Annotated in this window: 51 protein-coding genes and 4 tRNA genes (1 of these 55 only partly in view); 27 read left to right on the top strand and 28 right to left on the bottom strand. The window is 71.6% G+C overall.

Annotated features, from left to right (window positions below):
* Nucleotides 1–2: 2 nt before the first annotated feature.
* The 3 genes from tuf to BO39_RS14020 form a co-directional block, all read right to left on the bottom strand.
* Nucleotides 3–1,190 (bottom strand): elongation factor Tu, encoded by a 1,188-nt coding sequence (gene tuf / locus BO39_RS14010; RefSeq protein ID WP_043834338.1) that lies wholly within the window; start codon nt 1,188–1,190, stop codon nt 3–5.
* 138 nt (nt 1,191–1,328) lie between these two features.
* A tRNA-Gly gene (locus BO39_RS14015) sits at nt 1,329–1,402 on the bottom strand.
* 71 nt (nt 1,403–1,473) lie between these two features.
* A tRNA-Tyr gene (locus BO39_RS14020) sits at nt 1,474–1,556 on the bottom strand.
* Between the two features lie 195 nt (nt 1,557–1,751).
* On the opposite strand from BO39_RS14020, the gene BO39_RS35135 reads away from it, so the two are divergent.
* From BO39_RS35135 to BO39_RS14035, 3 genes are all read left to right on the top strand, one after another.
* Nucleotides 1,752–2,885 (top strand): TrmH family RNA methyltransferase, encoded by a 1,134-nt coding sequence (locus BO39_RS35135; protein ID WP_084698107.1) that lies wholly within the window; start codon nt 1,752–1,754, stop codon nt 2,883–2,885.
* Nucleotides 2,882–3,646 (top strand): 2-keto-4-pentenoate hydratase, encoded by a 765-nt coding sequence (locus tag BO39_RS14030; RefSeq protein ID WP_043834340.1) that lies wholly within the window; start codon nt 2,882–2,884, stop codon nt 3,644–3,646. The genes BO39_RS35135 and BO39_RS14030 overlap by 4 nt, the downstream gene beginning before the upstream one ends.
* A 145-nt stretch (nt 3,647–3,791) precedes the next feature.
* Nucleotides 3,792–4,058: a hypothetical protein gene (locus BO39_RS14035; RefSeq protein WP_052402078.1), complete on the top strand. Its 267-nt coding sequence runs from the start codon at nt 3,792–3,794 to the stop codon at nt 4,056–4,058.
* A gap of 396 nt (nt 4,059–4,454) precedes the next feature.
* Here BO39_RS14035 and BO39_RS14040 read toward each other — a convergent pair.
* Nucleotides 4,455–4,529: transfer RNA gene (locus BO39_RS14040), tRNA-Thr, on the bottom strand.
* Nucleotides 4,530–4,658: 129 nt separating this feature from the next.
* On the opposite strand from BO39_RS14040, the gene uvrB reads away from it, so the two are divergent.
* The 5 genes from uvrB (at nt 4,659) to BO39_RS14065 (ending at nt 11,508) form a co-directional block, all read left to right on the top strand.
* Nucleotides 4,659–6,902, top strand: coding sequence for an excinuclease ABC subunit UvrB (gene uvrB, locus BO39_RS14045; protein WP_043834342.1), 2,244 nt, complete (start codon nt 4,659–4,661; stop codon nt 6,900–6,902).
* 114 nt (nt 6,903–7,016) lie between these two features.
* Nucleotides 7,017–7,811 carry an IclR family transcriptional regulator gene (locus BO39_RS14050; protein WP_043834344.1) on the top strand — a complete coding sequence of 265 codons (795 nt, stop codon included), beginning with the start codon at nt 7,017–7,019 and terminating at the stop codon, nt 7,809–7,811.
* 67 nt (nt 7,812–7,878) lie between these two features.
* Entirely contained in the window at nt 7,879–8,709 is an 831-nt protein-coding gene (locus BO39_RS14055; RefSeq protein WP_043834347.1) for a VOC family protein, read from the top strand.
* Nucleotides 8,710–8,732: 23 nt separating this feature from the next.
* The gene (locus tag BO39_RS14060) at nt 8,733–10,361 is read left to right on the top strand and encodes a bifunctional 3-(3-hydroxy-phenyl)propionate/3-hydroxycinnamic acid hydroxylase (protein ID WP_043834349.1); all 1,629 of its coding nucleotides are present in this window, start codon (nt 8,733–8,735) and stop codon (nt 10,359–10,361) included.
* A gap of 208 nt (nt 10,362–10,569) precedes the next feature.
* A complete protein-coding gene (locus BO39_RS14065) occupies nt 10,570–11,508 on the top strand; it encodes an SGNH/GDSL hydrolase family protein (protein ID WP_169742762.1) in 939 nt (312 codons plus the stop codon).
* Nucleotides 11,509–11,556: 48 nt separating this feature from the next.
* Here BO39_RS14065 and BO39_RS14070 read toward each other — a convergent pair whose 3' ends face one another.
* Nucleotides 11,557–12,072 (bottom strand): hypothetical protein, encoded by a 516-nt coding sequence (locus BO39_RS14070; RefSeq protein WP_043834351.1) that lies wholly within the window; start codon nt 12,070–12,072, stop codon nt 11,557–11,559.
* A gap of 202 nt (nt 12,073–12,274) precedes the next feature.
* On the opposite strand from BO39_RS14070, the gene BO39_RS14075 reads away from it, so the two are divergent.
* Entirely contained in the window at nt 12,275–13,168 is an 894-nt protein-coding gene (locus BO39_RS14075; protein WP_084698109.1) for a YihY/virulence factor BrkB family protein, read from the top strand.
* 18 nt (nt 13,169–13,186) lie between these two features.
* Here the strand turns inward: BO39_RS14075 and BO39_RS14080 are convergent, their stop codons facing one another.
* The 4 genes from BO39_RS14080 to BO39_RS14095 all read right to left on the bottom strand — a co-directional run bounded on the left by BO39_RS14080 (nt 13,187) and on the right by BO39_RS14095 (nt 16,129).
* On the bottom strand, nt 13,187–14,101 hold the full coding sequence (locus tag BO39_RS14080) for an NAD(P)-dependent oxidoreductase (RefSeq protein ID WP_043834628.1): 915 nt from the start codon (nt 14,099–14,101) through the stop codon (nt 13,187–13,189).
* 90 nt (nt 14,102–14,191) lie between these two features.
* Nucleotides 14,192–14,683 carry an EF-hand domain-containing protein gene (locus BO39_RS14085; RefSeq protein WP_043834354.1) on the bottom strand — a complete coding sequence of 164 codons (492 nt, stop codon included), beginning with the start codon at nt 14,681–14,683 and terminating at the stop codon, nt 14,192–14,194.
* A 98-nt stretch (nt 14,684–14,781) separates the two neighbouring features.
* Nucleotides 14,782–15,759: an SAM-dependent methyltransferase gene (locus BO39_RS14090; protein ID WP_052402080.1), complete on the bottom strand. Its 978-nt coding sequence runs from the start codon at nt 15,757–15,759 to the stop codon at nt 14,782–14,784.
* A 4-nt stretch (nt 15,760–15,763) separates the two neighbouring features.
* Entirely contained in the window at nt 15,764–16,129 is a 366-nt protein-coding gene (locus tag BO39_RS14095) for a DUF423 domain-containing protein (RefSeq protein WP_043834356.1), read from the bottom strand.
* Nucleotides 16,130–16,231: 102 nt separating this feature from the next.
* Here BO39_RS14095 and BO39_RS14100 point away from each other — a divergent pair, with 102 nt between their 5' ends.
* Nucleotides 16,232–17,437 (top strand): pyridoxal phosphate-dependent aminotransferase, encoded by a 1,206-nt coding sequence (locus BO39_RS14100; RefSeq protein ID WP_043834359.1) that lies wholly within the window; start codon nt 16,232–16,234, stop codon nt 17,435–17,437.
* A gap of 52 nt (nt 17,438–17,489) precedes the next feature.
* Here BO39_RS14100 and BO39_RS14105 read toward each other — a convergent pair whose 3' ends face one another.
* Nucleotides 17,490–18,068 (bottom strand): hypothetical protein, encoded by a 579-nt coding sequence (locus BO39_RS14105; protein ID WP_043834361.1) that lies wholly within the window; start codon nt 18,066–18,068, stop codon nt 17,490–17,492.
* Between the two features lie 156 nt (nt 18,069–18,224).
* Between BO39_RS14105 and BO39_RS14110 the strand changes: the two genes are divergently transcribed.
* Entirely contained in the window at nt 18,225–18,908 is a 684-nt protein-coding gene (locus BO39_RS14110) for an SH3 domain-containing protein (RefSeq protein ID WP_043834363.1), read from the top strand.
* Nucleotides 18,909–19,016: 108 nt separating this feature from the next.
* The gene (locus BO39_RS14115; protein ID WP_245615162.1) at nt 19,017–20,063 is read left to right on the top strand and encodes an amino acid ABC transporter substrate-binding protein; all 1,047 of its coding nucleotides are present in this window, start codon (nt 19,017–19,019) and stop codon (nt 20,061–20,063) included.
* A 9-nt stretch (nt 20,064–20,072) separates the two neighbouring features.
* Here the strand turns inward: BO39_RS14115 and BO39_RS32610 are convergent, their stop codons facing one another.
* The 3 genes from BO39_RS32610 to BO39_RS14125 form a co-directional block, all read right to left on the bottom strand.
* The gene (locus BO39_RS32610) at nt 20,073–20,240 is read right to left on the bottom strand and encodes a hypothetical protein (protein ID WP_156963687.1); all 168 of its coding nucleotides are present in this window, start codon (nt 20,238–20,240) and stop codon (nt 20,073–20,075) included.
* Nucleotides 20,241–20,449: 209 nt separating this feature from the next.
* A complete protein-coding gene (locus tag BO39_RS14120) occupies nt 20,450–21,370 on the bottom strand; it encodes a metal ABC transporter solute-binding protein, Zn/Mn family (protein ID WP_084698110.1) in 921 nt (306 codons plus the stop codon).
* Nucleotides 21,371–21,441: 71 nt separating this feature from the next.
* Nucleotides 21,442–22,248: a hypothetical protein gene (locus tag BO39_RS14125; RefSeq protein WP_245615164.1), complete on the bottom strand. Its 807-nt coding sequence runs from the start codon at nt 22,246–22,248 to the stop codon at nt 21,442–21,444.
* A 119-nt stretch (nt 22,249–22,367) separates the two neighbouring features.
* Between BO39_RS14125 and pip the strand changes: the two genes are divergently transcribed.
* The gene (gene pip / locus BO39_RS14130) at nt 22,368–23,342 is read left to right on the top strand and encodes a prolyl aminopeptidase (RefSeq protein WP_043834368.1); all 975 of its coding nucleotides are present in this window, start codon (nt 22,368–22,370) and stop codon (nt 23,340–23,342) included.
* A gap of 10 nt (nt 23,343–23,352) precedes the next feature.
* Here the strand turns inward: pip and BO39_RS14135 are convergent, their stop codons facing one another.
* The gene (locus tag BO39_RS14135) at nt 23,353–24,300 is read right to left on the bottom strand and encodes an alpha/beta hydrolase (RefSeq protein ID WP_043834370.1); all 948 of its coding nucleotides are present in this window, start codon (nt 24,298–24,300) and stop codon (nt 23,353–23,355) included.
* A gap of 86 nt (nt 24,301–24,386) precedes the next feature.
* On the opposite strand from BO39_RS14135, the gene BO39_RS14140 reads away from it, so the two are divergent.
* Nucleotides 24,387–24,463: transfer RNA gene (locus tag BO39_RS14140), tRNA-Arg, on the top strand.
* A 13-nt stretch (nt 24,464–24,476) separates the two neighbouring features.
* Here the strand turns inward: BO39_RS14140 and BO39_RS14145 are convergent.
* The 9 genes from BO39_RS14145 to BO39_RS14185 form a co-directional block, all read right to left on the bottom strand.
* Entirely contained in the window at nt 24,477–25,511 is a 1,035-nt protein-coding gene (locus tag BO39_RS14145; RefSeq protein ID WP_043834373.1) for an adenosine deaminase, read from the bottom strand.
* Nucleotides 25,511–26,548, bottom strand: coding sequence for a LacI family DNA-binding transcriptional regulator (locus BO39_RS14150; protein ID WP_043834375.1), 1,038 nt, complete (start codon nt 26,546–26,548; stop codon nt 25,511–25,513). Before BO39_RS14150 ends, BO39_RS14145 begins: the two co-directional genes overlap by 1 nt.
* Before the next feature lies 1 nt (nt 26,549).
* Nucleotides 26,550–27,527 (bottom strand): isopenicillin N synthase family dioxygenase, encoded by a 978-nt coding sequence (locus BO39_RS14155; protein WP_043834379.1) that lies wholly within the window; start codon nt 27,525–27,527, stop codon nt 26,550–26,552.
* A 26-nt stretch (nt 27,528–27,553) separates the two neighbouring features.
* Nucleotides 27,554–28,345, bottom strand: a complete 792-nt coding sequence (locus BO39_RS14160) for an ABC transporter permease (protein WP_043834382.1) — start codon at nt 28,343–28,345, stop codon at nt 27,554–27,556.
* Nucleotides 28,342–29,136 carry an ABC transporter ATP-binding protein gene (locus BO39_RS14165; protein WP_245615166.1) on the bottom strand — a complete coding sequence of 265 codons (795 nt, stop codon included), beginning with the start codon at nt 29,134–29,136 and terminating at the stop codon, nt 28,342–28,344. The genes BO39_RS14160 and BO39_RS14165 overlap by 4 nt, the downstream gene beginning before the upstream one ends.
* Entirely contained in the window at nt 29,124–30,218 is a 1,095-nt protein-coding gene (locus BO39_RS14170) for an ABC transporter substrate-binding protein (protein ID WP_211257454.1), read from the bottom strand. The genes BO39_RS14165 and BO39_RS14170 overlap by 13 nt, the downstream gene beginning before the upstream one ends.
* Before the next feature lie 232 nt (nt 30,219–30,450).
* Nucleotides 30,451–33,498: a hypothetical protein gene (locus BO39_RS14175; protein ID WP_043834386.1), complete on the bottom strand. Its 3,048-nt coding sequence runs from the start codon at nt 33,496–33,498 to the stop codon at nt 30,451–30,453.
* Between the two features lie 516 nt (nt 33,499–34,014).
* A complete protein-coding gene (locus BO39_RS14180; protein ID WP_084698111.1) occupies nt 34,015–34,857 on the bottom strand; it encodes a TetR/AcrR family transcriptional regulator in 843 nt (280 codons plus the stop codon).
* A 258-nt stretch (nt 34,858–35,115) separates the two neighbouring features.
* Nucleotides 35,116–35,898 carry a DUF3750 domain-containing protein gene (locus tag BO39_RS14185; protein WP_211257455.1) on the bottom strand — a complete coding sequence of 261 codons (783 nt, stop codon included), beginning with the start codon at nt 35,896–35,898 and terminating at the stop codon, nt 35,116–35,118.
* Between the two features lie 512 nt (nt 35,899–36,410).
* Here BO39_RS14185 and BO39_RS14190 point away from each other — a divergent pair.
* From BO39_RS14190 to BO39_RS14210, 5 genes are all read left to right on the top strand, one after another.
* Nucleotides 36,411–36,644: a hypothetical protein gene (locus BO39_RS14190; RefSeq protein WP_043834388.1), complete on the top strand. Its 234-nt coding sequence runs from the start codon at nt 36,411–36,413 to the stop codon at nt 36,642–36,644.
* Nucleotides 36,645–36,767: 123 nt separating this feature from the next.
* Complete coding sequence (locus tag BO39_RS14195) at nt 36,768–36,956, top strand: hypothetical protein (protein WP_043834390.1); 189 nt, start codon at nt 36,768–36,770, stop codon at nt 36,954–36,956.
* A gap of 92 nt (nt 36,957–37,048) precedes the next feature.
* Nucleotides 37,049–37,690, top strand: a complete 642-nt coding sequence (gene trhA / locus BO39_RS14200) for a PAQR family membrane homeostasis protein TrhA (RefSeq protein WP_043834392.1) — start codon at nt 37,049–37,051, stop codon at nt 37,688–37,690.
* A gap of 129 nt (nt 37,691–37,819) precedes the next feature.
* On the top strand, nt 37,820–39,088 hold the full coding sequence (locus tag BO39_RS14205) for an extracellular catalytic domain type 1 short-chain-length polyhydroxyalkanoate depolymerase (protein WP_052402082.1): 1,269 nt from the start codon (nt 37,820–37,822) through the stop codon (nt 39,086–39,088).
* A gap of 63 nt (nt 39,089–39,151) precedes the next feature.
* On the top strand, nt 39,152–41,146 hold the full coding sequence (locus BO39_RS14210; RefSeq protein ID WP_052402083.1) for a PAS domain S-box protein: 1,995 nt from the start codon (nt 39,152–39,154) through the stop codon (nt 41,144–41,146).
* Between the two features lie 246 nt (nt 41,147–41,392).
* Here BO39_RS14210 and BO39_RS14215 read toward each other — a convergent pair whose 3' ends face one another.
* Both BO39_RS14215 and BO39_RS14220 read right to left on the bottom strand, forming a co-directional pair.
* Nucleotides 41,393–42,025, bottom strand: a complete 633-nt coding sequence (locus tag BO39_RS14215; RefSeq protein ID WP_052402084.1) for a CoA pyrophosphatase — start codon at nt 42,023–42,025, stop codon at nt 41,393–41,395.
* A complete protein-coding gene (locus tag BO39_RS14220; protein WP_245615174.1) occupies nt 42,022–42,606 on the bottom strand; it encodes a DUF1285 domain-containing protein in 585 nt (194 codons plus the stop codon). Before BO39_RS14220 ends, BO39_RS14215 begins: the two co-directional genes overlap by 4 nt.
* Nucleotides 42,607–42,813: 207 nt before the next feature.
* Between BO39_RS14220 and BO39_RS14225 the strand changes: the two genes are divergently transcribed.
* From BO39_RS14225 to BO39_RS14245, 5 genes are all read left to right on the top strand, one after another.
* Entirely contained in the window at nt 42,814–43,830 is a 1,017-nt protein-coding gene (locus tag BO39_RS14225) for an AAA family ATPase (protein WP_043834395.1), read from the top strand.
* On the top strand, nt 43,823–44,695 hold the full coding sequence (locus BO39_RS14230) for a DUF58 domain-containing protein (RefSeq protein ID WP_043834397.1): 873 nt from the start codon (nt 43,823–43,825) through the stop codon (nt 44,693–44,695). The genes BO39_RS14225 and BO39_RS14230 overlap by 8 nt, the downstream gene beginning before the upstream one ends.
* Nucleotides 44,696–44,723: 28 nt before the next feature.
* Entirely contained in the window at nt 44,724–47,426 is a 2,703-nt protein-coding gene (locus tag BO39_RS14235; RefSeq protein WP_043834400.1) for a DUF4159 domain-containing protein, read from the top strand.
* On the top strand, nt 47,426–49,510 hold the full coding sequence (locus BO39_RS14240) for a membrane protein (protein WP_043834402.1): 2,085 nt from the start codon (nt 47,426–47,428) through the stop codon (nt 49,508–49,510). The genes BO39_RS14235 and BO39_RS14240 overlap by 1 nt, the downstream gene beginning before the upstream one ends.
* Before the next feature lie 311 nt (nt 49,511–49,821).
* Nucleotides 49,822–50,511 (top strand): PEP-CTERM sorting domain-containing protein, encoded by a 690-nt coding sequence (locus BO39_RS14245; RefSeq protein WP_156963688.1) that lies wholly within the window; start codon nt 49,822–49,824, stop codon nt 50,509–50,511.
* Nucleotides 50,512–50,571: 60 nt separating this feature from the next.
* Here BO39_RS14245 and BO39_RS14250 read toward each other — a convergent pair whose 3' ends face one another.
* The 3 genes from BO39_RS14250 to BO39_RS14260 form a co-directional block, all read right to left on the bottom strand.
* Nucleotides 50,572–51,855: an ArgE/DapE family deacylase gene (locus tag BO39_RS14250; protein WP_043834406.1), complete on the bottom strand. Its 1,284-nt coding sequence runs from the start codon at nt 51,853–51,855 to the stop codon at nt 50,572–50,574.
* Nucleotides 51,856–52,083: 228 nt separating this feature from the next.
* Nucleotides 52,084–53,454, bottom strand: coding sequence for a cytochrome c peroxidase (locus BO39_RS14255; RefSeq protein ID WP_052402086.1), 1,371 nt, complete (start codon nt 53,452–53,454; stop codon nt 52,084–52,086).
* Entirely contained in the window at nt 53,451–54,668 is a 1,218-nt protein-coding gene (locus BO39_RS14260) for a hypothetical protein (RefSeq protein ID WP_043834409.1), read from the bottom strand. Before BO39_RS14260 ends, BO39_RS14255 begins: the two co-directional genes overlap by 4 nt.
* A gap of 29 nt (nt 54,669–54,697) precedes the next feature.
* Between BO39_RS14260 and BO39_RS14265 the strand changes: the two genes are divergently transcribed.
* The 3 genes in view from BO39_RS14265 to BO39_RS29955 are tightly spaced (at most 55 nt apart) and all read left to right on the top strand, a layout consistent with a single transcriptional unit that may run on beyond the window.
* Nucleotides 54,698–55,393, top strand: a complete 696-nt coding sequence (locus BO39_RS14265; RefSeq protein ID WP_043834412.1) for a Fe2+-dependent dioxygenase — start codon at nt 54,698–54,700, stop codon at nt 55,391–55,393.
* Between the two features lie 44 nt (nt 55,394–55,437).
* A complete protein-coding gene (locus tag BO39_RS14270) occupies nt 55,438–55,824 on the top strand; it encodes a hypothetical protein (RefSeq protein WP_043834414.1) in 387 nt (128 codons plus the stop codon).
* A 55-nt stretch (nt 55,825–55,879) separates the two neighbouring features.
* Nucleotides 55,880–55,881 carry a 2-nt sliver of an ankyrin repeat domain-containing protein gene (locus BO39_RS29955; RefSeq protein WP_052402087.1) on the top strand. 745 nt of this gene lie beyond the right edge of the window, so only 2 of the gene's 747 nt are visible here; its start codon straddles the right edge of the window (only 2 of its three bases are visible, at nt 55,880–55,881); the stop codon falls past the right edge of the window.

Genomic DNA, 55,881 nt, shown 5'->3' on the forward strand with positions numbered 1-55,881 from the left:
TCTTACTTCTCGATGCTCGCGACGACGCCGGCGCCGACGGTGCGGCCGCCCTCGCGGATGGCGAAGCGCAGGCCCTGGTCCATGGCGATCGGCGCGATCAGCTCCACCGTCATGGCGACGTTGTCGCCCGGCATCACCATCTCCACGCCCTCGGGCAGCTGCACCACGCCCGTCACGTCCGTCGTGCGGAAGTAGAACTGCGGCCGGTAGTTCGTGAAGAACGGCGTGTGGCGACCGCCCTCCTCCTTCGTCAGGATGTAGGCCTCGGCCTTGAACTGCGTGTGCGGCGTGATCGCGCCGGGCTTGGACAGAACCTGCCCGCGCTCCACGTCCTCGCGCTTCGTGCCGCGCAGCAGGGCCCCGATGTTGTCGCCCGCCATCCCGCTGTCGAGCAGCTTGCGGAACATCTCGACGCCCGTCACCGTCGTCTTCACGGTGTCCTTCAGGCCGACGATCTCGACCTCCTCGCCCACCTTGATGATCCCGCGCTCAACGCGACCGGTCACCACCGTGCCGCGGCCCGAGATCGAGAACACGTCCTCGACCGGCATCAGGAACGGCAGGTCCACCGCGCGCTCGGGCTGCGGAATGAAGGCGTCCACCGCCTCCATCAGCTTCAGGATCGCCTGCTCACCGATCTCCGGCTGCTTGTCCTCGAGCGCCATCAGCGCCGAGCCGTGGATGATCGGAATGTCGTCGCCCGGGAACTGGTAGGACGACAGCAGCTCGCGAACCTCCATCTCGACCAGCTCCAGCAGGTCGGGGTCCGCCATGTCCACCTTGTTCAGGAACACCACCAGCGCCGGCACGCCGACCTGGCGCGCCAGCAGGATGTGCTCGCGCGTCTGCGGCATCGGGCCGTCCGCCGCCGACACCACCAGGATCGCGCCGTCCATCTGCGCGGCGCCCGTGATCATGTTCTTCACGTAGTCGGCGTGGCCAGGGCAGTCCACGTGCGCGTAGTGGCGGTTCGCCGTCTCGTACTCCACGTGCGCCGTCGAGATCGTGATCCCGCGAGCCCGCTCCTCGGGAGCCTTGTCGATCTGGTCGTACGCCGTGAACGACGCACCGCCCGTCTTGGCCAGAACCTTCGTGATCGCCGCCGTCAAGGACGTCTTGCCGTGGTCCACATGGCCAATCGTGCCAATGTTGCAGTGCGGCTTCGTCCGCTCGAACTTCGCCTTACCCATGTCGCGTCCCGTCCTGTCCCTGCCGGGGGCGTGCGCCCCCCGCCTGCCGTGCAGGCTGTGTTACCCACCCGTGATGAGGTTGGGCCAATATGGTGCTGAAGGTGGCCTTTCTCAGGCCGGGCCGCCGATCGAGGCGGCTGGAGCGGGTGACGGGAATCGAACCCGCACAGCCAGCTTGGAAGGCTGGAACTCTACCATTGAGCTACACCCGCTGAGCCAGAGCCGCGGCCTGCCGAGCAGACCGGTCACACAGATGCGCACCGCTCCGGCGGGCTGGGACACATGGAGGGGGTTGGATTCGAACCAACGTAGGCGCAAGCCAGCGGATTTACAGTCCGCCCCCTTTAGCCACTCGGGCACCCCTCCACAGGGTGTCCCCACCCTGACGGGCGGGAGCCGGCGGACTATCCGAGAAGCGGCGCGCCTGTCAACGTGAGCAGCCGCATCCCGGTGCGCCTTCGGCCATTATGGATCGCGCCGCGGCCATTGTCCCGAGGCGGCGCATGGCAGGCGGCGGTGCATTGGCCTTGCGGCAAGCTCAGCGATTTGCAGGATGCGGCCATGTCCCCCCCTCGACGGCCGCACGGCCCACGCTCCTCTGGCCCGGGCAATGGCCCCCAATCCGGCCCCCACGCGGGACCGGGCTTCGGCCCCAGCGCCCGCTCGGCTTCCGGGCAGCCGCCGCGGCCGCGCGCCTTCGACGGGAAGCGCGGCTGGAGCGGCAACGAGCCACCGGCCGAGGCGCGCGGCGGACGCCCGCCCTTCCCCAAGCCCGGCGCCGGTCCGGCGGGCGGCCCCTCCCCGAGCGGCAAGCCCTGGGCCAAGCCGCCCGGCAAGTCCTGGAGCCGCCCGCCCGGCGATGCACGCCCCGGCCGTTCCGGCCCCGAGGCCGAGGCGCCCCGAGGCCCGCGCCCGCCCCGCACGGCCGAGGCCCCGCGCCGCGACGCCGCCGAGGACCGGGCACCCGCCAACACCTTCTGGATGCACGGGCTGCACGCCGTCGGCGCCGCCCTGCTAAACCCGAAGCGCCGCCTGCGCCGACTTCTGCTGACCGCCGAGGCCGAGACGGCGCTCTCCGCCCGCCTGCCCCCCGGCACCTTCGCCGCGCGCAAGCTGAGCGTGGAGCGGGTCGAGGACCGCGTCCGCTTCCACAGCTTCCTGCCCGAGGACGCCGTCCACCAGGGCGCCGCCATGCTGGTGGAGCCCCTGCCCGGCGTCGGCCTGGAGGACGTGCTGGAGGCCTCGACCGGCCCTGTGCTGCTGCTCGATCAGGTGACGGACCCGCGCAATGTCGGCGCCATCCTCCGCTCGGCCGCGGCCTTCGGGGCGGCGGCGGTGGTGGTGCAGGACCGGCACGCCCCGCCCGAGACCGGCGCCCTCGCCCGCGCGGCCTCCGGCGCGCTGGAGCTCGTGCCGATGGTGCGGGAGGTGAACCTCGCCCGCGCCATCCGGGGGATGCAGGACCGGGGAATCTGGGTGCTCGGCCTCGCCGGCGAGGCAACGCGCACCCTGGCCGAGGCCAAGCCGGCCGACCGCCGCGTTGGGCTGGTGCTCGGCGCCGAAGCGGGCGGCCTACGCCGGCTGCAGCGGGAGACCGTGGACGAGATGGTGCGCCTGCCGATCGCGGGGGACGTGGAAAGCCTCAACGTGGCCGCCGCCGCCGCCGTGGCCCTCTACGAGCTGGCCCGCGCATGAAAGCGGCCGTCGAGCGCATTCTGGCCGCCCGGCGGGCAGGGCAGGCCTTTCCCGACCTCGGGGCGGAAGCGCCGGCCGATGTGGCGGCCGGCTACGCGATGCAGCGGGCCGTGGCGGAGGCGATGGGCGCCGTGCCGCCCGCCGGCTTCAAGATCGGCGCGACTACGGAGTCGATGCGGGCCTATCTCGGCCTCGCCCATCCCTGCGCCGGCTTCTGCCCGGCAGAGGGCATCCAGGACCGGGCCGGCCGCTTCCGCTTCGCGGATTACGTCCGCCCGGGCGTGGAGTGCGAGGTCGGCCTCCGCCTCGCGCACGACCTCTCCCACGGCGAGCACAGCCGGGACTCGGTGGCGGATGCGGTGGAGCAGGTCTTCGCGGCGATCGAGGTGGTGGACAACCGCTACGGCGACTTCGCAGCCCTGGGCGCACCCTCCCTCATCGCGGATTCGGTCTTCCACGCGGGCGGCGTCACCGGGGCGCCCGCCTCCGGCTGGCCGGGACTCGACCTGCCGGCCGCGCGGGGCCGGTTGCTGGTGGATGGGATGGAGCGCGCCGCGGGGCTCGGGGCGGAACTGCTGGGCCACCCGCTGGACGCGCTCGCCTGGCTGGCCGGCTCGCCTCTGGCCGAGGCCTTCGGCGGATTGCGGGCGGGGCAGGTGATCTTCCTCGGCTCCGTCACCCCGCCCATCTGGCTCGACGGTCCCTGCGAGGTGGTGGTGTCCTTTGATCTTCTCGGGGAGGTCTCGGCGCGGTTCACCTGACGGTGCCGAGGCTTGGCCTAACGATCTCGTGCTCGCTCCCATCGCCGGTCATTACGCGCCATTAACCTCATCAGGCAAAACTCCGCCCTGCACCCGGATGGGGCATGGACACCGGCCAGGAGGGCGTCGGCCAAGGAAACCTTCGATGTACCGTTCCTCAACCCCGTCCGCCGATTTCGCGCCGGCGACGCCGGGTGCGTGGCACGACCTGCCTGAGGAGCTTCAGCTCGTCCTGTCGCGCGAGGCCCTGCGGCGGGCCGCCGAAACCCTCGCCGAGCACGCGGAACTCCTGGCCACCGAGATCGAGGCAGGCGCCCTGCTGGACCAGGGCGGGCCGGAGGCGCTGCGCCTCTTTGCGGCCGTGGTGCGGGCCACCAACAGGGATGGCTTCGCGACGGTGGGGAATGCTTGAAGGCCCTCCCTCCCGCGCCGGTGTTGCCGTGCTCTGCGATCCTGAAGCGATCGTTCCGTTCGGCAAAATGCCGGCTGGGCACAAAATGCACGCAGTGACTAGAAATGCTGCACCGCAACATCCATGTTAGGCGAGAGGATTAGGGGGGAACAAACGTAGGATATCCCTCATGTTCGTTGTCTTCTCGGTTCTTCTTGCCGCTATCGTCGCGGCGCAGATTACCACCCGCCTCGCGCAGGATCGTTTCGCTGGCTTCCGTAACCTGCCGCGCTCTGCTTTCGGAAACTGATGCTCTTGGTGGCCCAGGGGGGCTGGACACGGATTGGGCCGACAGCCCCGATCGGTTTCCACCCTTCTGGACGGCCAGCCTTGGGCTTCCGGCTCAGAGTGAATTCGTGGTGCCGGGTGAGGGGATCGAACCCCCGACCTTCGGTTTACAAAACCGCTGCACTACCGCTGTGCTAACCCGGCCCGCGGCCGCCCTATAGCAAGGCCGCGCGCGGGTGTCTCGGGGCAGCTTCGCTCCCCTGACGGCTTCCCCTCCCCGTCCCCTCGATTCCCGCTGAAAATCAGGCGACGTCGCCCTATGTTCTCGCGGACATGGACACCTTGCCGCCTACCCTCTTCGCCCCGATCCGCCGGCCGTTTCCCGCTGGGGGAAAGCCGCTGAAGGTCGTCTCCCCCTACGAGCCCGCGGGCGACCAGCCCCAGGCTATCGCGGACCTCGTCCAGGGCCTGAAGGACCGTGACGAGCGAGACCAGGTGCTGCTGGGTGTCACGGGTTCGGGCAAGACCTTCACCATGGCCAAGGTGATCGAGGCGGTGCAGCGCCCCACGCTCATCCTTGCCCCCAACAAGACCCTGGCAGCGCAGCTCTACGGGGAGATGAAGTCCTTCTTCCCCGACAATGCGGTGGAGTACTTCGTTTCCTACTACGACTACTACCAGCCGGAAGCCTATGTTCCGCGCACCGACACCTACATAGAAAAAGACGCCCAGATCAACGAGCAGATCGACCGCATGCGCCACTCGGCCACGCAGTCCCTGCTCGAGCGGCGGGACGTGGTGATCGTGGCCTCGGTCTCCTGCATCTACGGCATCGGCTCGGTCGAGACCTACGGCAACATGACCGTGAAGCTGGAACTCGGCGGGCACATCGCGCGCGAGCTGCTGCTGAAGGCTCTGGTGGAGCTGCAGTACCGCCGCAACGACGCCGCCTTCCAGCGCGGCACCTTCCGCGTGCGCGGCGAGACCGTCGATATCTGGCCCTCCCACCTCGAGGATCGCGCCTGGCGCATCTCCCTCTTCGGGGACGAGGTGGACGGGCTGCGCGAGTTCGACCCCCTGACGGGCGAGGTGGCCGGCGAGATGGAGCGCGTGGCCATCTACGCGAACAGCCACTACGTCACGCCGCGCCCGACGCTCATCCAGGCCATTCGCGACATCAAGATCGAGCTGCGCGAGACGCTCGCCCGCCTGCACGCTGAGGGCAAGCTGCTGGAGGCCCAGCGGCTGGAGCAGCGCACCACCTTCGACATCGAGATGATGGAGACGACGGGCGTCTGTAAGGGCATCGAGAACTACTCCCGCTACCTCTCCGGCCGCGGCCCCGGCCAGCCGCCGCCCACGCTCTTCGAGTACCTGCCCGAGGGCGCGCTGCTGATCGTGGACGAGAGCCACGTCACGGTGCCCCAGATCGGCGGCATGGCGCGCGGCGACGCCGCCCGGAAGTCCGTGCTGGCCGATTTCGGCTTCCGCCTGCCCTCCTGCCTCGACAACCGTCCGCTGCGCTTCGAAGAGTGGGAGAGCTTCCGGCCCTCCAGCATCTTCGTCTCCGCGACCCCGGGCCCTTGGGAGATGGAGCGCAGCGGCGGCGTCTTCGCCGAGCAGGTGATCCGCCCGACCGGCCTGATCGACCCCCCCGTCGAGATCCGCCCCGTGGAGCGCCAGGTGGACGACCTGCTGGCCGAGTGCCGCGACGTGATCGCCCAGGGCGGCCGCGTGCTGGCCACGACGCTGACCAAGCGCATGGCCGAGGATCTGACGGAGTACATGACGGAGACGGGCATCAAGGTCCGCTACCTCCACTCCGACGTGGACACGCTGGAGCGGATCGAGATCATCCGCGACCTCCGCCGCGGCGTCTTCGACGTATTGGTGGGCATCAACCTCCTGCGCGAAGGGCTCGACATCCCGGAGTGCCGGATGGTCGCCATCCTCGACGCCGACAAGGAGGGCTTCCTCCGCTCCACCACCTCGCTCATCCAGACGATCGGCCGCGCCGCGCGCAACGCCGAGGGCCGCGTGATCCTCTACGCCGACCGCATGACCGACAGCATGCGCCGCGCCATCGAGGAGACCGACCGGCGCCGGGCGAAGCAAGTGGCCTATAACGAGGCGCACGGCATCACGCCGCAGACGATCCGCCGTGACATCTCCGACGTGCTGCAGTCGGTCTACGAGCAGGACTACGTGACGGTGGAGGCGGTGGAGGACGATGCCTCCGCGAATTTCATCGGCCACAACCTCCGCGCCAGCATCGCCGAGTTGGAGCGCCGGATGCGCGCCGCCGCGGCCGACCTGGAATTCGAGACGGCCGCCCGCCTGCGCGACGAGATCAAGCGCCTCGAGGCGCTGGAGTTGGGCCTGGACGCCCCACCACCCTCCGGCACCGAGGCACGGGCACCGGCCCGCGGCGGCGCGGCGGCACCGGCCGCGCCGAAGGGCCGGGCCAAGGGCGACTGGAAGCCTAAGCCCCTCGGCCCGGGTGGCGGTGGCTACGACCCCGACAAGCGCAGCACCCGCACGGCCTCGCGCGGAGCCCCGCGGCGCCGGGCAGGCTAGGCCCGCGCGCGGCGAAACCCTGCGTAGGCCAAAGGGGGTGCCATAACGCTCCCGCCCGGCCCTATGAAGAGGGCGCGACCCCTGGTCGCCTCCCCTTCCTCATGAGGCCTCCCGATGGCGGGTCCGGACCGCACCATCAGCGTCCTGAAGCTCTTCACGCTGGAGAGCCCGGCCTGGACGGTGGAGCGGGCGGCGGCGGCGCTCGGCGTCTCCGCCAGCAGCGCCTATCGCTACGTCGCGGTGCTGACGGAGGCCGGGCTGCTGACGCCCGCCGGCGGCGGCGCCTACGTGCTCGGCCCTGCCTTCATCCAGTACGACCGACAGATCCAGCTGACCGATCCGCTGCTGCAGGTCGCCCGCCCCGTGATGGAGGAAATCCTCCGCTTTGCCCCTATCGGCAGCACGGTGCTGCTCTGCCGCCTCTTTGGGGAAACGGTCCTCTGCATCCACCAGGTGGCCGGACGCATGAGCGGGGAGCCCGTGAGCTACGAGCGCGGGCGGCCGATGCCGCTGTTCAAAGGGGCCACCTCGAAGGCGATCCTCGCCTGGCTGCCCTCCCGCGATCTGCGGCGCCTTTTCGAGGCGCATCGGGCGGAGATCGCCGCGAGTGGCCTCGGACGTGACTGGCCGACCTTCCGCACAGCCCTCGCCCGCATCCGCCGCGCGGGCCACGAGGTGAGCCGGGGGGAACTGGATGCCGGCCGTGTCGGTGTCGCCGTTCCCATCCTCGACGAAGGCCGGCGCGCGCTCGGCAGCCTCAGCTACGTGATCGCCGCGCGGGAGAGCGCCTCGGTCCCCCGTCTCGTTCCCCTGCTGACCGCCGCCGCCCGGGGGATCGAGGGCGGGTTGCTGAGAGACGAGGAGGCAGAGGTACAAGAGGCCCAGAGTGGCGCTGTTTTATCATCATAAGAGAAATTTGCCTTGCGTTGAGTGTGCCTATTCTCTAATCCTGTGAACAGGAGAGGAGTTGGTCCATATGTCCACGGCCGTCGGCGCAGGCGCCTACCTTCACCACATGCAGCTGCTGAGCAGCGACCCCGGGCGGCTCGCCGGCTTCTACGCGGACGCCATGGACATGGCCGCGCGGCCCACCGAGAGCGGTTGGATCGCCGAGGGACCGGGCCGGCAGCTTCTCTTCGCCGAGGGGCCGGACAAGGGGCTCGGCTACGCCGCCTTCGCCTGCCGCGACACGGAGGGGCTGGCCGCCATCCGGGCGCGGGCAGAGGCACGGGGCGCGGCCATTCTCCCCTCCCCCAGCCCCCTCTTCGGCACCGAGGCCTTCGGCGTGCGCGACCCGGACGGCAACCTCATCCTCTTCGGCATGAGCCGGGGCGAGGTGCGGCGCCCGGGCCTGCGCGCGCCCTTGCAGCACCTGACCCTCGCCACCCACGACCCGGAGGCGATCGAGGCTTTCTACACGGGCACGCTCGGCTTCCTGACGAGCGACTACGTGCGGAACGAGGCCGGCGCGGTGCAGACCTGCTGGATGCGCTCGAACCACGAGCACCACACGCTCGCCTGCTTCCGCCACAGCCGCCAGGGCATCGACCACCACAGCTACGAGGCCGGCGACTGGGCCCTTATCAAGGACTGGTGCGACCGGATGGGCGACCGCCGCATCCGCATCATCTGGGGCCCCGGGCGGCACGGGCCGGGCAACAACATCTTCATCTTCATCGAGGATCCCGACGGTAACTGGATCGAGATCAGCGCGGAGTTGGAGGTGATGCGCGACCGCGCCCCGATGGACTGGCCGCATGAGGAGCACAGCCTCAATTCCTGGGGCCGCGGGATCCTGCGAAGCTGACCGGCAGGGCGGAGGGAAGGTCGATGGAGGCGGTGCGGCGTTACCCCGTTGCGGTGATCGGCGCGGGGCCGATCGGGCTGACGCTGGTGAACCTGCTCGGGCGCTTCGGCATCAAGGTGCTGCTGGTGGAGCGCAACCCGACGACCGTGCAGGAGCCCCGCGCGGTCTCCATCGACGACGAGTCGCTGCGGACGATGCAGGCCGCGGGCGTGGTGGAGACGGTGCTCAGCGGCGTCGTGGCCGGCTACGGCTCCCACTACTACACGCGCCGCCGCACCCTCTTCGCGCGGGTGGAGCCCACCGGCCAGCCCTACGGCTATCCCCGCCGCAACGCCTTCCGTCAGCCGGTGCTGGAGGGCCAGCTCCGCGAGGCCCTCGGCCGCTTCCCCCATGTGGAGGCGCGCTTCGGCTGGAAGCTGCTCGACTACGCGCAGGACGAGGCGCGGGTCACCCTCTCATTGGAGGGGCCGGACGGCGCGCGGCAGGAGGTGACCTGCGACTACCTCGTCGGCTGCGACGGCGCCGCGAGCCGGGTGCGGGAGGTTCAGGGCGTGGGGCTCGAAGGCACGACCTTCGACGAGCGCTGGCTCATCCTCGACCTCGAGAACAACGAGAACACCACGAAGCACACCGAGGTCTTCTGCGACCGCCACCGCCCCTGCATCACCCTGCCCGGTCCCGACCGCACGCGCCGCTTCGAGTTCAAGCTGCTGCCGGGCGAGACCGATGCGGACCTGCTGGCGCCGGAGATGGTGGAGCGCCTTCTCCGCACCCACGGCGCAGACCCGCGGGCGACGCTCCGGCGAAAGGTGGTCTACCGCTTCCACGCGCGGGTCGCGCCTCGTTGGTCCTTCGGCCGCGTCTTCCTGGCCGGCGACGCCGCGCACCTCACGCCGCCCTTCGCGGGCCAGGGGATGAACAGCGGCATCCGGGACGCGCAGAACCTCGCCTGGAAACTGGCAGCGGTGCTGGAAGGGCGGCTCGGCCCGGGCCTGCTCGACAGCTACGAGCGGGAGCGCAAGGACCATATCTGGCAGATGGTTCGGCTGGCCCTCCGCATGGGGCAGGTGATGGCCCCACGCAGCTGGCTGCACGGCGCCCTGACGCAGGGCGCCTTCCTCGCGCTGAACATCTGGCCGCCGGCGCGCGATTACGTGGCGCAGATGCGCTACAAGCCGCCGCCGCGCTTCCACGAAGGCTTCCTGCTGCCGGACGGGCGTGGTCGCGCCTCCCTCATCGGTCGGCTGCTGCCCCAGCCGCGCGTGCGCCGGCCCGACGGAAGCGAGGTGCTGCTGGACGAGGTGCTGGGCGACCGCTTCGCCCTGCTCGCGCGCGCCGACGATCCAGCCGCCCTGTCAACTCTCGACCAGCCCCTCTGGGACCAGCTCGGGGCCGTGCGGCTGGTCGTGACGCCGGATGCGACCGATGCGCCTGGCGCAGTGTCGGAGCCGGCTGGCGAGGCGGGCAGCAGCTTCCGCGCGGCTCTCGCTCCCTATGCTGGCTGTGCCCTGCTCCTACGGCCAGACCACTATGTCGCGGCCAGCATCCCGCTTGCTGATCCGAAGGACGCGGTGCTCGCCGTGGAGGAACTGCTGACCGCCACCGGCAAGGCTGCGCCGGCTCGTGCGGGCCTCCTGCCCGCCAACTCCTAAAAATGCATCCTCTTGAACATCGCCGGACTACATCTCCCGCAAGAATACCGGAATACGAAACGGATAACCGAGGCGCAATGTTGTCAAATTTTACAAAATACTTGTCCCGCTCTCAAATCGAACGCTCATCTTTCTGATCCGACTTCTATTTTTTTCCGGTGCGTTTTTTGCTTGATGAGTATTAGGCAAAATGCCTCGGACCACGAATGTGGCTGTCCTCATCGGGAGACGTTCTACCTTGAGACCGATCATTAAAGCGGCCGCTCTCGCGGTTCTGGGCAGCATCGCCCTGACCTCAATGGCGCAGGCCGCCACCTTCACCAGCCTTTACGTGTTCGGTGACAGCTATTCCGACACGGGTGCTTATATTCCGCTGACCAACGGCTCGACGGCCGCCGGATATCTCGCGCAGGACTACGGCATTCCGCTGACGACGCCGCGAAACGCCAATCCTGGCACGAGCGGCATCAACTTCGCCCAGAGCGGCGCCCGCGTGGACGTCGGCCCGACGGCACCTGCCACCCAGCCGCAAAGTCTCACCCAGCAGGTCGCGAGCTTTCAGGCCCTCGTGAACTCCGGGGCAGCGTCATTCAACCCAGCCTCGAGCCTGTTCTTCCTGGCCGGCGGTCTGAACGACCATACCCGCGCCTCGCAGGCTTCCATCGCGCAAGCCACGGCGAACCAGGTGTCCACTCTCTACTCGCTCGGCGCCCGCTACTTCGAGATCGCATTGCTGCCCGCGGGCATCCCTGCCTTCACGGACAGCGCCAATTTCCTCAATCCCGTTTACACGGCGCTTGTCCCGCAGTTGCAGGCGCAGTTCTCGGACGCGGTGATCCGCCTGAGCAATTGGGGCGCCTATTACGACGACATCCTGAACAACCCCGGCCGCTACGGCATCACGAACACAACCGACGCCTGCCAGAGCGGCTTCGGGGCGAATGCAACCGTCTGCGCCACGCCCAATAGCTACTTCTATTTTATCTCGGCACATCCCTCCGATGCCGCTCACCGCATTGTCGGAGACCGGCTCTACCAGGAGGCTCTCGCCCTCCCAACGGTCACCGTGCCCGAGCCCGCCTCGCTGGCGCTCTTCGGCGTCGGTCTGGCTGGCCTCGGATTGGTGCGCCGCAAGCGAGCGGCCTGAACCTGCGGGCCGCCGTCCAACCAAGGGGCGGCGGCCAACGGGTGGCGCTCAGGGTCCGCGGCGCCCGCCCGGCGCCGCCTGCGCGGGTGTCGACGCGCCGCCAGCCCGCTCGGGCAGCCAGGCGTCGGTCCAACCCGTCTCCGGCTGGGTGCCTGCGGTCTGCACCTGCGTCGCGCCCGGCCCGGCGCGGCCGACGACGGTGATGGGCAGCACGCCCGGCAGCGTCCGGCAGCTCGGTGCGGGCCCACCAGGGGCGCCCGCGCCGGATTGCAGCGCGATGCGGCGGCGAAGGTCCTCCAGCGTACGGCAGAACAGCGCACCGGGCTCAAGGCGAGGTCCGGTGGCCGTGAGGCGCGGCGGCGGCGGGGCGACGGCCCGCTCACGGGGTGCACCACCCCCGCCCATGCTCATTCCCGGGCCGCCCATCATGCCGCCGCCCATTCCGCCCCCGACCATCCCAGCCCCGGGGCCGCCGGGAGAGCCGAGTTGGGCCGCGGCCGGTTCGGCGAGGAGCAGCGCGGCGGTGCAGAGCACCGCGATCGAACCCGGCAGGCGCATGTCCATCCTCATCCTCCAACGGGGAGATTAGCGGGTTCGGCCCGCGCGCGGCAGGGGCACCGTGGTGTTGCGCCGAGGAACTGTCCCGCGAACGGCCGGTGACTACCGGCCACGGTCGCAAGAAGCTTGCGCGTGGCACGGCCGAAGCTGCAACCCGCCGCCCCCGCCTGCTTTGTAGCCGCAGCGCAGGCAAGCGCAGGACGGGTGCATGTTCGGTAGGGCCTGGAAGCTGATCAAAGACGCCGTCTCGGGTTTCGTGGAGCACGAGGCCATGACGCGAGGGGCGGCGATCGCCTGCTATACCCTCTTCTCGATCGCGCCCCTGCTCGTCGTCTCCGTCGCGATCGCCGGCTTCTTCTTCGGACGCGACACGGTGAGCGAGGCGGTCTCGGGCCAGCTCACCGGCCTCGTCGGGGTTCAGGGCGGCCAGGCCATCGAAGCGATGATGAAGGGCAGCTCGAACGATGCGGGCAGCAAGGGCATCGCGGCCCTCATCGGAACCGGCATCCTCCTTATCACCGCCTCCGGTGTCTTCGCGGAGCTGCAGGGGGCGCTGAACGTCATCTGGCAGGCGGAGGCGAAGCCGGTTTCGGTCGGCGCGCTCGTCCGGGCGCGGGCGCTCTCCATCGGGCTTGTCGGGGCCACCGGATTCCTGCTGCTCGTCTCCCTTCTCGTCAGCGCCGTGCTCTCGGCCTTCGGCGGCTGGATCACTGGCTTCCTGCCCGTGCTCGAGATCCTGCTGAAGGTCGTGAACTTCTTCGTCAGCGTTGGGCTCGTCGCGGTGCTGTTCGGGGCGATCTACAAGATCCTGCCGGACCGGCACCTCACTTGGCGGGACGTGGCGGTGGGGGCCCTGATCACGTCGTTCCTCTTCACCGTCGGTAAGACCGTGATCGGCTGGTACATCGGCGGCAGCGGCATGGCCGAGAGCTACGGCGCCGCCGGGGCGCTCGTCGTGGTGCTCATCTGGGTCTACTACTCCGCGCAGGTCTTCCTGCTGGGGGCGGAGTTCACCCGCGCCTGGGCGGCACGGGAGGGCGGCTGGCGCGGCGCGCTCCCGCTCCGGAGCGCCACCGTGCCGATCGGCGCCGACGCGCCCTGAAGGGCGCCGCCGCTTCCCTTACCCCTCCCGCGCAATCCGCCGGCAGTGCTCCAGCGCCGCTTCAATTAGATTGTCGCTCGCCTCCGGCGTACGGAAGGCGGAGTGGGCCGAAAGCGTGGCGTTCTCCACCTTCGAGAGCGTGTGCCCGGCCGGCAGCGGCTCCTCGGCATAAACGTCGAGCGCGAGGCGGATGGCGCCGCTCTCCGCCGCGCGGGCCAGCGCGGCCTCGTCCGTGAGCGCCCCGCGGGCGGTGTTCACGAAGACCGCGCCCGGCCGCATCTTCGCGATCAGCTCCTCCGAGAGAAACCCGCGCGTCTCGTCGTTCAGCAGGAGGTGCATCGAGACGACGTGGCTCTCGGCCAGGAGGGTGTCGAGGGAGGTGAACTCCACCCCCTTCGCCTCCCGCGGCGTGCGGTTCCAGGCGAGAACGCGCAGCCCCGCCCCGTTGCAGAGCCGGGCCATCTCCGCCCCGATGCCGCCGAAGCCGATGAGGCCCACGGTCTTGCGGGTCAGTTCGATCCCGTCCGTACGGGGCCAGCCGCCGGCACGGATGCCGCGGTCCATCCCCGCCAGCCCCTTGGCCGAGGCCCACATGAGCGCGAAGGCCATCTCCGCCACGGCGGTGTCGCCGTAGCCCTTGATGATGTGGACCTGGATGCCGCACTCGGCCTCCAGTTCCTCGGGGTTCATGTAGCTGCGCGCGCCTGTGCCCAGGAAGACGACGTGCTTCAGCCCGGGGATCGCCTTCGCGATCCCGGTCGGCAGGTGCGTGTGGTCGATAATGGCGATGTCGTGCCCGGCGAGCACGGCCGGCAGCCCGTCCGGCTTGATGTCCGGGTTCCGGTTGACGGTGACGGGCATGTCGGCCGGGCGGTGGAGACGCTCCATGACCTCCGCCAGGGCGCCCCCGGCATCGACGAAACAGGCGCGCATGCAGCGGATCTCCATCGTGAACTCGGCCCGATGGTAGCCGGGGCCGGGGGACCCTCCAACGGGAGGGCGGCGTTTTGCCGCCCCGCTGCATCAGCCACCCGCCGGATTGCCGGCGGAGGGCTGGCCCGCACTGAACGAGAGGTATTTATCCAGTGCTTCCACCAGCCTGGCCGTTGGTTCGGCCGGGCCGGCGATGGTGTTCCCGTCTTTCGGGGCGACAGCATGGTCGCCATCGCGGCTGCCCAGGGCTTCCTGCCCCGAGAGCAGCGCGGACATGGTGGCGGAGGAAAGAGCGGGGGACGTCACCGGGGCGCCCGGCTGGACGGCTTCCATTTCCGCCTGGGTGATCAGGCCGTCTCCGTTGGCGTCCACCCGGGCGAAGGCCGCCGCCGAGAAGCTTGCAGCCTCCTTCACCTTCGCGGGATCGGACACCCTCGCGCCGGGCTTCCCCGGCGACATGGCGGCGAACTCCGCCAGGCTCAGCCCTCCATTGCCGTCCCTGTCAGCGCGGGAAAAGCTTCTTTCCCGCAGCTGCCTGACCATGTCCGCCGCTTGCGCGCCGGTGGCCGATGAGACCTGCACGACACGGTTCCCTTGCTGGAGGTGGCGCACCCGTCGAGTCGGGCGCGGCCCCGCCGCGCGGAGCGTCTTTTTTTAGACTGCCAACCGTAGCCGATTCCTTACGATTTGTTGCCGTCGTCGCTTTTCTGAGACAGCATCTCTCCGTCTCTGTCGCTCGGCCAGGCGAACATCAGCTCGTGCTTGTTGTGGGCGCCGTGGAAGAGCACCCCGCCTGGGATGGCTGCGAAGGCCGCCGCGGTCTCGTGGTCGGTCTCGGCCTGGAACTTGATCGTCACGACGATGTTCCGCGCCGCCCCCGCCTCCATCCAGCGGCGCACGAGGCCCAGCAGGCGCGCGGGGTAGCAGATGATGTCCGAGAAAAGCCAATCGACGGAATAGGGATCGAGCCCGAAGGCGCTCTCCCGCCGCACCGTCACGTTGGGCAGGGCGGCGACCCCGGGGTCCATCTCCGCCTTGTCCACGGCCGTGACCTGCGCGCCCAGTTGCGCCAGCGCCCAGCTCCAGCCGCCGGGCACGGCGCCGAGGTCGAGGCAGGTCTCGCCGGGCGCGGGCCAGCGGCCGAGGCGGGTCAGGGCTTCCCAAAGCTTGAGATAGGCGCGGCTCGGCGGCCCCTCCCGGTCCTCGGCGAAGACGGGGGCACCGTTGACGAAGGGGCTCGTCTTCGTAGGGCTCGCCAGCAGCCGGTCGGGCGCCAGCAGCGTCCAGGCCCCGAGATGCGAGGTCGGCCGCGGCTGGGGGAAGACGATCGGCTTCGGCCGCAGCGGCGCCAGCGCGTCCTGGATGAGGGCGGCGCGGCGGTGGTGCGCCACGTCCAGCAGCGCCCAGTTACGCTGGATAGCGCGGAGCGCATTGGCCGCGAGCTTGATCGAGGGCACCTCGACCTCCCGCGGCGCCGTCCAGGTATCGAGGGACCAGGGGACCGCGGCCGACCCCTCGGCCGGCGGGTCCGGCGAGAGGGCGAGCGGGCCGTGCCAGCCCCCGATACGGCGACCGGCGCGGCGGAGGTCCTCGGCCAGCTCTGCCTCGAAACCCTCCGCGGCGAGGTAGGCCGCGCGGATCACGCGCTCAGTCGTCACGTGTTCAGGGCCGGTGCAGCAGGGCGGCGACGGCGAGGAGGAGCCAGCCGAGCATGAGCAGCATCCCCCCTGTCGGCGCGACGCCGCCGAGGCTGCGCCCGGTGAGCGCCACGTTCCACACGGCGCCGCAGAAGAGGATCATCCCAAGAAGGAAGGCGATCCCCGCCCCGCCCGTCGCCCAGCCGCCCCAGCGATCCGCGAGGATGCCGGCCGCGATCAGCGCCAGCGCGTGCCAGCCCTGCTGGGTGAGGGCGTTGTCGATCATCCGCGTGCGGGCGGGGTCGAGCGCGAGCCCGTGGGCGGCCCAGGCCGAGAGGGCGACGGCGAGCAGGCCGGCGAGGGCGCCGGCCGCGATCAGGATGCGCGACATGGGGTGGGGTTAGCAGAGGCGGGGGCTGGCGGGGAGCCGCGGCTTGCGCAGGGCGGGCCGGCGGATTCCTATGCGCCCTCCCGCAAGGAGGCCCCTTCCCCGATGATCACGCTCGCGAGCCGCCTGGACGGGGTCGCCCCCTCGGCCTCCGCCACGATGACGCAGCGCGCGCGCGAGCTGGCCGTGACGGGTGAGCGCGTGATCGGCCTCTCCCAGGGGCAGCCGGACTTTCCCACGCCCGACCACGCGATCGAGGCGGCGCACCGCGCTGCGCTCGAAGGCCAGACGAAATACCCGCCCATCGCCGGCACGCCCGCGCTGAAGGAGGCGATCCGGCGGAAGTTCAGCCGGGAGAACGGGCTGGACTACGCGGCCGACGAGATCCTCGTCTGCAACGGCGGCAAGCAGGTTCTCTACAACGCGATGATGGCGACCCTGAACCCGGGAGACGAGGTGGTGATCCCCCGCCCCTTCTGGATCAGCTACGCCGACATGGCCGTGCTGGCAGGGGGCGTGGCCGTGCCGGTGGATTGCCCGCAGGGGAACGGCTTCAAGCTCCGCCCGGAGGACCTGGAGGCCGCGATCACGCCCCGGACGCGCTGGGTGATGCTGAACTTCCCGAACAACCCGACGGGCGCCGCCTGCTCCCGCGCCGAGATGCGGGCGCTCGCCGACGTCATCCTGCGCCATCCGCACGTCATGGTGCTGACGGACGACATGTACGAGCACCTCCTCTACGACGGCGGCGCCTTCTGCACGATCGCCGAGGTGGAGCCGGCGCTGCGCGAGCGCACCCTGACCGTGAACGGCGTCTCCAAGACCTACGCGATGACGGGGTGGCGGATCGGCTATTGCGGCGGGCCGCGCGCGCTGATCCAGGGCATGACGAACATGCAGGGCCAATCGACCAGCGGCGCCTCCGCCATCAGCCAGGCCGCCGCTGCCGCCGCGCTGGACGGGCCGCAGGGCCTCGTGGCGGAGCGGACGGAGTCATTCCGCCGCCGCCGGGATGTGGCGGTAGAGATGCTGAACGCGGCGCCGGGCATTCGCTGCCACCGGCCGGAAGGCGCCTTCTACCTCTTCCCCGACGTCTCAGGCCTCATCGGCCGCACGAGCCGCGGCGGACGACTGATCGCCAACGATGCGGACCTCGCCATGGCGCTGCTTGAGGAGGCGAAGGTTGGCACGGTGCAGGGCGCCGCCTATGGCATGAGCCCGCACCTGCGGATCTCCTACGCGCTCGATACCGAGACCCTGCGGGAGGGCTGCGCGCGCATCCAGGAGTTCTGCCGCGGATTGAACCGATAGCGCGTGTAACGGCCCCGAACCCGGGTCGCCGATCGCCGACGCCGGGTGGGGCTCACGTCGGCGCCGCGTCCGACGACATCACCACGGATAACCTGAAGCCGCGCAGGAGGCCTGCTTCCCCCTCGGACGGGTCGGCCGGCATGACCACCACGGGAGAACTCTCCCCGATCTCCGCCAACACCCCGGGCAGGCTGATGGCGGTGACCAGCCCCCTCACGTGCCGGATCGCGTCCTCCTCCTGCGCGTCCGCGCCGAACGGCAGCGTCGCGGTTCCCTCCGGTTCCGGCACGGCCTCAGGCCCGGCCGCGATGCTGAAGCCCCGGATGGCGAGCCCGCCCTGCTTCCTCTCCACGACCCAGCCGCCTATCCCGCCGCTGCCGGAGGCGCCCTCCGGTCGCGCTTCGAGCCAGAACAGCGGCGGCAGAGCGTCCAGCACGGCGGGCGAGCGCGACACCTCGGAGAGAGCCAGCCCCCGCGCCAGTTCCGCGATGCTGTCGTCGATCGCCGCCGCCGGCGCTCCCTCGGCGCGCAGGCGCCGCGCCGCACGCCGGGCCTCGACCGGGGCGTGCTCCCCAAGCATGGCAGCCAGCAGGCCGCCCTCAGGGAACCTCGCTCTTGGCCTTCCCTGCATCGTCCGCCTCCTCCGTGATGCCGAGTGATGCCCCAGGGCGGGGGACCGCGCCAACCCGCCGCCCCGACGACCGCGATGAGGGCTCGACGCGGGCCGGGTTCGCCAACCGCCGCATGATCGGCTTTACAGAGGTCGATCTTTCTTGGGGAGGAAGCGATGCGTCATTGGTTACTGGCGAGCCTGCTGCTCCTCGGCAGCACCGGCAGCAGGGCCGAGGGCCCGGCGGATCGGCGGGCGGCGGCCCAGCGCGTGGCCGAGGACACGATCAGGGAGCTGGTGAGCGGCCCGGTGAGCTTCCGGAACGTCGCGGCCTTCCGGCAGGGCACGCCGCGTGCGGTGGCGGTTTGTGGAGGGGTGAGGATCGGGGCCGCATCCGGTCCCCTCACGCCCTTCATCGTGGTCGTCACCTACCGGGACGAGGAGAGCGAGGGCGCCACCGTCACGCCGATCCTCGCCACGACTGGCGAGGGCGCCGCCCGCGTCACGTCCGAGACCGCGAGCCGCTGCCGCGAGGGAGGAGGTCCGCCGCCCCGCGGCGCCGGCCCGCCAGCACCGGTCCCTGGCGAGGGGAATCTCCGGCAGCAGGAAACCCGGCAGGAGCGTCCGGCCCCACCGCCACCGTCCTCGGCCGACGGCGCCAGCCGGGGCGACACCGTGACGGCACGCCTGCCCGGTAGCCTGCGAAGCAGTCCCAATGGGCGCGGGGCCTTCATCGGCGTCCTGCGGGCCGGCACCAGCGTCACGATCTACGGGACCGCACCGGGCGGCTGGTACCAGGTGGGCGACGCCTCCGGCCCTAGCGGCTGGGTCCATGGTAGCCGGCTGTTCGGCAGGCCGTAGGAGCCGACGGGTTCCGAACGTGCTCGGTGGCCTGCACCGCTGGCCCCTGCCTTGCTTCACGCCCTGGGTGAGACGGTGCGCGGGCACCGCGAAGGAGGCTCTGGCGTCATGGCGATGAGCGGAACCCGGCGGCTGCGATGGTTCGTGGCGGCGCTCGCCGCGGCGATGGGCCTGCCCATGCTCGCGAGCGCGCAGGTCCTGCCCGGCCCAACCCTCGCGGGCATCCGCGCGAAGGGCATCCTCGATTGCGGCGCCAACCCTGGCTCGCCCGGCTTCGGCGTGCCGGACAGCCGGGGCGAGCACCGCGGCATGGACCCCGACATCTGCCGCGCCATCGCGGCGGCGACCCTCGGCGATCCCGCGAAGGTGCGCTTCACGGTGCTCACGAGCCAGTCCCGCATCCCCGCGCTCCAGTCCGGGCAGGTCGATATCGTCGCCCGCACCTTCACCTGGACCATGGCGCGGGAGGCCGGTTCCGGCCTGCAATTCGGCCCGATCATCTTCCATGACGGCCAGGGCTTCATTATCCGCCACGCGGCGGGGGTGGAGCGGGCGGCGCAGCTCGGCGGCGCCACCATCTGCGTCACTGCCGGTTCCACCAACGAGCTGAACCTGGCGGACTGGGCGCGCACCAACCGCCTCTCGATCCACCCGCTGGTCTTCGAGAGCAACGAGGACACGCGCAAGGCCTACGCCGCCGGCCGCTGCGACAGCTACACGCTGGATGCGAGCCAACTTGCGGGCTTCCGCAGCGCCCTCGACCGGCCGGACGACCACGTGATTCTGCCCGACATCATCAGCAAGGAACCGCTCGCCCCCGCCGTGCGGAAGGGCGACCCGCAGTGGTACGACATCATGCGCTGGACGGTGTACGCCCTCATCCTCGCGGAGGAGTTGGGCGTCACCGCCGCCAACGCGGAGCCGATGCTCGAAAGCCCGAACCCCGACATCCGACGCCTGCTGGGCGTGACCGGCGATTTCGGCCCCTCGATCGGCCTCGACCGCCGCTGGGCCCTCAACGCCATCCGCGCCGTCGGGAACTACGGCGAGATCTTCGAGCGGCATCTCGGCGTGAACACGCCAGTAGGCCTCAGGCGCGGGGTGAACGACCTCTGGAGCCGCGGCGGGATCCTCTACGCGCCGCCGATCCGCTGAGGCTCCGGCTTAGCGCTGGCTCTTTGTCTCGGCCATCCGCTTGCCCAGCATCCCCGCGACGGCGGCGACGCCGAGCGCGCCGAGCACGGCGCCGGCCATCACATGGGTCGCCACCACACCCGCGGCGTGAAGGCCGAGCAGTGCGCTGCGGAAGGGGCGGAAGGGGTTGGGGAGCATCAGCGCATCCCCCCAAGCGCGCGGCGGCCGAGAAGGATGCCGGCGGCGAGGGCGGTGCCGAGCGGGATCCCGATGCTAAGGCCCGTCAGCGACAGGGCGAAGGAGGCGATGATCGGCATTGGAGAGGCTCCCGTTTCCGGGCACTGACCTGGGCCTGTCTTGCCGGAGCGAAAGGGCGCCTCCGCTTCACGTGGGGCGGAGGCGGCGTGTCAGGCGCCCCGCATGGCCGGCACCAGCAGCCCGGTATTGTGCCGGATAAGGGCCTCGTAGGTCGGCGCGGGGCCGTCGGGCGGCGATAGCGAGTCCGAGTAGAGCCGGCCGCCGACCCGCACGCCCGCTTCCCGTGCCAGCCGTTCCAGCGTCGCGGGATTGGCCATGTTCTCGAGGAAGACGGCCGTGATCCCCTCCGCCCGCACCTGGCGGATGAGGGCGGCAACCCCGGCGGCGGAGGGCTCGGCATGGGTGCTCACGCCCTGGGGCGCGAGGAAGCGGATGCCGTAGGCCGCACCGAAATAACCAAAGGCATCGTGACTGGTGAGAACCTTCCGCCGGGCCTCCGGGACCGCGGCGAAGGCGGCGCGGCACTCGGCGTCGAGTGCGAGGGAGCGGGCGGAGGCGGCCTCGGCGTTGCGGGCATAGAGGGCGGCATTGCCGGGATCGGCGGCGGAGAGGCCGGACACGATGTTGCGGAGATAGAGAGGGATGTTGCGCGGGTCTCCCCAGGCATGGGGATCGCGGGACGGCCCGGCGTCACGGCGCGCGCCGTGGTCGTGGCGGCGCTCCTCCCCCGCCGGGCGGGGCGTGACGCCGTCGCTGGCGGTGACGGAGGTGCCGCCGAAGCCCGCGGCGCCCGTGAGCCGGCGCAGCCAGTCGTCGAAGCCGAGGCCGTTGCGGACCAGCAGGGCGGCACCGCGAAGCCGCTCGGCATCGGAGGGCCGTGGCTGGAAATCGTGCGCGTCCGCGTCGGGGCCGACGAGGATCGTGAGGGCCAGCCGTCGTTCCCCCGCTACCTGCCGGACGAGGTCGCCCAGGATGGAGAAGCTCGCGACGGCCGGCAGCGCGGCCTGGGCTGCCGCTCGACGGATGGCGGGAATGGCGAGGGCGGCGGTGAGAAAGGCGCGGCGCTGCATGGGAATCTCATTCATACGTTATAACATAACATCACCATATAGCGGAAAACGCCGCGCGTCCAACCCGCGCCTCAGCGCTTGCGGCGGAACAACCCGCGAAGGCGGTCCCAGAGGCCCCCACCAGGGGTGGCCCCTCGGCGCGCGATGCTGCCGTGGCTGACATGTGGCCGCCGGGAGGGCGGCGGCAGGGCGCTGGCGACGGTATGCCGCCCGGAATCCTCCAGCGCGATCAGCCGCTGCTCGAGCGCGATGACGCCTGCCACGGCGTCCGGCGGATGGCTGGCCGCGAGCTGCTCGGCCGTGGTGCCGGCGTCCTCAAAGGCTTCGGCGCGGCGGAGGGCATCCACCACGCGGATCGTCTGCTCGGCGTCGAGCGGCGGGCCGGCGCGCCAGAGGGCCACGGCGTCCCCTCGCCAGGCGCGGGCGAGATCCGGCTTGCGCGCGTCATCCGCCGCCCAGGCGGCCTGGAGCGTGGCCTCGGCCGCCGCGTGCAGGGCGCCTGTTTCCTCCAGCACATAGGCATAGGCGAGGAAGCGGCGGGAGAGCGGGGGATGGCTGGTATCGGCGATCAGCGCGCGGAAAGGCGCGGTGCCCACCGCCTCGACTGCCGCCGGATGGGCATGGGCGATCTCGGGCGCGACGTAGCCGCAATGGGGGCACTGCTGCAGCCAGGAGGCCATGGTGCTGCGCAGCGGCTCTCCGGGCCGCAGATCCAGGTCCGGTGCGCTCTCGGGCGGCATGGCGCGGAAACGGGTCTGGCGGCTGGTCGTGCCGCAGACAGCGCAGCGCACCTCGGCCGCGCGCAGGTTACCGGGGCGGGGCCCGGGCTGCGGGCCGTTGCGCGCGGCATGGAACGGGCCAGGGGTTGGACGGTTCATCGCTTCCTAAGTAGGCGTCCGAAGCGCCCAAGCGAAGGGGTTTTAACGGGCGGAAAACGACGGCGTTGATCTCGCCGCCCTGTTGCGCCGGTGCCGCCCGCCCTGGCAAACAGGGCGCCATGCCGCGCGGCGACCTTTTCCCCGATATTGCGCCCTACGAGACCGGTTTGCTGCCGCTCTCCCATTCCGGCGAGGGCACGCCCGGCGGGCCGTCCCACGTCATGTACTGGGAGCAGGTGGGCAACCCGCGCGGGCAGCCCGTGCTCTTTCTCCATGGTGGGCCGGGCGCGGGGGCGGGCGCGGTGCATCGCCGCTTCTTCGACCCGCTCCACTGGCGCGTGGTGATCTTCGACCAGCGCGGCGCCGGCCGCTCCCGCCCCCTGGGCGAGTTGCGGGAGAACACGACGCCGCACCTCGTCAGCGACATCGAGACGCTCCGGCGCTTCCTCGGGATCGAGCGCTGGCTGCTCTTCGGCGGTTCCTGGGGCTCCACCCTCGCCCTTGCCTACGCGCAGGCGCATCCGGAGCGGGTGGCGGGCTGCGTGCTGCGCGGCGTCTTCCTCGGCCGGGACGACGAGGTGGAGTGGTTCCTCTACGGCCTGAAGCGCGTCTTCCCCGATGCCTGGGCCGCCTTCGCCGAGCACGTGCCGCCGGCGGAGCGGGGCGACCTCCTCGGCGCCTATCTGCGGCGCCTGACGGATCCCGATCCTGCCGTCCACATGGCGGCCGCCCGGGCCTGGAGCAATTACGAGGGGCTGTGCAGCACCCTCCTGCCGAGCCCCGAGACGGTCGCCTCCTTCGCGCAGGACCGCTCCGCCCTCGGCCTCGCGCGGATCGAGGCGCACTACTTCGCGCATAACCTCTTCCTGCCGCCCGAGGGCCTCCTCGCCGGGATGCACCGGCTGGCGCATGTCGGCGCGGAGATCGTCCAGGGCCGCTACGACATGGTCTGCCCGCCCACCTCCGCCTTCGAGCTCGCCGAGGCCTGGCCAATGGCGCGGCTGACGGTGGTGCCCGATGCCGGGCACTCCGCGCTGGAGCCCGGCGTGCGGACCGCGCTCGTTTCGGCCGTGGAGCGCTTCCGGCGGCGCTGAGTGCGGGGCTTCAGGCCGTGCGGGCGAGCCAGCCGGCGCCGGCCGCGATCGCCCGGCGGGCGGCGGCCACGTGGTCCCGCGCGCGGAGAAAGCCGTGCAGCGTGCCGGGGAAGGTCTCCTCCTCCACCGTGACGCCAGCCTCGCGCAGGGCGCGGGCCATGGCGCGGTTCTCGTCCGAGAGCACGTCCAACTCGGCGATCTGCACGCGGCAAGGCGGAAGGCCCCGGAGGTCGGCCCGGATCGGCGCGGCATAGGGTGAGAGGCGGTCGGCGGGGTTAGGCGCGTAGCAGTCCCAGAAGAAGCGCATCCGCTCCGCCGTCAGCCCGTAGCCATCGGCGAACTCGGCGTAGCTCGGCGTGGCCATGCGGTCGTCGAAGACGCCGTAATCCAGCAGCAGGCCGCGCAGGCGGAGCCCGGGATCGGATTGCCGCAGCAGGAGCGCGGCGCCGAGCGCAAGGTTGGCGCCGGCCGAATCACCCCCGAGAACGATGCGGGAGGGGTCGAGGCCCCATTCGGCGCCGTGGGCCGCCACCCAGCGGACGACCGCCGCGACCTCCTCCAGCGCCTGCGGAAAGGCGGCCTCGGGGCTCAGCGCATAGTCGGGGGCGATAACGGCACAGCCCGAGCCGGCGGCGAGGCTGCGGACCAGCGGATCATGCGTGTCGATGCTGCCCCAGACCCAGCCGCCGCCGTGAAGATGCACGAGCACCGGCAGCGGCTCGGCGTCGCTCGGGCGGTGCAGCCGGCAGAGCAGCCGGCGGCCGCGGACCGGCAGCCAGCGATCCGAGCTCTCGGCCATGGCGGGCTCGGGGTTGGACAACGTGAGATTGAGCGCCTCGTTCTCGGCGCGGGTGGCGTCCAGCGGCCGTTCCAACCGCTGCGGGGGAAGGGCGGCGCGGCCGGCCATCATCTCGGTGAAGGCGGCCATCTCAGGGTCGAGGCGGGGATCTTGCGGCATGAGGCGGAGTGAGGGCCGGTTTGGCGGGGGGTTCAAGAGCCCGGCCCTTTCCCGGGCGTCGCCGTGACGCTAGGCTACGCGGGCGTGTCTCCGTAGCTCAGCAGGATAGAGCACGGGATTCCTAATCCCGGGGCCGTGGGTTCGAATCCCGCCGGGGACACCACCTCCTCCCGCCTTCAGGACGGGCCGCTTTCTGCGGGCCGGTGGCGGTCGAGTTCCTTCAGGTGCCGCTGCCGGTCCGCCTCGGGCATGAAGGCGCTGAGGAAGCTGTTTCGCGCGAAGCCCCAGAGATCCTCGTCCGAGAAGCCCAGCGCCCGCTGAATGGCGGCAAAGTTCTCGTTCACGTAACCGCCGAAATACGAGGGGTCGTCCGAGTTCACGGTCAGGCAGAGCCCCGCCTCGTGCAGCCGCCGGATGTTGTGCGCCTTCATATCCGGGAAAACGCGGAGCATCACGTTCGAGCAGGGGCAGACCGTCAGCGGCATCCCCGTATCGGCCAGGCGGCGCACGAGGTTTGGGTCCGCCTCGCAGCGCACGCCGTGGTCGATGCGGTCCACCTTCAGCTCGTCGATGGCCTCGCAGACGAAGTCGGCGCCGCCCTCCTCCCCGGCATGAATGGTCGTGCGCCAGCCGAGTTCCTCCCGCGCATGGGCATAGGCCCGGCGGAACTTGGCGGGGCGGTTCCCCTTCTCCGGCCCGCCCGTGCCCAGGCCGATGATCCGGTCCCGCCAGGGCCGGAGTTCGCGGAGCATGGACAGGGCATCGTCCTCGTCAAACTGGCGCTGGATGCCCGCGATGAGGCCGCCGGTCATACCGTGCTCGCGCGCCGCGTCGTCGAAAGCTCGCAGAATGTTGTCGATCACGTCGCCCAGCGCGATGCCGCGGCGAAGATGCGCCTGGGGGCTGATGAACACCTCGGCGTGCCGCACCCGGTCCTGCGCGGCGCGGTCGAGATAGGCCTTGGTCATCTCGTAGAAGTCCTCACCGGTCTGGAGCACCGTGAGGCCGAGATAGAAGAGGTCGAGGAAGGACTGCAGGTCCGTGAAGCTGTAGGCCGCTCGCAGCTCGTCGGTGCTGGCATAGGGAATGCGCAGCCCGTTACGATCCGCGAGGCGGAAGATCGTCTCGGGCTCCAGCGAACCCTCCAGGTGCATGTGCAGCTCGGCCTTCGGAAGCGCGGCGATGAAGGGCGAGATCGGGGCGTCGAACATCAGGGAACTCTCGCGAAGGGGGTCGGCGGCTGGACGGAATGCCGCTCGATCAGTTCGTGCGGCAGTACGGTGAGCGGTGCGGTCGGGCGCCCCTCGATAAGGGCGAGCAGACCCTCGACCGCGGCCTCGCCCATCCGCTCCCAGGGCATGTGCACCGTGGTCAGGGGCGGCTCCACGTAGCGGCCGAGGTCGGTGTCGCCGCAGCCGATGACGGACAGGTCCCGCGGCACGAGGAGGCCGCGGCGCTGGCACTCCGCGACAAGGCCGAGGGCCAGGATATCGCCCGTGCAGGCCACCGCGGTCGGGCGCTCCGCGCAGGAGAGCAGCCGGGCTGCGCCGTCGCGCACGGCGGTATTGTCGTAATCCTCGGTCAGCACGCGCCAGGCTTCCGGGAGGTCGAGGCCGAGCGCGCGGATTTCCTGCTCCGCCCCGGCGAAGCGCTCCGCCACGGCCGGGGTGTTGTGCAGCGGGCCGGAGAGCAGGGCGATCGCCCGGTGGCCCTGGCTGTGCAGGTGCCGCACCGCGACAGCCATGGCGCCCGCGTTGTCGAAGGCGACAGCCGGGGCGCCGGGCGGCAACAGCAGGGAGTCCTGCACCACCGCGGGAGTGCTCGTGCGAAGCAGCAGCGCCTCAAGCTCCGGCCCGATGGCCGTGCCGGTGAGGATGAGCCCGTCCACCCCGCGCTCCACCAGGTGCCGCACCTGCTGGTGCTGCCGGGCCGGGTCGCGCCGCGTGCAGTGGATGAGCAGCGCGTAGCCCGCCGCATCCAGCACCCGCTCGATCGCGGCGATCACCGGAGCGAAGAGCGGATTGGCGATGGTCGGCACCAGCAGGCCGATGCTGCCCGTCCGCTGCGACATCAGCGACCGCGCCTGCCGGTTGGGGATGTAGTCCAGCGCCACCATCGCCCGCTGCACCGCCTCCCGCTTGCTCTGCTGGACCAAGCCTGGCTGGTTCAGCACGCGGGAGACGGTGGCGATCGAGACCCCGGCGGCGGAAGCGACCTCCCGCACCGTGATCTTCGTGGGCGCGGACACCTCAGGCCGCGGCGTCGCGGTACTTCTGCACCGTGCGGAAACGGCTGAGCAGGTAGTCGCCGGAGCTGATCGGCTCGTATTTCGGCGGGTTCTCCGGAGACTGGCAGGTCGGCAGGCAGGCGACCGGCGCGTCGTAGTCGAGGTTGAAGAACATCGGGATGGAGAAGCGCTCCTTCCCCGTCCGGTTCACCACGCGGTGCAGGTTCGAGCGGTAGAGGTCGTTGGTCCAGCGCTGGAACAGGTCGCCGAGGTTGACGACCAGCGTGCCGGGGATGAAGGGCGCGCTGACCCATTCGCCGTCGCGCTTCTGCAGCTCCAGCCCGCCAATCGGATCCTGGGAGAGAAGGGTGATCATGCCGTAGTCGGAGTGCGGCGCGACGCCGAAGGCGTTCTCGTCCGTCACCGGCGGCTGCGGCGGGTAGTGGAAGAGGCGCATCTGCACGACGGGATTCGTGCACCACTGCAGGAAGTGCTCGGGCGGCATGTCGAGGCTGACGGCGAAGACGCGCGTAAGGCGCAGGCCGAGCGCCTTCGCGGCCTCGAAATAGGCCTCCGAGGCTTCCTTCAGCCACGGGCATTCGGCGGGCCAACGGTTGGGACCGTGCAGCGGCAACCCAGCCGCGACCGAGGGATGGTCGAGCGGCAGGTCCACGCCGATCTCGTAGCTCTCCTTGAGGTCGGGCGCGAAGCCGGGGTGCTGGTTGATGCCCTGCGGCATGAAGCCGCGGCGGAAGCGGTCATCCATGCGGTGCCCAAGCCGCTGCTCCGCCGGAAGGTCGAAGTAGCGCTTGGTGGCGTCGAACACGCCATCGAACACGTCCTGCGGGATGCCGTGGTTGCGCACGTAGAAGAAGCCCGTGGACAGGCAGGCCTGGCGCAGCTGCGCCGCGAGCGGGCCGAGGTCGCCGCCCTCGTTCAGGGCGGTGAGGTCGAGGACGGGGACCTCCTCGGCGGTGGCGGCACGGGGAGCGGTGGACATGGCTGTTTCTCCGGCGGGAGCGGGGATCAAAGGGAGACGGGCCGGTCGCCGGCCGTGTCCATCCAGAAGATGACGCGGCGCTGCACCGCCTGGACGATGGCGTGCAGCACGACACCGATCAGCGAGAGCACGACAAGGATGGCGAAGGTGCCGGCCATGTCGAAGTTGAAGTTCTTCTGCATCAGCAGGAAGCCGAGGCCGGCCTTGGCGCCGACGAACTCGCCGACGATGGCGCCGATGACCGAGAGAACGATGGCCACGTCCAGCCCCACGAAGATGTAAGGCAGCGCCGCCATCATCCGGACCATGCGGAACACCTGCCAGCGCGTGGCCGTGCAGGAGACGAGCATCTCGATCTGGTCCGCGGGCGCCGCGCGCAGCCCCATGATCGTGTTCGCCAGCAGCGGGAAGAAGGCGATGGTCGCGGTGATGATGATCTTGGAGCTGAGACCGTAGCCGAACCAGATGACGATGATCGGCGCCACCGCCACCTTCGGCAGGGTCTGGAAGGCCACGATGTAGGGATAAACGAGGCGCTCGGCCAAGGGCGAGAGCGCGACGATGAAGCCCAACGCCAATCCACCGAGGGAGCCGAGCGCAAAGCCGGCAACGATCTCCCAGAGCGTGATCAGCAGATGCCAGTGAAACTCAGCGGAGCCCACGGCCTCCCACAGCGCCACCACGATGGCCGAGGGGGGCGGGAGGACGATCTTGGAGATGGAAAGCAGGTGCACCGCCGCCTCCCACCCGCCGAAGACGAGCACGGCCATCAGCACGGGCAGCACCGGCCCGGCGGTCAGGGATCGCCCGCGCGTCATGCCGCGACCATCCCGCCGGCGCGGAAATGCGCGCGCAGGCGGCGCACGTAGCGGCCGAATTCCGGCGTGTTCTGCATGTCCAGGGTGCGCGGGCGCGGCAGGTCCACCTCCACCACCTCCACGATATGGCCGGGGCGCGGCGCCATGACGACGATGCGGTCGGCCAGGTAGATCGCCTCGGGGATGCTGTGGGTGACGAGCAGCACGGTCTTTCGCTTCTCGCTCCAGATGCGCTGCAGTTCCTCGTTCATGGTCTCGCGCGTCATCGCGTCCAGCGCCCCGAATGGTTCGTCCATGAGCAGGATGGACGGGTCGTGCACAAGCGCCCGGCAGATGCCGGCGCGCTGCTGCATCCCGCCAGAGAGCTCGGAGGGATACCGGTTCTCGAAGCCGTCGAGCTCGGCCATCGACAGGAGTTCTCGCGCCCTCGCGCGGGCGAGGGCAGGATCGAGCTTCTGCACCTTGGCCGGCAGCATCACGTTCTCCAGGATCGTGAGCCAGGGCAGCAGCACCGGGGCCTGGAACACCACGCCGAGCGCGGGGTTCGGCCCAGCGAGCGGCCGCCCCTGGATCGTCACCTCCCCCGCGGAGCGCGGCAGCAGCCCCGCGAGGATCTTCAGCAACGTGCTCTTGCCGCAGCCGCTGGGCCCGACGACCGTGACGAACTCGCCCTCGCGGATGTCGAGGTCGATCGCGGTCAGAGCCTGGACGCTGCTGCCGTCCTTGGCGGCGTAGGTCTTGGCGACCTGGCTGATGCGAAGGAAGGCGCCCTCCGCCATCAGGACTTGCACGCCGCGGCAGCAGCCTGCACGGCGGCGACATCGAAGCGGTTGATCTTCTCGAAATAGTCGGGGATCCGCACCATCATGGACGCCGCGCTGACGGGCTTATCGATCTGCTTGTTCTCTACCATGAAGCGGACCAGGCGGTCATAGACGGCCGGGTCCGCATTGCCCCAGAGCTTGCCGCCGTTGAGCGTGAAGGCGTCCTTCATGCTGTCGAGCTGGGCCTGCTGGGTATTGAGGTCCCAGCGCACCAGCGTCGCCGCGTCGGCGCCGGTGGGCTTGGTGGCGGGGTAGCGGTCCCAGTGCAGCTGGCGCGCGCAATCCGGGTTGGCCAGCGCGTAGACGGTCGCCTTGGCCATGCCGCGGGCGATGCCCGTGACCATGTCCGGGTTCCTATCCACCGTGCTCTGCATGACGGCCAGCGTGTAGTCCGGGTACCCGCGCCAGTCCTCGCCGATCAGCTTGCGCAGCTTCAGGCCGGCGTTCTCGAAGGAGGCGACGGCGGCCGCCCAGTAGAGCAGGCCCTGCACCCGGCCGGAGCGCATCGCCTCGATCGGCGGCGCACCGAGGCCGAGCGGAATCATTTCCACGTCCTTGGCGGGGTCCAGACCATTGCTGCGCAGGAAGCTGTTGAAATAGGCAATGCCGCCCGTGGCGAGGCTGAAGACGCCGATCGTCTTGCCCTTCAGGTCCTTCGCCGACTGAATCGGCCCGTCCGCGTTCACCGCCACGGACCAGTCGATGACGCCGTTGCCCATCGCGATGCGCACGGGAAGGTCGTTCTTGGAATTCGCCTGGACGATGACGCTCGCGTTGACCTCGCCGAACTCGGCATTGCCGCCGACCATCTGCTGGATGGACTGGAGCGAGGCCCCCACCGGCATCAGTTCGACGTCGTAGCCCTCCTCCCTCCAGTAGCCGAGGGTCAGCGGCAGGGTCAGCATCGGATAACCGACGTTCAGCACGGTGGTGCTGACGGCAATGCGGACCTTCTGCAGCGGCCTGTTCATCGCGCGTGCCGGGCGAGCCGTCGCGAGCGACAGGCCCGCCAGCGAGAGGCCGGACAGGCAAAGTGAGCGACGATCCATGGGTGCTCCGAACGATGGGGCCATCAGGGCGGGTGGGCGCGATCTGAAAGCGCTTTCAGCAAGACATGTGCCAGTTCGCGCGCCCTGGTGGAAGCGGGGGAGGCACGCCCCTGCGCGCCATGCCGGCCATGCCCGCGCGGCCACCGCAAGTCCGAGCCGGGCAGCCGCTGCTGCCCCTTACATCGCCTCGGGCAAGTGGTTGGCGAGGCGAACCGGACGCGGTTCCCCCTTCTTACAGATGCCAGTCATGGGCCGGCGCCTGCGACAGGCCGTGCGTCCCTTCGTCCTGGAGTGGCGTGGAGGCGAGCCGGTCGTGCGCGGGCGCGGGATCGCTCGCGAGGAACACGAGTGGCACCTCCGCGCCTTTCCCGGCCTGAACCGGGTGAGGCGCCCCCGGATGATCCGACAGGGCTTCCCCCACGGGGCGTTGAGCGGCGAGGTCCACCGCGCCGGCCGCGCGTCCAGCCTCGCCTCCCCCGGGTTGGGCAGACGGGATCATCAGGCCGGGGTCGAGGATGGAGACGACGAGGCCGGGGTCGGTCGCCTTCGCCACCGGGCCGGCATGGGCTGGTCCGTGGCCGGCGGAGGGCAGCACCTCCGCCTCCGGCACCACCGCCGGAGGGACGGCTGGCGGGGAACCGGAACCACCGGCCGCCGCCTTCGCCACCCCGCTCGCCTGCGGCGGACCGTGATCGGCGGGGAGCAGGTCCTGCACCGGCACCGACGGCTGCAGGATGGCCGGGGAGGAGGCCTTCCCCGCCCCGGCCGGTTCCACCGGCGCTGGCCCGTGAGCAGCCGCTGGGAGAGCGTCAAGCAACGGCGCCGCTGGCGGCAGAACGACCGAAGCCGGGTTGCCAACCGCCGCCGCACCCTCGGCGGGACCGTGGGCGACCACGGGGAGCGCATTGAGCAGCGGCGCCGCTGGCGGCTGAATGACCGAGGCCGGGTTACCAGCCGCCGCCGCACCTTCGGCGGGACCGTGGGCGACCACGGGGAGCGCATTGAGCGACGGCGCCGCTGGCGGCTGAATGACCGAAGCCGGGTTGCCAGCCGCCGGGCCCTCGGCGGGACGGTGGGCGACCACGGGGAGCGCATCGAGCAGCGGCGCCGCTGGCGGCTGAATGACCGAAGCCGGGTTGCCAGCCGCCGCACCCTCAGCGGGACGGTGGGCGGCCACGGGGAGCGCATCGAGCAGCGGTGCCGCTGGCGGCAGAACGACCGAAGCCGGGTTGCCAGCCGCCGCGCCCTCGGCGGGATGGTGGGCGACCACGGGGAGCGCATCGAGCAGCGGCGCCGCTGGCGGCAGAACGACCGAGGCTGGGTTGCCCGCCGCGCCCTCGGCATGGCCGTGGGCGGCCGTGGGGAGCGCATCCGCCACGGGCACCGGGCGCTGCGGGGTGGCGGAAGAGGCTGTGTTGCCGGCCGCGGGCACCACTGGAACCGCGTGCGCCGGAGCGGTCTCCGCCGCGGTCGGCGTGCTCGACGCGGGCGGCAGGGCAGTGGAGGACGAACCCTGACCCACCGCTACCGCGGGCTGATCGGCCCGCGCCGGACCGTGGCCCACCGCTGCCAGGGCTTCCGGCGCCGTTGCCGCGGGCGAGGAGCTGGCGCCGGGCTTCACGACCGGGCTCGCCTGCGCCGCCCCGTGGCCGGCGACCGGCAAGGCATCCAACACCGCCGCCGCAGGCGTCAACACGGCGGCAACCGGGCGGCCCACGGCCGTCTCCGTGGTGGGGCTCGCGGTCGCGCCGTGGCCGGACGCGGGCAGCGCATCCAACACCGCCGCCGCGGGGGTAAGGACCGCCGATGCGGGCGCGCCAACCGGCGCCTTCGTCACCGGGCTGACCGCCGCGCCGTGATCGACCTTGGGCAGTGCATCGAGCACCGATGACGCTGGCGTCGGCACCGCTGAGGGCACGTTACTCGCGGGCGCCTTCGTGACCGGGTCGGCAGCCGCAGCGTGGTCGGCGACCGACAGGACCTCGGGCACCGTCGCCGCCTTTCCAGCCTTGGGGCCCGCGTGGTCGTTGGCCGCGTTCGAACCCTGGCTCCCGTTTGCCCGGTTCCCCTGCTCCACCTCCGCCGATGCGTTCGAGGACCTGGACGCGGAAGTTCCCGACCCGGTGTCCGAGGAGGTCTTGTCGGACGGCGAGGCATCCTCCCGCCCCCGGTCCTCCACCGCCGGATGAGCCGCCACCCGCGCCTCGCCCTGATCCGTGACGGATGCCGATTGCACAGCCGCCTTCACCACTTCGCTCTCGGCCGTGCCCTGGCTTGCCTGCGCCCGCTCCCGCACCTCCACCACGGCGGAGTTCCAGGACGGGGCGGCCGAAGACCGGTCGTAAGCGGCCTTGTCCAGCGAGGATGCGGCTGCCTGCGCCGGATGCGAGATCGTCGCGTGCTCCAGCGACGGTGCCAGGGCCTGGAAGGCGGGTCCCTTGCCGGTGGAATTGCCGCTATCGCTTGCCGGCGCAGAGGTTGGCTGAGCCGCAGCGGGGGCTGGCGCGGGGGCAGCCTCCCTGCCTGCAGGACGCGCCTCCGCTCGCGCAGCCTCGCCCCCCGCCGCTGGTTGGCCTGCCCCCGATTCGGGCAGGGCGTCCTGGCGGTCGGACTGAACCGCGGGCGGGGCCGGTGCGGCGGCGCTGCCGGTCGCGGCCGCCTGGGCGGGCTGCACGGGCGGAGCAATCCAGAGTTCCGGAGAACCGAGAGGGAGGTGCCCAGGAGTTCCCAACTCGGTCAGCGGCTGGGCGGCGCGCAGCGCGGCCGGCGCGCCGAGGAGGTCCGAGGAGGCGAGCGATGGCCCCGCGGGTGCGGCGTCGAGGGCCCGCGTGGCCACCCCGCCGCTCCCGAAGACGTGGACGGCGGTGAGGCTGCCCGACCAGGCGTGGTGCAGCAAGGACTGTGCGCCGTCGCCTTCATCTGCCAGCGCCGGATTCGCCCAGGCATGCTCCGCGCCCGCCAGCAGGGGCGCGAGGAGCGTGACCCCGCCAAGTCCGGAACCCTGGGCGAGCCATCCCTGGCGCGCGCCCTGCTCCGCATGATCGGAAGCCGCGGCTGAGCGCGGATGGTCCGAGCCGCCGATCCCCGCCAGGGCCCCCTCGATCGAGTTCGTACGCGGGCGCGTCGAACCCGGCGCCTTCTTCCGCTTGCGCTTGCCCTCGCCCCTCTTTGCATCGCCATCGGCCTCGATGTCTTCCTCAAGGAAGGGCTGATCGAGTTCCGCAAGGTCACCGTCCGCGTTCAGCGCGGCGGGATCCTCAGAATCTTTCCGGTCGAACACCAAATTCTCCCGCCCGAGACTTTGGATGAACTACGGCAGCATCGTAGAACATTCCGTTTTTTCAGCGGCGCTTTGCTGATCATTTTGATCAACATCTCGGCGCGACGGGACAGTAACTCTTACTTCCGACCTCAGAACCCTCTTTCCACGCCCAATCAGAAGTATGGCGGGAACGTGATATAATATTGCAATTTCCGTTTTATTTTAGATTATGGTCGCGTATTCTTCCCAAGGAATAAGAGGACCACAAGAAACCGTTGCGCCACAGGACTGTCGTGTTGAAGGGTTCCGGTTCATCTGTGACACAACCAGCAGTAGGGTGAACCGCTGAATGACCAGGGCTGAAAATGGCCCTTGGCTGCCCATGGTTACTCTGGAAGCGCGGAGCAGGAGCGGATCAGCCGGCGCTCCGGGTTCCACCCAGCCGCGGCCAGCCAGCATGCAAAGCCAAACAAGGCGATAAAGGCGCCTCGGGCCATACAGCGCCCGGGCGGTAAGTCGTTCCGCTGCGGATCGTCAGTCGAGGGGGCGCTGCCGGGAGGACTCGCTCTTCTGCAGGATCGCCGCGCCCAGCTCGCCCGTGACAACAATCGCCGGCGCCTCGGCGGACGCGGGGCCTGCCCAAATCGAGCCTCCGGTTGTCAGGCTCTCCACGGCCCAGTTCGCGGCGTCGTCCGCAGCGTCCGGAACGTTGGTCGAGTGCCGCGCCATCAGCGCCGGGGCACCCTCGAGAAAGGCGTCCACCTTATCCACAATGGCCGCGCGCAGGTCGCCCGGCTCCAGCAGGCCAAAGACGTGTCGCCGCATCGCGAGCGAGATGACCGCGTCGTGCAGATTCCAGACCGTCTCCAGGTCACGCGCGCAGCCCGCACCGGCAGCGGGAAGGGAGAAGGCATGGCGGCTCTCGGCCAGCACGCGCGTCAGCACCTGCTCACGCAGGGCCTCCACCACCTGCCTGCTACGGGCGAGCCCCTTCAGGCCGGAGAACATCAGGAGGCGGACGCGCCGGTAGGTCAGCACCTCCTCGGAATAGGCGACGTAGAAGGAGACCAAGCGGTCGCGGAGCGGGATCGCGCGGTCGTCCAGCAGCACCCCCCACTCCGGCTTCCAGTCGCCGGCGAAGGCGTCGTCCAGGACGCGCTCGATCAGCGCCTCCTTGTTCTCGAAATAGCGGTAGAGAAGCGGCTGCGTGATGCCGAGGCGCGCAGCCAGGTCGCGCGTCGTCGCCTCGAGCCCGGTTTCGGCGAAGAGATCGGCCGCGGCGGCGACGATCGATTGCTCGCGCGCCACGCCATGCGCGCGACGCCCTGGCGGCGCGCCGACTGAGCGGCGCAGCGGTGCGGATGTGGCGCTCGTCATCCGGTCAGGTCGCCGGATGGCCAAGGCCGTCCGCCGGAGCGCGGGTACGGCTGCCGAGCACGCCTATTTCAAGTCGAAATCGGAACATAATGCACGGATAACACAGGTCGTTCGCAACTTGAACCGTTCTTCTACAACTTTCCGTGTTGCCCGTAACAATTTCGACATCGCTTACGTTCTGAGACACGAAAGCCGGGCTGAAGGCGCTGAAAAGCTGCCTTTTTCACCTCGCCGTCTCCCGGCGAAGGAACCCTCTCCTTAGCGGATCGCGGCGACTGCCGGAGGCGTGCCCGACCCGTCCGGTCCGCGCATCCCGATTCGCCCGAGCCCGGGGAGCTTGATGGCTGGTCGCCGCAGGTCGATCCCGGCAACGGCGCCGAGGATGTTCACCTCCAGCCCCTCCACCCAGCCGAGCGTGAAGCCGGCATAGCCGCCGAACGTCAGGCTGAACCCGGTGCCGGAGGCCGTGGCCCGCAGCCAGCGACCGTCATAGGGATAGTCCTTGCCGATCGCCGTCGGCGGCAGGTTGACGGGGATGCCGGGCACCCCGTTCATCACTGCGGCCACGAAGGTGTTCGAGTTCGGCCCTGGCCAGGCGCGGTAGTCGCCCTGGTTCCGCCAGGCGTAGCCCGCGATGACCTCGCGCATGCGCGGGATCAGCGCCTGCGCCGCAGCCCCGTCGGCTGCGAAGACCACCTCCGGCACGCTCCCGAACCAGCGGCCGTCCGGCTCGAAGCCGTTCATGCGGATCGGCTCGCCCCAGGCGGTATAGTCGTAGCGCGTGTAGGCGTTCGCGCCCTCGGGCTTGAAGACGATCCAGCAATGCACCGCGAAGATGCCGCGCCAGCGCACCGTCGGTGCCGCGAAGACCCGAACCACCGCGTCCGGGCTGCGAGCGGGCGGCAGCAGGCCGGCGCTGGAGCGGTCGGCGCTCCACCAGTCGCGCGCCGCCCCGCCCGCCCCGTAGCGGGCGGCGGAAACCCCGAGCGGCAGGAGGTAGAAAAGGGCGAAAAGCAGCAGGCCAGTCTTCAGGATGGTCATATCCTCCCGCATATCTGGGCGGGTCCGCGCCCGCGCAACCGCGGGAGCGGGTCGGCCTGCGCCGGTCAGGGCTGCGCCCGCCGACCCCCGGCGCGGGGGCGGCAAGGTTGAAGTTGATGACCTCCCCGCCTAAGTAAGAGGCATCAACTTCGTCTGGTCCGGCCTGCTCTCATCAGCTCGTCACGAGCGCCGAGCCCGGTGTCCGTTACTCCTCGACGCTTGATCCGCCTCGTGACGCCACGGGGCGGCACCTGTTTGACGATCGGATCCCAGCCATGCCGACGGGCCCCCTGACTTGGTTCGACAAGACCAGGAGAGGCGGCGTCAGGCGGGCTGGGAAAGGCCCGGCAGGATCGCCCGCGCAAGGCGGCGCGCGGCAGGGAGAGGCCTTCCCCGGCGACCTGGCCGCGGACTGATCCGCCGGCCTCCAGACGTCCCGGCCCCGCACGCCGGGGTACCTCTTCAACGCGGGGCGGCGCGGGCGCCCCCGCTGGCCCATGCGAGGAACCACCATGCAGCGTCACAGCTACGAGATCGGCCAGAGTGTCGAGCTGGTCGCCGGGGTCCTCACCCCGCCCGGAATGACGGGCCAGTACGTGATCACCCGCCTCCTTCCCAATGACGCCTCCGACCGCGAGTACCGTGTGAAGAGCGAGCGCGACGGGCACGAGCGCGTGGTGCGCGAGAGCCAGCTCCGCGCTGGCCGGGCCGCCGCGCTCGGCAAGGCCTGGCCCGTCACCGGCTAACACAGCCGGCTGCGCCGGGGAGGCCATCCGGCCCCGCGTCGCCAGCCCCTCTCCGACGACCCTTTTCAGGCCACCGGCGCTCAGCGCCCGGACGGCCTATCCCGCCAAATCACGGAGGCACGCGTGTCGCAAACCAAGAGCACTTCCGGAACCGACCGGACCGATGCCGCAGGCCTGGAGGAGACGATCGCCTACTTGGCCAAGCGGCATCGCGTTTCCGTCGCCATCGTGCGCGAGATCGCGCGCAAGCTCGGCTCGGCCGAGCGCGGCGCGATCGAGCGCGAGATCGAGCGGGGCAAGTCCCGCCGCTGACCCGGCGGCGCGGACCCGCCGGCCCGCGCCTCTCCGCCATGCGCTCCCTCTGACTGCTTGGAGGCCGGCGCCTTTCGGCCCCAGGATGGGCCATGTCCGATCCGCCTCCCTATAGCGGCGCCGAACGAGGCGCCGATGCCGCGGTCCATGCCGCAGGGCTCCTCGCCGTGGCGGCCGGCTGCCTTCTCCTGGCCTTCCGGGCGCCCTTTCCCCCCGGCGCCACGCTTTCCATGGCACTGGGCCCCTACATGGCGGGGCTGGTCGCCACCTTCGCCTTCTCGGCCGCCTACAACCTCTCGCCGGCAGGACCACGCCGCGCGCTGCTGCGCCGGGCGGATCACGCTGCCATCTTCATCATGATCGCCGGCACTTACACGCCGGTCTCCGTGCTCGCGATCGGCGGCACCCTGGCGGCCGTCCTCCTCGGTTTCGTCTGGACGGGGGCGCTGATCGGCGCCGCGATGAAGCTCCTCGCCCCCGCGCGCTTCGAGCGCGGCTCGATCGTGGCCTATCTCGTCCTCGGCTGGGTCGGCGTGGTCGCGCTGGTGCCCCTCTCGCGAACCCTCAGTGGCTGGCAACTCGGCCTCCTCGCCGCAGGCGGGCTGCTCTACAGCCTCGGCGTGCTCGTGCATCTCGCGACCCGCCTACGCTACAACATCGCGATCTGGCACGGCTTCGTGCTCGCGGCGGCGGCCTGCCACTACGGGCTCGTGCTCAGCCTCGCGGCGGCTTGAAGGCGGAACGCCCGCCGAAAGGGTGGAAGCCCAACCATTCCATGCCTCGCCCGTTGTAATGCTGCACCGCAGCATCGATGTCGGAGGGAGTGGGCGAGCCTTTCGCCGCTCCCTGCGAGAGGATTTTTCATGCCTAACCCTAAGATCGACCTCAGCGCGCTCGTCCGCCTGCAGCGCCGCCGGCGCGAGGCCGTGGCGCGTGCGGGTGGGACCGGGGGCGGATCCGCGCTGACGGAGGTCACGGGCTTCGGCTCCAACCCCGGCGCGCTGCGCATGATGGTGCACGTGCCCGCCGACCTGCCACGCGGCGCGCCGCTGGTGGTGGCGCTGCACGGCTGCACCCAGAACGCCGCCGCCTATGACGAGGGCTGCGGCTGGTCCTCGCTCGCGGACCGGCTGGGCTTCGCCGTGCTGCTGCCGGAGCAGCAGCGGACGAACAACCACTCCCTTTGCTTCAACTGGTTCGAGCCGGGCGACATCGCGCGCGGGACCGGGGAGGCGCTGTCCATCCGCCAGATGGTCGCGCAGATGCTCGAGACACACGCGATCGACCCCGCGCGCGTCTTCGTCACCGGCCTGTCGGCGGGCGGCGCGATGACGGCGGTGATGCTCGCCACCTATCCTGAGGTCTTCGCGGGCGGCGCCATCATCGCGGGCCTGCCCTATGGCGCGGGCCTCGGCGTGGCGGAGGCGCTGCGCGCCATGTCGCGCCCCCCGTCCCTCGGCGCGGCCGAGCGGGGTGCCGCCGTGCGCGCAGCCTCCCCGCATCGCGGTGCCTGGCCCCGCGTCTCGGTGTGGCACGGCGGGGCCGACACCACCGTCGTCCCGAACAATGCGGAGGAGAGCGTCAAGCAGTGGCTGGACCTGCACGGCCTGGCCGCCGCGCGGCCGGTGACCGAGGCCGCCGCCCCCGGCGACACGCACCTGACCTGGCGCGGGCCCGGCGGGCGGGTCATGGTCGAGAGCCACCGCATCGCTGGGATGGCCCATGGCGTGCCGCTGCGCCCCGGCGAGGGCGGGGACCGTGCGGGCGCGGCCGGCGCCTATATGCTGGACGTCGGCATCTCCTCCTCACACGCCATCCTCGGCTTCTGGGGTATCGACACAGCCGCCGCGGCCCGTCCGCAACCGGCCCAGTCCCACCCCCTCGAGGAGCCCGCCTTCCGCCCGGAGGCCGCGGCCGCATCCCCTGCCGGGGCCCCGGCGGAGCAACCCTACCCCTCCCGGGCCAAGGTCTTCCCGCCCGCGCCCATCCAGGCGCGCAGGCCCACCCCCAGCCAGGGGCCGGTGACGCGCATGTCCGGGCAGGCGGAGGCCGACCCGCTTCTCAGCGGCCCCGGCGCCACCATCGTCCGCGCCCTGCGAGCGGCCGGCCTGATGGGAACGGGGCGGGACTGACGTATCCCGCACGCGGGCATGCCGCATTGACATCGCGGGAGGGCTGAGGCCGCTTAGGGCGTTATGCCGGCCGAACCCTGTACCCTCGCGCTGACTCCCGAGATCGAAAACCTGCTCGCGGCCCGGCTCTCCACGGGCGCCTACCGCGACGCGGCAGAGGTGATCCGTGCGGCCTTGCTGGCGATGGACCCCGCCAGCTCGACCGAGGACGCCGCCTTCCGCCTCCTTCTCGAGGACCAGCTTCGCATCCAGTCGGACGCCGGCGCCGCCATGGCCTGCGCGGCCGCCATGCTCGGGGCCCATCTCCGCGCCGCTCGCGCCGGCTACGGCGAGGTGGATGCGGAGGCCGGCACGATGTGGGTGGAGAGGGACTGGACCGACGGACAGGCGGTCAGCCTGGGCGGCCAGCTCCGCCGGCTGGAGGGCTTCGGCCAGGCCCTGGTCGCCGAGATCCGGGCGGGCCGGACTGTGGTGGTGGAGGACTGCGCCACGGACCCGCGCGCCGACGGCGCGCAGGAGCGGGCAAACTGGTCCGAGATCGGCGCCCGCGCGCTGATCGCCGCCCCGCTACTGAAGGCGGGGGTGTTGCACGCCATCCTCTACGTGCACGCCGACCGCCCCCGGCGCTGGTTCGCCGCCGAGGTCGATCTCCTCCGCCATGTGGCGGAACGGACCCAGGAAACGGTCGCCCGCGCGCGGGCCGAGGCCGCGCTAAGGGAGAGCGAGGCCCGGCACCGTGTCCTCTTCGAGAGCGCGCCCTTCTCGGTGATCGTGATCGATCCCGCGACGCACAGGGTACTGGAGGTCAACGAGCACGCCTGCGCCACCTACGGCTACTCGCGCGAGGAGTTCACGCGCCTCAACATCGCCGACATCGACGCCCTCGGGCAGACAGCGGCGATCCGTAAGCAGGGCCGCGCCGGAGCCATCCGGCCGGGCCTGCAGCAATTCGAGGCGCGCCACCGCACCCGCACCGGCGAGGTGCGGGACGTGCTGGTGCGTGCGCAGGGCCTGCGCCTGGCCGGCCGGGACCTGACCTACGGGGCGCATTTCGACATCACCGACCGCAAGGCGGCCGAGGCGGCGCTCCGTGCCAGCGAGGCGCGGCTCCGCCTCACGGTGGAGGCCGCGCGCCTCAGCACCTGGGAATTCGACCTGCGCCAAGGGACCGGCTCGCGCGCCGGCCCGCTGATGAGCACGCTTCCCCAGCTCCCCCCCGGCGACTTCCCCCTCGAGCGCTGGCTTGAGGCGATGCATCCGGAGGAGCGCGATGACGTCGAGGCACGCTTCTGGGCCGTGGTCCGAGGCGAGAGCCCGCGCTTCGAGGCAGAGTTTCGCGTGCGCCGCCCCGGGGGCGAATGGGCCTGGGTCTCCTCCTTCGGCGCGGTCGTGGAGCGGGACGCGGCGACCGGCGCGGCCCTGCGCGTGGCCGGCGTCGCGCAGGACATCACCGAACGCCGCTCCGCCGAGCAGCGCCGCGCCCTACTCATGCGCGAGGTGGACCACCGCGCGAAGAACGCGCTCGCCGTGGTGCAGGCAATGCTCCGCCTCACCCGGGCCGAGGACCTGGAAACCTACCGTCGCGCGGTGGTCGGCCGGGTGTCCGCGATCGCCCGCGCCCAGACCCTGCTCGCCGAGGACCGCTGGTCGGGCGCTGACCTGCGCGCCCTTCTCCAGGGGGAGCTGCAATCCTTCCTCGGCGGCGAAGGACAGCGCGCCCGCCTGGAAGGCCCGCCCGTGACCCTGCCAGCCGGCGCCACCCAGCCCTTCGCCATGGCGGTGCACGAGCTGGCGACGAACGCGACGAAGCACGGCGCCCTGGCGGTGCCGGGCGGCCAGCTCTCCATCACCTGGGATATTGCCGAGGGGCCCAACCTGCGGCTCCGCTGGATGGAAGCAGGCGGCCCCCCGCTGCACGGCACACCCGACCGCCGCGGCTTCGGCTCCCGCGTGCTGGAAGGCACGGTAAACCAGCAACTCGGCGGCTCGGTGAGCCTGTCCTGGGCGGAGACAGGGCTCGTCTGCGATATCGTGATGCCGCTGCCGCCGGATGGGTAGGCGCTTTCTTCTTCGGCGTTTCTGGTGACGCCGAGCGAGAGGAAGCACGAATTCTTCCTCTCGCCGGCCCCTCTCCATCATCTTTTTCGACGGGTTTGAACCACTGAACGGCCGGTGCGCCCTGGGTCATTCACTCGAGGCGACTGCACGTGCAGGAAAAGCGCCGAGAAAGAGCCAGCACTCAATTACCGCATCCGCGAAAGCCAGACTGGGATCCAAGGGCCTCAGGCCCTCTCCTGAAACGGCCTAACCATGGTCACGAAGAACAAGGGCGAGGCTCCGCAGCATGGCGGCCGTGGCGCCCCAGATGAGTTGCGTCTCGTGCGGCCAGGTCCAGTACTGGCGGGCGCGGCCACCGAAGACGCCGCTGCGCCGCTCGGGCCAGGCGGGGTCCAGCAGCCGGGAGACGGGGTACTCGAACACCTCCGCCACCTCCGCCGGCTCGGGGGTGAGGGTAACCGGCGGGTCGAGCAGCGCGACGATGGGAATTACGTGGAATCCCGTGCCCGTCACCATGGCCGGCAGGCGGCCGGCGATGCGGGGCAGGCGCGGGTCCAGGCCCACTTCCTCTGCCGCCTCGCGGATGGCGGCGGCTTCCGGCGTCTCGCCCGGCTCGATGCGGCCGCCGGGGAAGGCCACCTGCCCGGCATGGGCCGAGAGCGTGGCGGCGCGAAGCGTGAGCAGCACCGTTGGTTCCTGGTGCAGGAGGATCGGCACCAGCACGGCGGAGCGGCGGACGCCCTCCTCCGCCCTGGCATCGGCCGCGCCGCGCGCGAGACGCGCGGGATCGGAGAGCCGAGCCTCGATCTCCGAGGGCAAAAGCGTCCTGGCCGGCGCGAGCGGCGCCGGAAGGCGATCGATCGTCTCCGGCGCGGTCACGCCACTTCGTCGTCCACGGAGAGGCTGTCGTCCAGATCGGCCTCCTCCTCGGAGGGGCTGTCGTCGATCACGAAGAACACGCCCTCGCTCCAGACGCCCGTCACCTCTCGCCCGTCCACCACCTCTGTCTGGGAGAGGGCGACCAATTCGTAGAAGACGGGGCGGCTGATCCGCGCCTCCAGGCCGGGGCGGACGGTGACGTAGGGACGCGGCTCGCGCGTCACGGGGTCCACCTCCACCCGAATGGGGTGGTTCTCGTCGGCGGTCACCATCTCGTCGAGGTTGGTGCGGAAGGTGAGGCACTGCCGGGCGCGGCGCGTGCCGCCGGCCTCGCCGTCACAGGCGGTGCCGCTGCAGCAATGGCCCCAGTTCAGCTCCACCGCGACGAAGGGCACGTCCTCCACCTCGATGCGGCCCCGCTCCACCGGCGTTTCCAGCCAGTAGCTGCCATCGGCCTCCCGCTTCAGCACGGAGGCGAAGAGGCAGACGAGCGGTCGTCGCCCAATCGGGCTGCCTTGGTAGTACCAAGTGCCGTCGCGGGCGATCCGCATATGGAAGTCGCCGCAGATCGTTCGAGGCATCCGCACGGGCTGAGGCGCCATCATGGACGCCAGAACCGGCGCGGCGCTTTTGCTGCCGCCTGTAACATCATGCATCCCCAGCGCCATGTGACTTCCTCCGCGCCATCGAAGGGCCCTACCCTCCCCATTCGCCCGGCACGCCTCCATGTAGCCCGGAGTGGCGAGGGTCAGGGCGTTACCCTCGGGCAATATGAGAAGGGGCCACCCGTGGTTGAAGTGCCCGGCACAAAGGAAGCGACGGCTGATGCAGAGAAGCTGCTCGGCGAGGCCGAGGCGCTCTCCGCCCGCCTGGGGCGCGTCAGGGCCGCCGTCGGCCGGGTGATCCTCGGGCAGGAGGAGGTGGTGGAGCAGGCGCTCGTCACCCTTCTGGCCGGCGGGCACATGCTGCTCGTGGGCGTGCCCGGCCTCGGCAAGACGAAGCTGGTGGAGACGCTGGGCACGGTGATGGGCCTCGATGCCCGGCGCGTGCAGTTCACGCCCGACCTCATGCCCTCTGACATCCTTGGCTCCGAGGTGCTGGAGGAAGCGGAGGGGGGGCGCCGCGCTTTCCGCTTCCTGCGCGGCCCTGTCTTCTGCCAGTTGCTGATGGCCGACGAGATCAACCGCGCCTCGCCCCGCACCCAGTCCGCGCTGCTCCAGGCGATGCAGGAGCGGCGCGTCGCAATCGGCGGCCAGGTGCTGGACCTGCCCGCCCCCTTCCATGTGCTGGCGACGCAGAACCCGATTGAGCAGGAGGGCACCTATCCCCTGCCCGAGGCACAGCTCGACCGCTTCCTGCTGGAGATCGAGATCGGCTACCCCGACGAGGCCGCCGAACGCGCCATGCTGCTCGCCACCACTGGCGCCCGCGAGGCCCGGCCGGAGGAGGCGCTGCGGGCGGAGGAGCTGATCGCCGCCCAGTCCCTCATCCGCCGCCTGCCGGTGGGGGAGGCGGTTCTGAACGCCATCCTCCGCCTCGTGCGCGGGGCGCGGCCGGACACCGCCAGCCTTCCCGCCGTGAAGCAGCACCTTGCCTGGGGGCCGGGCCCCCGCGCCGCCCAGGCACTGATGTTGGCCACCCGCGCGCGGGCCGTGCTGGACGGCCGCCTCTCCCCGAGCGTGGAGGACGTGCTGGCCCTGGCCGAACCCATCCTGCGCCACCGCATGGCGCTCGGCTTCGCCGCCCGCGCCGAGGGCATCCGGCTCAGCGAAGTGATCGACGCGCTGAAGGCCGATCTTGCCTAGGCCCGGCGCCGAGGCCGCGCTTCCCCTTCGCGCCGAAGCCGCCGCCGCGCGGCTGCCGCCCCTGGTGGTGGCCGCGGAGCGGGTGGCGGCCACGGTGATGCAGGGCGTGCACGGCCGCCGCCGCTCCGGCCAGGGCGACGCCTTCTGGCAGTTCCGCCCCTACCTGCCCGGTGACGACGCCGCCCGAGTGGATTGGAGGCAGAGCGCGAAGTCCGACCGCCTCTACCTCCGCGAGACGGAGTGGGAGTCCGCCCAGACCGTTGCCCTCTGGCGCGACGCGGCGCCGGGGATGGACTGGTCCGGCGCGGCGGGGCGGCCGACCAAGGGCGAGCGGGGGGAGCTTCTCCTCCTCGCCCTCGCCTCCCTCCTCCTTCGCGGGGGCGAACGGGTACGGCTGCTCGGCGGCGGTCGCGGGCTGTCCGGGCGCGGCGCCTTGCCGGCCCTGGCGATGCGCCTGGAAAGCCAGTCCGGTCCGCCAGCTGACGAAAGCCTCCCGCGCCACAGCCGCGCGGTCCTGTTCGGCGACTTCCTGGCGCCGCTGGATGAGTTGCGCGCCACCCTTTCCCCCTTGGCCGCCGCCGGGGTGCGCGCCACCCTCGTCACGCTCCGGGATCCCGCGGAGGAAACCCTGCCCTATGGCGGGCGCATCCGCTTCGAGCCGCTGGACGGCACCGACCACGCTCTCGTTCCCCGCGTGGAGGGTATTCGCGCGCTCTACGAGGAAAGGCTTCTCGCCCACAGGGAGGGACTGGCCGCGTTGGCGGGCTCTCTCGGGTTCCGCCTGCTCTCCCACCGCACCGATCACCCGCCCGAGGCCGCGCTGATGGCCCTGTGGCAGGCGCTGGCACCAGGGGGCACGCGATGATGGCCCATACGGGCGGAACCTGCGGGTGATGGGCGCCCTCTCCTTCACCGCGCCCTGGCTGCTGCTTGCCCTCGCCGCTCTGCCCCCCCTCTGGTGGCTGCTGCGCGTGACGCCGCCGACGCCGCGCACCCAGTCCTTCCCCCCCGCCCGCTTCCTGCGCGACCTGCCGGCGGTGGAGGAAACCCCCGCCCGCACGCCCTGGTGGCTGCTGCTGCTGCGGCTGGTGGCCGCGGCCCTCATCGTGCTCGGCCTCGCCCGCCCCGTCTGGAACGCCGCGCTCGGCGATGCGGAGGAAGGGCCGCTACTGGTCACCATCGACAACGGCTGGGCCTCGGCCGCCGACTGGCCGGACCGGATGGCCTCTGCCGGTGCCGCGCTGGACACCGCCGCCCGCGCCGGTCGCCGGGCCGCCATCCTGGCCACCGCCCCCGCCGCGACGGGCGAGGCGCCCCGCCCCACCGCCTGGATGCCGGCCGAGGAGGCCCGCGCCCGCCTTGCCGCGCTGCGTCCGCAGCCCTGGGCGCCCGACCGGCCGGCAGCATTGGCCGCGCTTTCTGCTTGGCGGGAGGGCGGCTTTTCCAGCCTCTACGTCACCGATGACATCGCGCACGGCACCGACGACGGCGCGGCGCTGATGGCGGCGCTTGCCACGGCAGGCCCCCTGCAGGTGGCGCGCGGCGCACCCGGCGCCGCCCGCGTCCTTCTTCCGCCGCGCGCGGAGGCGGACCGCCTCGTCCTCAGCCTCCGTCGCCCGCCGGGGGGCGAGGCGGGGGAGGCTGGCGTGCTCGCGATGACCCCGGATGGCCGCGCCCTCGGCCGAGCCGTCCTGCCGCTGGCCGCCGGCGCCACGGAGGCGGAGGGCGCGCTGGAACTGCCCATCGAGATCCGCAACAGCGTCACCCAGCTCGCGCTGGAGGGGGACGCGCCCGGCGCCGCCGGCATGGTGCTGCTGGACGAGCGCTTCCGCCGTCGCCCCGTGGGCCTTCTGGCCGCAGCGGAGGAATCCGCGGACACGCCGCTCACCGGCTCCCTCTACTATCTCGACCGCGCCCTCTCCCCTACGGCCGAGATCCGGCGCGGCACGCTTGAGCAACTTCTTTCCCGCCGCCTCTCGGTGCTGGTGCTCGCCGACCGGCCGCTCGCGGACGGGCCGGAGATCGAGGCGGTCACGCGTTTCGTCGAGGGCGGCGGGCTGCTGCTGCGCTTCGCCGGCCCGCGCCTGGCGGAGCGGGGCGATCGCCTGCTGCCCGTGCCGCTGCGCGCGGGGGAGCGGGCGCTGGGCAGCGCGCTCTCCTGGGAACGACCGCAGACCCTCGCCCCCTTCCCCGAAGGCAGCCCCTTCGCCGGGCTGGTGCCCCCGCCGGAGGTGACCGTTACCACCCAGGTTCTGGCCGAGCCGGTCCCGCGCCTGGCGGAGCGCAGCTGGGCCCGGCTCTCGGACGGCACGCCGCTTGTCACCTTCGAGAACCGGGGCGCGGGGCGGATCGTGCTGTTCCACGTCACCGCCAATGCGGACTGGTCGGACCTGCCGCTCTCGGGCCTCTATATCGACATGCTGCGCCGCCTCGTCGCCCTCTCAGCCGGCGTGGCGGGCGGAGAGGGCGCGGCCAGCCTCGCACCGATCGAGACGCTGGACGGCTTCGGCCGCCTCGGCGCGCCGCCGCCCGCCGCCGGGCCGGTCGCGGCTGCCGCGATCGACAGCGTCGTGGCCGGCCCGCGCAACCCGCCGGGCTGGTACGGCACCGTGGGTGAGGGCGGCGAGCGCCGCGCGCTCAACCTCTCGGCACGCCTGCCGCCGCCCGCCGCCATGGCCCCTGCCCCCTCCGGCGCGCGCGAGAGCCGCATCGGCGGCGTGCCGCCGGAGCGCGACCTTGGCCCCTGGCTGCTGGCGGCCGCGCTGGTGCTGCTGGCGCTCGACCTGCTGCTCTCGCTCCAGAGCCGCGGCCTCGGGCTGCGCGCGCGGGCGGCGGTGGTCGCGCTGGCCCTGCTCCTGCCTGCCGTCGCGAACGCGCAGGGTGCGCCGCCCGACGGCGCGGCGGCGCTGGCGACCCGCCTCGCCTATGTCGTGACAGGTGACGCGCAGGCGGACGAGGTTTCGCGCCAGGGGCTCGTCGGGCTGTCGGACTACGTGAACCGCCGGACCGCCGCCGGCCTCGCGGAGCCCGTGGCGCTGCGGCCGGGGAGCGATGATCTCTCCTTTTACCCGCTGCTCTACTGGGTGGTGCTGCCCGAGGCCCCCGCGCCCGATTCCGGTGCGGTCGCCGCGCTGAACGCCTTCATGCGCAACGGTGGGATCATCGTCTTCGACACGCGCAACGAGGGCTCGGGCGAGGGTGTCTCCCTCGGCGCGGACGCGGCGCTGCGGCGGCTGACGCGGAACCTCCAGGTGCCGCCGCTGGCGCCCCTGGCGGAGGACCACGTGCTCAAGCGCGCCTTCTACCTCCTGCCGGACCTGCCCGGCCGCTACGCCGGCGGCCCCGTCTGGGTAGCGCGCGACACGGACCGGGCGAATGACAGCGTCAGCCCGGTGATCATCGGCGGGCACGACTGGGCGGCGGCCTGGGCGGTGGATGCGCGCGGCGCCAACCCCTATGCCGTGCTACCCGGCGGCGCGCGGCAGCGGACGCTGGCCTACCGCTTCGGCGTCAACCTCGTGATCTACGCGCTGACCGGCAACTACAAGGGCGACCAGGTGCACGTGCCCGCCATCCTGGAGCGGCTGGGGAACTGATGGTTCGCTCCCTCTCCTCCATCGACCTCGCGCCCATTCTTCCTTACTGGCTGCTGGCGGCGCTGGCGGTGCTCGCGGTGCTCGCGCTGCTGCCCGCGATCATCCGGCGCGCGCGCGGGGCCTGGTGGCGGGCGCTGGCTTTCCTGCTGATCCTGGGCGCCATCGCCAACCCGCGCCTCGTGCAGCAGACGCGGGAGATGCGGCCGGACATCGCGCTGCTGGCGGTGGACAACAGCGCCTCCACCACCGTCGCCGGACGCGACGCCGCCATCGAGAAGGCTCGCGCCGCCATCGAGGCGCGCGCCGGCCGGCTGCCGGATCTGGAATTGCGGACGGTCACCGCGGAGGAGGGCGGCAGCCAGGGCACGCGCCTCTTCGCCGCGATCGAGCGTGGCCTCGCTGACATCCCGCGCGCGCGGCTGGCGGGCGTCATCGCGCTGACGGACGGGCAGGTTCACGACGTGCCGCGCGACCTACCGATCGAGGCGCCACTGCACGTTCTGCTGCCCGGCCGCGCGGGCGAGGTGGACCGGCGGCTCCGCATCATTGAGGCGCCGGGCTTCGGCATCGTGGGCCGCGGCGTGGAGCTGCGGCTGGTGGTGGAGGACCTCGGCGTGCCCGCCGGCAATGCCGCGCCGCTGCGCCTGACCATCCGACGCGACGGCGGCGCGCCCCGCACCGAGAGCGTGCAGCCAGGCCGCGAGCAGCGCATCGCGGTGCCGATCGAGCGCGGCGGCCCGAGCGTGATCGAGATCACCGCCGAGGAGCGCCCGGGCGAGGTCTCCACGCTCAACAACACCGCCATCGTCACCGTGAACGGCGTGCGCGACCGGCTGCGCGTGCTGCTGGTTTCCGGCGAGCCCCACGCCGGCGAGCGCACCTGGCGCCGCCTGCTGAAGGCAGACCCGAATGTCGACCTCGTCCACTTCACCATCCTGCGCCCGCCGGAAAAGGACGACCTGACGCCGCTGAACGAGCTGGCGCTGATCGCCTTCCCCGTGCGCGAACTGTTCCAGCAGAAGCTGCGCGAGTTCGACCTGATCGTCTTCGACCGCTTCTCCAACCGAGGCATCCTGCCGCCGCAATACCTGCGCAACATCGCCGAGCACGTGCGCCAGGGCGGCGCGCTGCTGCTCTCGGTGGGGCCGGAGTTCACGGGGCGGGAATCCCTCGCCAACACGCCGCTCGGGGCGGTGCTGCCCGCCCGTCCCCTACCCGGCAACCAGGCGTTGCTGGAGGCGCCTTTCCGCGCGCAGGTGAGCGACGCCGGGCTGCGCCATCCCGTCACCGAGGGGCTGACGGGCGCCAACGCCACCACTGCCGATGCCGCGAGCTGGGGCCGCTGGTACCGCATGCTGCGCGCCGAACCCCGCGGCGGCTCCACGGTCATGAACGGGCCCGACGGCAACCCGCTCCTGCAACTCGACCGCGTGGGCGAGGGGCGAGTGGCGCTGCTGCTGTCGGACCAGATCTGGCTGTGGTCCCGCGGGCATAATGGCGGCGGCCCGCAGGCGGAGCTGCTGCGCCGGATCGCGCACTGGCTGATGCGCGAACCGGAGCTGGAGGAGGAGGACCTGACCGCCTCCATCGCCCAGGGGCGGCTGACCGTCACGCGCCGCAGCCTCGCGGATGCACCGCCGCCGGAGATCACCGTCACCGCACCGGACGGCACCCGGACCCGGCACACGCCAGAGCGCCGCGAAGGCGGGCGGGCCGTGGTGGAACTGCCCGCCACCCGCGCCGGTGTCTGGTCCGCGACGGATGGCGCGCGCACCGCCTTCGCCGCGGCCGAAGCCGCCAACCCGCCGGAGGTGGCGGACCTGCGCGCCGACCCCGCGCGGATGCAGCCCCTGCTGGTCTCCTCCGGTGGCACGGCGCGCTGGATGGGCGACGGCACCGCCCTGCCCGACCTCCGCCGCGTCTCCACCGGACGCGACGCCTCGGGACCTGGCTGGATCGGGCTCGTGCGGCGGGAGGACCACACGGTGACCGGCATCTCCGCCCTGCCGCTGCTGCCGCCCTGGCTGGCGCTGCTGCTGGTGCTTGGCGTCGCGGTAATCGCCTGGCGGCGGGAGGGGCGCTAGGCCGAAGTTTCCGGCGAAAGACGGGCGCGGCTGGCCGGAAAAATGAAGATTGGCTGCAGGAATAATGATGATCCCCCAGCAAGCCGCAAGGTCAGTAGCGCAACGTTCCCCTTCTTTGAGCAGGCTGGCAGGGCTTTTTCCACACCGTGCCGCGGAAGATCGTTGCCAGTCAGGCTTTTCGCTGTCGCGGAAAGTCTCCTTCTTGTGCGAGAGGTGACGTCCGGCTGTTTTACCTAGCAGAACGCTTGGTTATTGGCGTTCCGGCAAACGGAACGTCGGCGGTGGCCCCTGCCATCCGGTTGGAGAAGACCATGCGATCCTCGACTGCTGCCTTAGCCCTCTCCTGCTTTCTTCTACCGGCTGCTGCCTCGGCCGCGCCGCTGCTCTACGAAGCCGCCCTCGATCCGGCCAACGGGTCCGGCGTGACCGGGACCGCCCGGTTCAGCCTCGACGGCAACACGCTCCTCTTCAACCTCGTCGCAAACAATGTGGTCGCTGGCCAGCCGCACCTCCTGCATGTGCACGGGCAGGACATCTCCCCCGGCGTCCCGCTCGACACGCCCGCGCCCCCGCCGCCCGTGCCGCCGAACGGCGACCTGAACAACGACGGGGTTGTGACCACGCCCGAGGCGGTCAGCCAGATCGGTCCCGTCATCCTCTCCCTCGCGCCGCACGATCCGGGCACGAAGGCGGAGCTTCTCGGTGTCACCGCGGCGACCACGACGCTCGTCTACAACGCTGTCTTCAATCTCGGGCAGAACGTGACGGAGCCGGGCTTCACGACGGCCGACCTGCTGCCGCTCGATTTCCGCGTCTTCGACATGCACGGGGGCTTCGCCCTCGCGGGGCCGACCGCCGGCACCTACGATCCCAACCTGCCGGTCGCCGCGGGCGCGATCCGTCCCGTCGCGGTGCCGGAACCGGCTTCGATGACGCTCATGCTCACGGGCGTGCTCGGCCTTGGCCTGGCCTATCGCCGGCGCGGCGCCCGCCAGGCCTGAACCCGGCCCGCGGGGGCTCGCCGGCCCCCGCGGCGCATTGCTTTTCCCCGCGGGAGGCGCTCAGGCCTCCTCCACTCCGCACCAGTCGGCGATGAAGCCGGCGATGGAGAGCGTGGCCTTGCGCAGCAGGTCGAGATTCGTCCGCTCGTCGAAGCCGTGGTTGCCCTCTCCGCCTGGGCCGTAGCAGAGGGCGGGCATCGCGTAGTAGCGGCCGTAGTATCGGGTGTCGTTCACGGCGGTGGAGAGGCGTTCCTCCATCGGCGCCTCAAAGGCGGCCTCGTGGGCGCCGGCCAGCAGGCGCTCCGCCTCGCTGCCCGGCGCCAGCACGTAGCCATCGGCCTGGAAGCCGTGCCAGGTGATCTCCGGCGGGTTGTTGGCGAGGAAGGCGTCGCCGGCGCGGGCCTCGGCCACGCAGCGCTCCACGCCGGCCATCACCTCGGAAACCTCCATGGAGGGCGTGAGGCCGATGCGGCAGTCCACCTCGCACCAAGCGGGGGTGGAGGAGGCCCAGTCGCCGCCGCGGATGATGCCCGGGTTGAACTTGATGGGGTTCCGCACCGCGCCGAAGGAGGGATCGCGCTCCGCCGCCCTGTTCAGCGCCACCGTGTGGTCCTGCAGCGCGCGGATGAGGTGCATGGCGGAGAGGATGGCGTTGGTGCCGGCATCCGCGACCGCCACGTGCACGGGAACGCCGCGCACCCGCAGCCGGAACCAGAGCGTGCCGGTATGCGCGCGGGTGATCGTGCCAGCGGTGGGCTCGGGGATGAGGCAGGCATCGGCGCGGTAGCCGCGGAGCAGGGTCGCGAGCGCGCCGTTGCCGGTGCTCTCCTCCTCCGTCACGGTTTGGAGATGGACATCGCCGGCCAGGCGCAGGCCGGCGTCTCGGATCGCGTCCATGGCGAAGACGATGGCGGAGACGCCCGCCTTCATGTCGTTCGCGCCGCGCCCGTAAAGCCATCCGTCGCGCACCACGCCGGCATAGGGCGGGTGCGTCCACATCTCTGCGGGCCCTTCCGGCACCACGTCGATATGGCCCTGGAGGATCAGGCTCCGCCCGCCGGGGTTCCGGGCACGGCTGGTGGCCACGACCTGGACCGAGGCCGCGGGATCCACGTCCACCATGGGCGCGGCCTTCTCGTGCGAGGCGAGGGGCACGTCCGCGAGGGTAAAGCGGTCCACTGCGTAGCCGCGGGCAGCCATGGTGCGGGCGAACCAGTCCTGCAGGGGCGCCTCGCGGCCGCGCAGGCTGGGGAAGCGGACGAGTTCCGTCAGAAAGGCGGTCTGCGCCTCGAAGTTATGGTCGACGGCGCCGCGCAGGCGGGCGAGGAGGGCGGGATCGGGCAAGGCGGGGTGTCCTTCGCGTCGGAGCCGGGGGGTTCCTCCCCCTGCCCCATCCTTTTCCGCGCGGCGCCCTCGCGCCAGGGGGCGAGGACGCTCAGGCACCAGGAGCGGGACGAAAGAGCTCAGCGAAGCCTGGGAAAGATCATGAGAAGGGCCAGGAGGCTGAGGCAAATGGCCCTGCCGATGGCCGAACGGCCGCCGGACCCACCCTTCATAGCCCAAGCCAATTCCTCAGGGCGCGGTAACGGTGACCTCGAGGCGCATCCTCGGGTGGATGCCGCAGAAAGCGGTGTAGCGGCCGGCGGTGGGGAGGCGCCAGGTGACGGTCTGGCCAGGGTCCTGGATGCCGCTGTTGCGCTGCAGGTCCGGCGAATCGATGCGGATGTTGTGCGCGGTGGTGTCGTCGTTGACGATCTCGAGCGTACCGCCGGGGGTGAGGGCCACGCGCAGGGGCGCGAACTGGCGGTTCTTCTGCGAGACGCGCGCGCGGGCCACGGGCGTGATGCCGGGCGGCGGGGTGGGCGCCACGGGCGGCGTCGCCATCTCGGGAAGCGGCGCGTCGGGGGCGCTGGTCAGGGTGTTGAGGAAGGCGATCAGGTCCGCGCGCTGGCCGGGATCGAGGGAAAGGCGGCGCGGCAGCTCCGGCGGCAGCGTCGGGCGATCGACCACGCCGCGCTCGTAGTGGTCCAACACCGCCTCGATCGTCGGAAGCGAGCCGTCGTGCATGTAGGGCGCGCGCCGCATCGCCTCGCGCAGCGTGGGCGTCTTGAAGGCGTGGTCGGCGCGGGACTCGCCCAGCACCGGGCCGCGGCCGAGGTCGGGCGGGGCCTCGGGGCGCGGCGGGAGGCCGATGTCGTAGAAGGCGTAGTCCGTAAAGGCCCAGCCCTCGTGGCAGGTGGCGCAGCCGGCGGGGCCGTTGAACACCGAAAGGCCGCGACGCTCGGCAGGGGTCAGGGCGCGGTCGTCCCCCTCCACCCAGGCATCGAAGCGGGTGCGGGGGGAGACGAGCGTGCGCTCCCAGGCGGCCAGGGCGCGGACGAGGTTGTCCTGCGTGACCGCCGGCGTCGCTCCCGGGAAGGCGGCCGCGAAGGCGGCGCGCCAGGAGGCGTCGGCGGCCATGCGCTCCACCAGGGCGCCGAGGGGCTGGCCCATCTCCTCATGCGCCTCGATCGGGGCGGCGGCCTGGGCCTCCAGCCCCTCGGCGCGGCCGTCCCAGAAGAGGAACGGCGCCCAGGCGAGATTCCAGATCGTGGGGGAGCGGCGCCGCAGCGGCTTGCCCTCCGCCCCGCGCGCGAGGGAGAGGCCGTCGCTGAAGCCATGCGCCGGCTGGTGACAGCTGGAGCACGACATCTTGCCAGTGGAGGAGAGCGAGGGGTCGAAGAAGAGCCGCCGGCCGAGCTGGGCGCGGGCGGCGGTGGTCGGGTTGTCGGCAGGGGTTGGCGGCGGTTCGGCCGGGCGGCGATAGGCGGCGCGGAGCGCGGCGTCCTCGGCGGCCGAGCCAGGGTCGGCGGAGCCAGCCGGGGAGACCAGCGCGCTAAAGCTCAACGCCGACGCCAGCACGAGCGCCGAGGCCAGCAGCCCGTCGAGGAGGCGTGGCCTCACCGCCAGCGCAGCGCCGCCCGCTCGAAGCGCGCGACGGCCGCGATGAGATCCGTGACGCTCATCGCCGGGGTGGCGGGCGGGCGCGGGGTCGGCCAGGCCGCACGAAGGGCGGAGAGCGCCTCCTGCGCCTCCGCCCAGTCCCGCGCGCCTTGCGGGGCGGCACGGAGCGTGGCGGCGTTGCGGTTCAGCAGCGCCTCGGTCTCGATGAGGAAGCCGCGGCCGTCCTGGTACTCCACGACATTGGCCATGCGGCCATCCTCGATCGCCGCCTCGTACTCGGCGGCGGCGGCGCGCATGGTGCGGGCCGCGACCTCCGTCACGAAGGAGGCCGAGTTGCGCGCGCGCGCGGGCACGCCGGCCGCGAGGGCGCGATCCACCCGCGAGAGGGCGTCGCGATAGGCGGCCTCCAGGCCCGGGCCGCCGCGCTTGGCCCGCGCGCGGTTCGAGAGGGTTTCGAGCGCGGCGGCGAAGCCGGGGGCGCGGCGGCGGCGAAGCTCGGGGCGCAGGTCGTCGTAGATCTCCTCCATCGGGTGGAGGAAGTGGAACACCGCGTCGTCCCAGTTGCCGGCGCGGGCCAGCTCCATCCCGATCGCGAGGTGGCCGCGAACGAGCATGAGCTGCGCGGCGAAGGCCACCTCCGGCGAGGCGCCGAAGGTGATGCCGCGCTCGCCGCCCTCTCCCCCTTCGCCACCCTCACCGCCCTGGCCGGCGGTCATGCCGCCATGGCCGGCATGCGGCGTCGCGGCCGGGGCGGGCGGCACCACGACGGGCGCGGGCGTCGCTGGCGTGGGAGCCACAGCCGGGGACGGCGCAGGTGTCGCCCCGGGGATGACCACCGGCAGGTCGGCCGACGGCGGCTCGGGGGCGGGAACGGCGGCCGGCGGGATCGGCGGCGCGGGATCGGCGGCCGGCGAGGATGCGGCGGGCGAGGGCGCAGCTGCCGACGAGGGCGCGGCGGCTGGCGATGGCACAGCGGCCGGCGGGGGCGCCGGGGTGGCGGGCGTGGCCGGCTGGTCCTGGAAGAGCACGGGCACGTCGGCCGGCGGCTCGGCCGACGGGATCGCCTCGGGGGCGACCGGCGGGGCCGGGCGGGACTCCTCCGTCACAGGGGCGGGCTGCGCCTGGCCTGGCGGCACCGGCGCGCCGGCAAGGGCGAAGGCCCCCACCCCGAGCCACAGCCGCAGCGGGCCGAAACGCACCGGGCCACTCCCCATGGGCAAGCTCTCCTGTCAGGCTCGACGTGATGATTCTCTGCATCCCCAATGTGCTGCCCGCCGAGGACATCGGCAAGCTGCGCGGCCTGCTGGCCAGGGCCGCCTTTACGGAAGGCGCCGCCACGGCCGGCTGGCACGCCCGCCTCGTGAAGCGGAACGAGCAGGCGGATCCGGCGGATTCCCTCGCGCGGGAGGCCGGGGGGATGGTGCTCGCGGCGCTGGAGGCGAATGAGGTGTTCCGCGCGGCGGTGCTGCCCCGCCGGCTGCGCGCGCCGCTTCTCTCCCGCACCACACCCGGGCGAACCTACGGCACGCATGTGGATGACGCACTGATGGGCGGCGCCGCCCCCTCCGATCCCTGGGGCGAGGCGCCGCTGCGGGCGGATGTCGCGGTCACCCTCTTCCTCTCCGATCCCGACACCTATGACGGCGGCGAGCTGATGATCGAGACCACGGCCGGCGAGATGGCCGTGCGCCTGGGGGCCGGGGAGGCGGTGGCCTATCCGGCCGGCACGCTGCACCGCGTGGCCCCGGTCACGCGCGGGGAGCGGCTGGTGGCGGCGACCTGGGCGCAGAGCCTCGTGCGGGACCCGGCGCAGCGGGAGATCCTTTTCGATCTCGACGCCGCGCGGCGCGATGTCTTCGAGCGGGAGGGCAAGTCGCGGACCTTCGACCTGCTGGCCAAGTCCCGCGCCGCGCTGCTGCGCCGCTGGGCAGAGACGTGATCGCCCGCCTTACGGCAGGCAGGGGGCGGCACCAGATAGGGGGCATGCGCCGCATCCTCCCCCTTCTGGCCGTCACGGCCCTCGCCCTCTCGGCCTGCGCGACCCGGCCGAGCCTTTCGGAACGCCTTTCAACCTATGTCGGGCGCTCCGAGCTCGAGCTCGTCTCCGCACTCGGCGTGCCCACGCGCAGCTACGAGACGGGCGGGGAGAAGTTCCTCGCCTATGAGGAGCAGAGCACGATCGCGCTGCCCGGCGGCGTCGCGGGCGGGCCCTTCTACGGGCCGTTCGGGGGACCTTTCGGGCGCGGCTACTACGGCGGCGCCTATGCGGGCTTCGGCACGACCTATGCGCCCGTGCAGTGCGACGTGACCTTCGCCCTGCGGCAGGGGCGGGTGGCCTCCTTTACCTACCGGGGCCAGGGCTGCAGCTGAGGGCGCGACGGCGGGTGTGGCTCCCGGGACCGCAGCCCGCTATAGGCAGAGGTGCAT

Source organism: Roseomonas aerilata DSM 19363 (assembly GCF_000711725.1).
In the GTDB taxonomy this organism is placed as follows: Bacteria; Pseudomonadota; Alphaproteobacteria; order Acetobacterales; family Acetobacteraceae; genus Roseomonas; species Roseomonas aerilata.

Coding starts and splice junctions, on each gene's coding strand:
- BO39_RS14075 (WP_084698109.1), top strand. CDS start 12,275: ATGTTCGGTAGGGCCTGGAAGCTGATCAAAGACGCCGTCTCGGGTTTC.
- BO39_RS32610 (WP_156963687.1), bottom strand. CDS start 20,240: ATGCTCCCCAACCCCTTCCGCCCCTTCCGCAGCGCACTGCTCGGCCTT.
- BO39_RS14095 (WP_043834356.1), bottom strand. CDS start 16,129: ATGTCGCGCATCCTGATCGCGGCCGGCGCCCTCGCCGGCCTGCTCGCC.
- BO39_RS14055 (WP_043834347.1), top strand. CDS start 7,879: ATGTCCACGGCCGTCGGCGCAGGCGCCTACCTTCACCACATGCAGCTG.
- BO39_RS14170 (WP_211257454.1), bottom strand. CDS start 30,218: ATGGATCGTCGCTCACTTTGCCTGTCCGGCCTCTCGCTGGCGGGCCTG.
- BO39_RS14185 (WP_211257455.1), bottom strand. CDS start 35,898: ATGACCATCCTGAAGACTGGCCTGCTGCTTTTCGCCCTTTTCTACCTC.
- BO39_RS14210 (WP_052402083.1), top strand. CDS start 39,152: ATGCCGGCCGAACCCTGTACCCTCGCGCTGACTCCCGAGATCGAAAAC.
- BO39_RS14030 (WP_043834340.1), top strand. CDS start 2,882: ATGAAAGCGGCCGTCGAGCGCATTCTGGCCGCCCGGCGGGCAGGGCAG.
- BO39_RS14265 (WP_043834412.1), top strand. CDS start 54,698: ATGATTCTCTGCATCCCCAATGTGCTGCCCGCCGAGGACATCGGCAAG.
- BO39_RS14035 (WP_052402078.1), top strand. CDS start 3,792: ATGTACCGTTCCTCAACCCCGTCCGCCGATTTCGCGCCGGCGACGCCG.
- uvrB (WP_043834342.1), top strand. CDS start 4,659: ATGGACACCTTGCCGCCTACCCTCTTCGCCCCGATCCGCCGGCCGTTT.
- BO39_RS14145 (WP_043834373.1), bottom strand. CDS start 25,511: ATGTTCGACGCCCCGATCTCGCCCTTCATCGCCGCGCTTCCGAAGGCC.
- BO39_RS14105 (WP_043834361.1), bottom strand. CDS start 18,068: ATGCAGGGAAGGCCAAGAGCGAGGTTCCCTGAGGGCGGCCTGCTGGCT.
- BO39_RS14155 (WP_043834379.1), bottom strand. CDS start 27,527: ATGTCCACCGCTCCCCGTGCCGCCACCGCCGAGGAGGTCCCCGTCCTC.
- BO39_RS14240 (WP_043834402.1), top strand. CDS start 47,426: ATGGTTCGCTCCCTCTCCTCCATCGACCTCGCGCCCATTCTTCCTTAC.
- BO39_RS14190 (WP_043834388.1), top strand. CDS start 36,411: ATGCAGCGTCACAGCTACGAGATCGGCCAGAGTGTCGAGCTGGTCGCC.
- BO39_RS14120 (WP_084698110.1), bottom strand. CDS start 21,370: ATGCAGCGCCGCGCCTTTCTCACCGCCGCCCTCGCCATTCCCGCCATC.
- BO39_RS14245 (WP_156963688.1), top strand. CDS start 49,822: ATGCGATCCTCGACTGCTGCCTTAGCCCTCTCCTGCTTTCTTCTACCG.
- BO39_RS14050 (WP_043834344.1), top strand. CDS start 7,017: ATGGCGGGTCCGGACCGCACCATCAGCGTCCTGAAGCTCTTCACGCTG.
- BO39_RS14135 (WP_043834370.1), bottom strand. CDS start 24,300: ATGCCGCAAGATCCCCGCCTCGACCCTGAGATGGCCGCCTTCACCGAG.
- BO39_RS14115 (WP_245615162.1), top strand. CDS start 19,017: ATGGCGATGAGCGGAACCCGGCGGCTGCGATGGTTCGTGGCGGCGCTC.
- BO39_RS14235 (WP_043834400.1), top strand. CDS start 44,724: ATGGGCGCCCTCTCCTTCACCGCGCCCTGGCTGCTGCTTGCCCTCGCC.
- BO39_RS14100 (WP_043834359.1), top strand. CDS start 16,232: ATGATCACGCTCGCGAGCCGCCTGGACGGGGTCGCCCCCTCGGCCTCC.
- BO39_RS14060 (WP_043834349.1), top strand. CDS start 8,733: ATGGAGGCGGTGCGGCGTTACCCCGTTGCGGTGATCGGCGCGGGGCCG.
- BO39_RS14110 (WP_043834363.1), top strand. CDS start 18,225: ATGCGTCATTGGTTACTGGCGAGCCTGCTGCTCCTCGGCAGCACCGGC.
- BO39_RS14180 (WP_084698111.1), bottom strand. CDS start 34,857: ATGACGAGCGCCACATCCGCACCGCTGCGCCGCTCAGTCGGCGCGCCG.
- BO39_RS14220 (WP_245615174.1), bottom strand. CDS start 42,606: ATGCCTCGAACGATCTGCGGCGACTTCCATATGCGGATCGCCCGCGAC.
- BO39_RS14070 (WP_043834351.1), bottom strand. CDS start 12,072: ATGGACATGCGCCTGCCGGGTTCGATCGCGGTGCTCTGCACCGCCGCG.
- pip (WP_043834368.1), top strand. CDS start 22,368: ATGCCGCGCGGCGACCTTTTCCCCGATATTGCGCCCTACGAGACCGGT.
- BO39_RS14160 (WP_043834382.1), bottom strand. CDS start 28,345: ATGACGCGCGGGCGATCCCTGACCGCCGGGCCGGTGCTGCCCGTGCTG.
- BO39_RS14205 (WP_052402082.1), top strand. CDS start 37,820: ATGCCTAACCCTAAGATCGACCTCAGCGCGCTCGTCCGCCTGCAGCGC.
- trhA (WP_043834392.1), top strand. CDS start 37,049: ATGTCCGATCCGCCTCCCTATAGCGGCGCCGAACGAGGCGCCGATGCC.
- BO39_RS14260 (WP_043834409.1), bottom strand. CDS start 54,668: ATGGGGAGTGGCCCGGTGCGTTTCGGCCCGCTGCGGCTGTGGCTCGGG.
- BO39_RS14125 (WP_245615164.1), bottom strand. CDS start 22,248: ATGAACCGTCCAACCCCTGGCCCGTTCCATGCCGCGCGCAACGGCCCG.
- BO39_RS14270 (WP_043834414.1), top strand. CDS start 55,438: ATGCGCCGCATCCTCCCCCTTCTGGCCGTCACGGCCCTCGCCCTCTCG.
- BO39_RS35135 (WP_084698107.1), top strand. CDS start 1,752: ATGTCCCCCCCTCGACGGCCGCACGGCCCACGCTCCTCTGGCCCGGGC.
- tuf (WP_043834338.1), bottom strand. CDS start 1,190: ATGGGTAAGGCGAAGTTCGAGCGGACGAAGCCGCACTGCAACATTGGC.
- BO39_RS14080 (WP_043834628.1), bottom strand. CDS start 14,101: ATGCGCGCCTGTTTCGTCGATGCCGGGGGCGCCCTGGCGGAGGTCATG.